The 53,641-nt window shown below is 57.2% G+C and carries 65 protein-coding genes and 1 tRNA gene; 35 read left to right on the top strand and 31 right to left on the bottom strand.

Going from position 1 to position 53,641, the window contains the following annotated elements:
• The first annotated feature begins 99 nt into the window (after positions 1 to 99).
• Both GOW93_RS17655 and GOW93_RS17650 read left to right on the top strand, forming a co-directional pair.
• On the top strand, positions 100 to 870 hold the full coding sequence (locus GOW93_RS17655; RefSeq protein WP_170387183.1) for a FadR/GntR family transcriptional regulator: 771 nt from the start codon (positions 100 to 102) through the stop codon (positions 868 to 870).
• Positions 870 to 1,370, top strand: coding sequence for a metal-dependent hydrolase (locus GOW93_RS17650; RefSeq protein ID WP_170387181.1), 501 nt, complete (start codon positions 870 to 872; stop codon positions 1,368 to 1,370). Before GOW93_RS17655 ends, GOW93_RS17650 begins: the two co-directional genes overlap by 1 nt.
• 21 nt (positions 1,371 to 1,391) lie before the next feature.
• Here the strand turns inward: GOW93_RS17650 and GOW93_RS17645 are convergent, their stop codons facing one another.
• The 5 genes from GOW93_RS17645 to GOW93_RS17625 form a co-directional block, all read right to left on the bottom strand.
• Positions 1,392 to 1,952, bottom strand: coding sequence for a F0F1 ATP synthase subunit B (locus GOW93_RS17645; protein WP_170387179.1), 561 nt, complete (start codon positions 1,950 to 1,952; stop codon positions 1,392 to 1,394).
• A 5-nt stretch (positions 1,953 to 1,957) separates the two neighbouring features.
• Positions 1,958 to 2,509 (bottom strand): F0F1 ATP synthase subunit B', encoded by a 552-nt coding sequence (locus GOW93_RS17640; protein WP_170387177.1) that lies wholly within the window; start codon positions 2,507 to 2,509, stop codon positions 1,958 to 1,960.
• Between the two features lie 86 nt (positions 2,510 to 2,595).
• Positions 2,596 to 2,820 carry a F0F1 ATP synthase subunit C gene (locus GOW93_RS17635; RefSeq protein ID WP_005981269.1) on the bottom strand — a complete coding sequence of 75 codons (225 nt, stop codon included), beginning with the start codon at positions 2,818 to 2,820 and terminating at the stop codon, positions 2,596 to 2,598.
• A gap of 48 nt (positions 2,821 to 2,868) precedes the next feature.
• The gene (locus tag GOW93_RS17630; RefSeq protein ID WP_170387175.1) at positions 2,869 to 3,627 is read right to left on the bottom strand and encodes a F0F1 ATP synthase subunit A; all 759 of its coding nucleotides are present in this window, start codon (positions 3,625 to 3,627) and stop codon (positions 2,869 to 2,871) included.
• A gap of 2 nt (positions 3,628 to 3,629) precedes the next feature.
• The gene (locus tag GOW93_RS17625) at positions 3,630 to 3,962 is read right to left on the bottom strand and encodes an AtpZ/AtpI family protein (RefSeq protein ID WP_170387173.1); all 333 of its coding nucleotides are present in this window, start codon (positions 3,960 to 3,962) and stop codon (positions 3,630 to 3,632) included.
• Positions 3,963 to 4,193: 231 nt separating this feature from the next.
• Here GOW93_RS17625 and GOW93_RS17620 point away from each other — a divergent pair, with 231 nt between their 5' ends.
• Positions 4,194 to 4,529, top strand: a complete 336-nt coding sequence (locus tag GOW93_RS17620; RefSeq protein ID WP_170387171.1) for an ArsR/SmtB family transcription factor — start codon at positions 4,194 to 4,196, stop codon at positions 4,527 to 4,529.
• A gap of 6 nt (positions 4,530 to 4,535) precedes the next feature.
• Here the strand turns inward: GOW93_RS17620 and GOW93_RS17615 are convergent, their stop codons facing one another.
• From GOW93_RS17615 to GOW93_RS17605, 3 genes are all read right to left on the bottom strand, one after another.
• Positions 4,536 to 4,970, bottom strand: coding sequence for a universal stress protein (locus GOW93_RS17615; protein WP_254443672.1), 435 nt, complete (start codon positions 4,968 to 4,970; stop codon positions 4,536 to 4,538).
• A 192-nt stretch (positions 4,971 to 5,162) separates the two neighbouring features.
• Positions 5,163 to 6,077 carry a DMT family transporter gene (locus tag GOW93_RS17610; RefSeq protein WP_170387169.1) on the bottom strand — a complete coding sequence of 305 codons (915 nt, stop codon included), beginning with the start codon at positions 6,075 to 6,077 and terminating at the stop codon, positions 5,163 to 5,165.
• A complete protein-coding gene (locus GOW93_RS17605; protein ID WP_170387167.1) occupies positions 6,074 to 6,952 on the bottom strand; it encodes a LysR family transcriptional regulator in 879 nt (292 codons plus the stop codon). Before GOW93_RS17605 ends, GOW93_RS17610 begins: the two co-directional genes overlap by 4 nt.
• A 117-nt stretch (positions 6,953 to 7,069) precedes the next feature.
• Between GOW93_RS17605 and GOW93_RS17600 the strand changes: the two genes are divergently transcribed.
• Together GOW93_RS17600 and GOW93_RS17595 are read left to right on the top strand one after the other, a co-directional pair.
• A complete protein-coding gene (locus tag GOW93_RS17600; RefSeq protein WP_170387165.1) occupies positions 7,070 to 7,651 on the top strand; it encodes an FMN-dependent NADH-azoreductase in 582 nt (193 codons plus the stop codon).
• Between the two features lie 66 nt (positions 7,652 to 7,717).
• Positions 7,718 to 8,458 (top strand): aspartate/glutamate racemase family protein, encoded by a 741-nt coding sequence (locus GOW93_RS17595; RefSeq protein ID WP_170387163.1) that lies wholly within the window; start codon positions 7,718 to 7,720, stop codon positions 8,456 to 8,458.
• Here GOW93_RS17595 and GOW93_RS17590 read toward each other — a convergent pair whose 3' ends face one another.
• The gene (locus GOW93_RS17590) at positions 8,459 to 8,989 is read right to left on the bottom strand and encodes a prolyl-tRNA synthetase associated domain-containing protein (protein WP_170387161.1); all 531 of its coding nucleotides are present in this window, start codon (positions 8,987 to 8,989) and stop codon (positions 8,459 to 8,461) included.
• An 88-nt stretch (positions 8,990 to 9,077) separates the two neighbouring features.
• Between GOW93_RS17590 and GOW93_RS17585 the strand changes: the two genes are divergently transcribed.
• From GOW93_RS17585 to trmD, 10 genes are all read left to right on the top strand, one after another.
• A complete protein-coding gene (locus GOW93_RS17585; RefSeq protein ID WP_170387159.1) occupies positions 9,078 to 9,596 on the top strand; it encodes a hypothetical protein in 519 nt (172 codons plus the stop codon).
• 160 nt (positions 9,597 to 9,756) lie between these two features.
• Positions 9,757 to 11,262: a signal recognition particle protein gene (gene ffh, locus GOW93_RS17580; RefSeq protein WP_170387157.1), complete on the top strand. Its 1,506-nt coding sequence runs from the start codon at positions 9,757 to 9,759 to the stop codon at positions 11,260 to 11,262.
• On the top strand, positions 11,263 to 11,817 hold the full coding sequence (locus tag GOW93_RS17575) for a GNAT family N-acetyltransferase (protein ID WP_170387155.1): 555 nt from the start codon (positions 11,263 to 11,265) through the stop codon (positions 11,815 to 11,817).
• Positions 11,814 to 12,110 (top strand): chorismate mutase, encoded by a 297-nt coding sequence (locus GOW93_RS17570; protein WP_170387153.1) that lies wholly within the window; start codon positions 11,814 to 11,816, stop codon positions 12,108 to 12,110. Before GOW93_RS17575 ends, GOW93_RS17570 begins: the two co-directional genes overlap by 4 nt.
• Before the next feature lie 43 nt (positions 12,111 to 12,153).
• On the top strand, positions 12,154 to 12,543 hold the full coding sequence (rpsP, locus tag GOW93_RS17565; RefSeq protein ID WP_170387151.1) for a 30S ribosomal protein S16: 390 nt from the start codon (positions 12,154 to 12,156) through the stop codon (positions 12,541 to 12,543).
• A 12-nt stretch (positions 12,544 to 12,555) separates the two neighbouring features.
• On the top strand, positions 12,556 to 13,191 hold the full coding sequence (bluB, locus tag GOW93_RS17560) for a 5,6-dimethylbenzimidazole synthase (RefSeq protein WP_170387149.1): 636 nt from the start codon (positions 12,556 to 12,558) through the stop codon (positions 13,189 to 13,191).
• Between the two features lie 2 nt (positions 13,192 to 13,193).
• Positions 13,194 to 13,343, top strand: a complete 150-nt coding sequence (locus GOW93_RS17555) for a hypothetical protein (RefSeq protein WP_170387146.1) — start codon at positions 13,194 to 13,196, stop codon at positions 13,341 to 13,343.
• Positions 13,336 to 13,839, top strand: a complete 504-nt coding sequence (gene rimM, locus GOW93_RS17550; RefSeq protein ID WP_170387144.1) for a ribosome maturation factor RimM — start codon at positions 13,336 to 13,338, stop codon at positions 13,837 to 13,839. Before GOW93_RS17555 ends, rimM begins: the two co-directional genes overlap by 8 nt.
• Positions 13,839 to 14,654 carry a hypothetical protein gene (locus tag GOW93_RS17545; RefSeq protein ID WP_170387142.1) on the top strand — a complete coding sequence of 272 codons (816 nt, stop codon included), beginning with the start codon at positions 13,839 to 13,841 and terminating at the stop codon, positions 14,652 to 14,654. Before rimM ends, GOW93_RS17545 begins: the two co-directional genes overlap by 1 nt.
• On the top strand, positions 14,651 to 15,448 hold the full coding sequence (trmD, locus tag GOW93_RS17540; protein WP_170387140.1) for a tRNA (guanosine(37)-N1)-methyltransferase TrmD: 798 nt from the start codon (positions 14,651 to 14,653) through the stop codon (positions 15,446 to 15,448). Before GOW93_RS17545 ends, trmD begins: the two co-directional genes overlap by 4 nt.
• On the opposite strand, the gene GOW93_RS17535 is transcribed toward trmD, so the two are convergent.
• On the bottom strand, positions 15,445 to 16,245 hold the full coding sequence (locus GOW93_RS17535) for a glycoside hydrolase family 25 protein (RefSeq protein ID WP_170387137.1): 801 nt from the start codon (positions 16,243 to 16,245) through the stop codon (positions 15,445 to 15,447). The genes trmD and GOW93_RS17535 overlap by 4 nt on opposite strands.
• A 381-nt stretch (positions 16,246 to 16,626) precedes the next feature.
• Here GOW93_RS17535 and rplS point away from each other — a divergent pair, with 381 nt between their 5' ends.
• From rplS to GOW93_RS17520, 3 genes are all read left to right on the top strand, one after another.
• A complete protein-coding gene (gene rplS / locus GOW93_RS17530) occupies positions 16,627 to 17,010 on the top strand; it encodes a 50S ribosomal protein L19 (RefSeq protein ID WP_170328369.1) in 384 nt (127 codons plus the stop codon).
• Positions 17,011 to 17,021: 11 nt separating this feature from the next.
• Entirely contained in the window at positions 17,022 to 17,243 is a 222-nt protein-coding gene (rpmE, locus tag GOW93_RS17525; RefSeq protein ID WP_170387136.1) for a 50S ribosomal protein L31, read from the top strand.
• A 303-nt stretch (positions 17,244 to 17,546) separates the two neighbouring features.
• Positions 17,547 to 17,774, top strand: a complete 228-nt coding sequence (locus GOW93_RS17520) for a hypothetical protein (RefSeq protein WP_170387134.1) — start codon at positions 17,547 to 17,549, stop codon at positions 17,772 to 17,774.
• Between the two features lie 34 nt (positions 17,775 to 17,808).
• Here the strand turns inward: GOW93_RS17520 and GOW93_RS17515 are convergent, their stop codons facing one another.
• Together GOW93_RS17515 and GOW93_RS17510 are read right to left on the bottom strand one after the other, a co-directional pair.
• Positions 17,809 to 19,404: an MFS transporter gene (locus GOW93_RS17515; RefSeq protein WP_170387132.1), complete on the bottom strand. Its 1,596-nt coding sequence runs from the start codon at positions 19,402 to 19,404 to the stop codon at positions 17,809 to 17,811.
• A gap of 80 nt (positions 19,405 to 19,484) precedes the next feature.
• The gene (locus GOW93_RS17510) at positions 19,485 to 20,372 is read right to left on the bottom strand and encodes an AEC family transporter (RefSeq protein WP_170387130.1); all 888 of its coding nucleotides are present in this window, start codon (positions 20,370 to 20,372) and stop codon (positions 19,485 to 19,487) included.
• A gap of 217 nt (positions 20,373 to 20,589) precedes the next feature.
• On the opposite strand from GOW93_RS17510, the gene GOW93_RS17505 reads away from it, so the two are divergent.
• Complete coding sequence (locus tag GOW93_RS17505) at positions 20,590 to 21,399, top strand: division plane positioning ATPase MipZ (protein ID WP_170387127.1); 810 nt, start codon at positions 20,590 to 20,592, stop codon at positions 21,397 to 21,399.
• Positions 21,400 to 21,418: 19 nt separating this feature from the next.
• Here the strand turns inward: GOW93_RS17505 and GOW93_RS17500 are convergent, their stop codons facing one another.
• The 3 genes from GOW93_RS17500 to GOW93_RS17490 form a co-directional block, all read right to left on the bottom strand.
• Positions 21,419 to 22,366, bottom strand: a complete 948-nt coding sequence (locus tag GOW93_RS17500) for an AEC family transporter (protein WP_170387125.1) — start codon at positions 22,364 to 22,366, stop codon at positions 21,419 to 21,421.
• A 179-nt stretch (positions 22,367 to 22,545) separates the two neighbouring features.
• Entirely contained in the window at positions 22,546 to 23,781 is a 1,236-nt protein-coding gene (locus GOW93_RS17495; protein WP_170387123.1) for an adenylate/guanylate cyclase domain-containing protein, read from the bottom strand.
• A 49-nt stretch (positions 23,782 to 23,830) separates the two neighbouring features.
• A complete protein-coding gene (locus tag GOW93_RS17490) occupies positions 23,831 to 24,283 on the bottom strand; it encodes a MarR family winged helix-turn-helix transcriptional regulator (protein ID WP_170387121.1) in 453 nt (150 codons plus the stop codon).
• A 56-nt stretch (positions 24,284 to 24,339) separates the two neighbouring features.
• Between GOW93_RS17490 and hmgA the strand changes: the two genes are divergently transcribed.
• The 7 genes from hmgA to GOW93_RS17455 all read left to right on the top strand — a co-directional run bounded on the left by hmgA (position 24,340) and on the right by GOW93_RS17455 (position 30,546).
• A complete protein-coding gene (gene hmgA / locus GOW93_RS17485; RefSeq protein WP_170387119.1) occupies positions 24,340 to 25,695 on the top strand; it encodes a homogentisate 1,2-dioxygenase in 1,356 nt (451 codons plus the stop codon).
• On the top strand, positions 25,695 to 25,862 hold the full coding sequence (locus GOW93_RS17480; protein ID WP_170387117.1) for a hypothetical protein: 168 nt from the start codon (positions 25,695 to 25,697) through the stop codon (positions 25,860 to 25,862). The genes hmgA and GOW93_RS17480 overlap by 1 nt, the downstream gene beginning before the upstream one ends.
• 79 nt (positions 25,863 to 25,941) lie before the next feature.
• A complete protein-coding gene (fahA, locus tag GOW93_RS17475) occupies positions 25,942 to 27,198 on the top strand; it encodes a fumarylacetoacetase (RefSeq protein ID WP_170387115.1) in 1,257 nt (418 codons plus the stop codon).
• Between the two features lie 10 nt (positions 27,199 to 27,208).
• Entirely contained in the window at positions 27,209 to 28,159 is a 951-nt protein-coding gene (locus GOW93_RS17470) for an MBL fold metallo-hydrolase (protein ID WP_170387114.1), read from the top strand.
• Positions 28,160 to 28,292: 133 nt separating this feature from the next.
• Positions 28,293 to 29,903, top strand: coding sequence for an FAD-dependent oxidoreductase (locus tag GOW93_RS17465; protein WP_170387113.1), 1,611 nt, complete (start codon positions 28,293 to 28,295; stop codon positions 29,901 to 29,903).
• Positions 29,904 to 29,908: 5 nt separating this feature from the next.
• Positions 29,909 to 30,106: a DUF2783 domain-containing protein gene (locus GOW93_RS17460; RefSeq protein WP_170387112.1), complete on the top strand. Its 198-nt coding sequence runs from the start codon at positions 29,909 to 29,911 to the stop codon at positions 30,104 to 30,106.
• Between the two features lie 98 nt (positions 30,107 to 30,204).
• Positions 30,205 to 30,546, top strand: coding sequence for a DOPA 4,5-dioxygenase family protein (locus tag GOW93_RS17455; protein WP_170387111.1), 342 nt, complete (start codon positions 30,205 to 30,207; stop codon positions 30,544 to 30,546).
• Here GOW93_RS17455 and GOW93_RS17450 read toward each other — a convergent pair.
• Entirely contained in the window at positions 30,543 to 32,171 is a 1,629-nt protein-coding gene (locus GOW93_RS17450; protein ID WP_170387109.1) for an acyl-CoA synthetase, read from the bottom strand. The two genes, GOW93_RS17455 and GOW93_RS17450, sit on opposite strands and share 4 nt — an antisense overlap.
• A gap of 220 nt (positions 32,172 to 32,391) precedes the next feature.
• On the opposite strand from GOW93_RS17450, the gene GOW93_RS17445 reads away from it, so the two are divergent.
• On the top strand, positions 32,392 to 33,783 hold the full coding sequence (locus GOW93_RS17445; protein WP_170387107.1) for an aminotransferase family protein: 1,392 nt from the start codon (positions 32,392 to 32,394) through the stop codon (positions 33,781 to 33,783).
• A gap of 70 nt (positions 33,784 to 33,853) precedes the next feature.
• Here GOW93_RS17445 and GOW93_RS17440 read toward each other — a convergent pair whose 3' ends face one another.
• The 6 genes from GOW93_RS17440 to pyk form a co-directional block, all read right to left on the bottom strand.
• On the bottom strand, positions 33,854 to 34,933 hold the full coding sequence (locus GOW93_RS17440; RefSeq protein WP_170387105.1) for a DUF2652 domain-containing protein: 1,080 nt from the start codon (positions 34,931 to 34,933) through the stop codon (positions 33,854 to 33,856).
• 202 nt (positions 34,934 to 35,135) lie between these two features.
• Positions 35,136 to 35,501 carry a 50S ribosomal protein L20 gene (gene rplT, locus GOW93_RS17435; RefSeq protein ID WP_008756009.1) on the bottom strand — a complete coding sequence of 122 codons (366 nt, stop codon included), beginning with the start codon at positions 35,499 to 35,501 and terminating at the stop codon, positions 35,136 to 35,138.
• 14 nt (positions 35,502 to 35,515) lie between these two features.
• Positions 35,516 to 35,716 carry a 50S ribosomal protein L35 gene (gene rpmI / locus GOW93_RS17430; protein ID WP_010443552.1) on the bottom strand — a complete coding sequence of 67 codons (201 nt, stop codon included), beginning with the start codon at positions 35,714 to 35,716 and terminating at the stop codon, positions 35,516 to 35,518.
• 181 nt (positions 35,717 to 35,897) lie between these two features.
• A complete protein-coding gene (locus tag GOW93_RS17425; RefSeq protein ID WP_170387103.1) occupies positions 35,898 to 37,448 on the bottom strand; it encodes an alanine/glycine:cation symporter family protein in 1,551 nt (516 codons plus the stop codon).
• Positions 37,449 to 37,462: 14 nt separating this feature from the next.
• Entirely contained in the window at positions 37,463 to 37,900 is a 438-nt protein-coding gene (locus GOW93_RS17420; RefSeq protein WP_170387101.1) for a universal stress protein, read from the bottom strand.
• A 244-nt stretch (positions 37,901 to 38,144) separates the two neighbouring features.
• A complete protein-coding gene (gene pyk, locus GOW93_RS17415) occupies positions 38,145 to 39,590 on the bottom strand; it encodes a pyruvate kinase (RefSeq protein WP_170387099.1) in 1,446 nt (481 codons plus the stop codon).
• A 133-nt stretch (positions 39,591 to 39,723) separates the two neighbouring features.
• On the opposite strand from pyk, the gene GOW93_RS17410 reads away from it, so the two are divergent.
• From GOW93_RS17410 to GOW93_RS17400, 3 genes are all read left to right on the top strand, one after another.
• On the top strand, positions 39,724 to 40,461 hold the full coding sequence (locus GOW93_RS17410) for an N-formylglutamate amidohydrolase (protein ID WP_170387097.1): 738 nt from the start codon (positions 39,724 to 39,726) through the stop codon (positions 40,459 to 40,461).
• Positions 40,462 to 40,548: 87 nt separating this feature from the next.
• Positions 40,549 to 40,788, top strand: coding sequence for a DUF6868 family protein (locus GOW93_RS17405; protein ID WP_170387095.1), 240 nt, complete (start codon positions 40,549 to 40,551; stop codon positions 40,786 to 40,788).
• Positions 40,789 to 40,900: 112 nt separating this feature from the next.
• Positions 40,901 to 41,215 (top strand): DUF1244 domain-containing protein, encoded by a 315-nt coding sequence (locus tag GOW93_RS17400; protein ID WP_170387093.1) that lies wholly within the window; start codon positions 40,901 to 40,903, stop codon positions 41,213 to 41,215.
• Positions 41,216 to 41,259: 44 nt separating this feature from the next.
• Here GOW93_RS17400 and GOW93_RS17395 read toward each other — a convergent pair whose 3' ends face one another.
• From GOW93_RS17395 to dgcN, 3 genes are all read right to left on the bottom strand, one after another.
• Entirely contained in the window at positions 41,260 to 42,120 is an 861-nt protein-coding gene (locus GOW93_RS17395) for a D-amino-acid transaminase (protein WP_170387091.1), read from the bottom strand.
• Positions 42,121 to 42,131: 11 nt separating this feature from the next.
• Complete coding sequence (dgcA, locus tag GOW93_RS17390) at positions 42,132 to 43,097, bottom strand: N-acetyl-D-Glu racemase DgcA (RefSeq protein WP_170387089.1); 966 nt, start codon at positions 43,095 to 43,097, stop codon at positions 42,132 to 42,134.
• 65 nt (positions 43,098 to 43,162) lie between these two features.
• Complete coding sequence (gene dgcN / locus GOW93_RS17385) at positions 43,163 to 44,164, bottom strand: N-acetyltransferase DgcN (protein ID WP_170387087.1); 1,002 nt, start codon at positions 44,162 to 44,164, stop codon at positions 43,163 to 43,165.
• Positions 44,165 to 44,459: 295 nt separating this feature from the next.
• Between dgcN and GOW93_RS17380 the strand changes: the two genes are divergently transcribed.
• Complete coding sequence (locus GOW93_RS17380; RefSeq protein ID WP_170387085.1) at positions 44,460 to 45,422, top strand: L-malyl-CoA/beta-methylmalyl-CoA lyase; 963 nt, start codon at positions 44,460 to 44,462, stop codon at positions 45,420 to 45,422.
• A 33-nt stretch (positions 45,423 to 45,455) separates the two neighbouring features.
• Here the strand turns inward: GOW93_RS17380 and GOW93_RS17375 are convergent, their stop codons facing one another.
• Entirely contained in the window at positions 45,456 to 46,034 is a 579-nt protein-coding gene (locus GOW93_RS17375; RefSeq protein ID WP_170387083.1) for a PA14 domain-containing protein, read from the bottom strand.
• Between the two features lie 117 nt (positions 46,035 to 46,151).
• Positions 46,152 to 46,604 carry an Lrp/AsnC family transcriptional regulator gene (locus GOW93_RS17370; RefSeq protein WP_170387080.1) on the bottom strand — a complete coding sequence of 151 codons (453 nt, stop codon included), beginning with the start codon at positions 46,602 to 46,604 and terminating at the stop codon, positions 46,152 to 46,154.
• A 73-nt stretch (positions 46,605 to 46,677) separates the two neighbouring features.
• Here GOW93_RS17370 and GOW93_RS17365 point away from each other — a divergent pair, with 73 nt between their 5' ends.
• Both GOW93_RS17365 and GOW93_RS17360 read left to right on the top strand, forming a co-directional pair.
• Entirely contained in the window at positions 46,678 to 47,274 is a 597-nt protein-coding gene (locus tag GOW93_RS17365; RefSeq protein WP_170387276.1) for a LysE family translocator, read from the top strand.
• 146 nt (positions 47,275 to 47,420) lie between these two features.
• Positions 47,421 to 48,383 (top strand): acetyl-CoA carboxylase carboxyltransferase subunit alpha, encoded by a 963-nt coding sequence (locus GOW93_RS17360; RefSeq protein WP_170387078.1) that lies wholly within the window; start codon positions 47,421 to 47,423, stop codon positions 48,381 to 48,383.
• A gap of 3 nt (positions 48,384 to 48,386) precedes the next feature.
• On the opposite strand, the gene GOW93_RS17355 is transcribed toward GOW93_RS17360, so the two are convergent.
• The 3 genes from GOW93_RS17355 to GOW93_RS17345 form a co-directional block, all read right to left on the bottom strand.
• Complete coding sequence (locus tag GOW93_RS17355; protein ID WP_170387076.1) at positions 48,387 to 49,514, bottom strand: lytic murein transglycosylase; 1,128 nt, start codon at positions 49,512 to 49,514, stop codon at positions 48,387 to 48,389.
• 111 nt (positions 49,515 to 49,625) lie between these two features.
• Positions 49,626 to 50,273: a GntR family transcriptional regulator gene (locus GOW93_RS17350; RefSeq protein WP_170387074.1), complete on the bottom strand. Its 648-nt coding sequence runs from the start codon at positions 50,271 to 50,273 to the stop codon at positions 49,626 to 49,628.
• Between the two features lie 30 nt (positions 50,274 to 50,303).
• Positions 50,304 to 50,999, bottom strand: coding sequence for a M48 family metallopeptidase (locus tag GOW93_RS17345; protein ID WP_254443670.1), 696 nt, complete (start codon positions 50,997 to 50,999; stop codon positions 50,304 to 50,306).
• 100 nt (positions 51,000 to 51,099) lie between these two features.
• On the opposite strand from GOW93_RS17345, the gene GOW93_RS17340 reads away from it, so the two are divergent.
• Both GOW93_RS17340 and GOW93_RS17335 read left to right on the top strand, forming a co-directional pair.
• Positions 51,100 to 51,426, top strand: coding sequence for a TIGR02300 family protein (locus GOW93_RS17340; RefSeq protein WP_170387070.1), 327 nt, complete (start codon positions 51,100 to 51,102; stop codon positions 51,424 to 51,426).
• Between the two features lie 140 nt (positions 51,427 to 51,566).
• Positions 51,567 to 51,642: transfer RNA gene (locus GOW93_RS17335), tRNA-Ala, on the top strand.
• A gap of 98 nt (positions 51,643 to 51,740) precedes the next feature.
• Here GOW93_RS17335 and GOW93_RS17330 read toward each other — a convergent pair.
• A complete protein-coding gene (locus GOW93_RS17330) occupies positions 51,741 to 53,072 on the bottom strand; it encodes an NAD(P)/FAD-dependent oxidoreductase (protein ID WP_170387068.1) in 1,332 nt (443 codons plus the stop codon).
• Positions 53,073 to 53,641 lie beyond the last annotated feature (569 nt).

The following is a 53,641-nucleotide window of genomic DNA, read 5'->3' as shown; positions in this document are numbered from 1 at the left end:
AATAGTTCTGACCTAGTGTAACAAAAAACTAGGGATGCGCGTTCTTGAACCCTCAAGAAAACCGTGGTCATATGATTTGACCAATTTTGGAAAGCACGTATGCCCTTTCACAAAATTCAGACTGAAAAGCTATCCCTCGCGGTTGTGAGACAGATCGAACTGCTGATCCTGCGCGGTATCTTACGCCCAGGAGAGCGGCTTCCGGCGGAACGCGAATTGGCAGAGCGATTGGGCGTTTCACGCCCTTCATTGCGCGAAGCGATATCGAAGTTGCAGGATCAAGGCTTGCTGACCGCCAAGGCAGGGTCTGGCATTTACGTCGCCGAGGTTCTGGGCTCGGCCTTTTCTCCGGCTCTGGTTCGGCTCTTCAGCAGCCATAATGAAGCCGTGTTCGATTTTCTGTCCTTTCGCCAGGATCTGGAAGGGCTGGCCGCCGAACGTGCGGCCCGTATGGGATCAAGCAGCGATCTGAAAGTGGTGCAGGCGATATTCGACAAAATGGAAGCTGCGCACGCTCGCAATGCAACCGAGGAAGAATCCGAGCTGGACGCGCAGTTTCACATGGCCATCATTGAAGCCAGCCATAACGTCCTGATGTTGCACATGATGCGCTCAATGTATGACCTGTTGCAGCAAGGCGTGTTCTACAATCGACAGATGATGTTCCAGCAAAGCACCACGCGTGGCGCAATTCTTGACCAGCATCGCGCCATCAATGCGGCCATACAAGAGCGCGACCCAAAGGGCGCGCGCAACGCGGTTCACCAGCACCTGAGCTTTGTGCAGCGCTGCATGGAAGACCATCAGAAGGCCCAGCACAATGAAGAGATCGCGCAGCAGAGGCTTGCGCATGAGACCGGGCAAACCTGATGTTCATCGGACACCTGCCCGGAGCGTACCTGTTCTTTCGTACCGCCACGCCAAAACTCAGCCCCGTTGTCTTTGCTGCAGCCATGATCGGAGCGATGGCACCAGATATCGACATGCTGTGGTTCTACTTTGTCGACAATCGCAGTCACCACCATCACGAATACCTCACCCATCGACCAATCCTGTGGTTAGGTTTTCTGATCTTCGGCTTGATCCTTCGTAAATGGTCCGATCGGGTCGGCAGCATCATTGCCGGGTTCGGCGCCGGAGGCTTGGTTCACATGGTGCTGGATTCGATCGTGGGCAGCGTTTCCTGGGCGTGGCCGTTCAGCGATGCCGCTTATCCCCTGGTGACGGTCCAAGCCACGCATTCACACTGGATCCTTTCCTTCCTGAACCACTGGACCTTCATGGTTGAGATCGGGATCACACTGCTCGCTGCATTTGTCTTTTGGCACAGGCAAAGAAAAACCCGAGAACCAGAGGCTCTCGGGTCTTAAATTCAGGTCATGTGACCAGAGTTAGTGAAGCTTCTCACCAACATCTGCAATGGCAGCGTCGATCAGCTTGTTCGCCTGTGTGGCGGTCATCTGCTTGGCCAGTACCGCGTTGGCTGCCGAAACAGCGACGGTGATGGCCTGATCACGGACTTCCTTCACAGCCGAAGCTTCGGCCGATGCGATCTGATCCTGCGCAGCAGCCAAACGGCGTGCGATGGATTTCTCCAGATCGGCCTTGGCCTGCTCAGCCGCCAGAGCCGCGTCGTCTTTCGCAGCCGCAACGATCGCGTCTGCCTGTGTCTGCACTTCGCGCTGCTTACGCTCATACGAGGCCAGCAGGCTGCGGGCTTCTTCGTGCAAGGCACGGGCTTCGTCCAACTCGGACTTGATGCCTTCGGCACGGTTGTCCAGCGCACCGCCAATCATGCCCGGTACTTTGAAGTAGAACAGGACCGCGATGAAGACGAGGAAGCCCAACGTCACGACAAAGTCGGTGTTGCCAAGCGAGAAGAACGGGCCGCTTGCGGCCAGCGCGGGGCTGGCTGCGCCAAGGGTCAGGACAAGAGCAAGAGTATTCCGCATGTCACTTATCCTTTCACTTGCGCGTCAACGGCACTGTCGATGGCTTTGGCATCTGCCTCGCCGCCCAGTGCTGTGACCAGTTCAGCCGCCGTATCCTTGGCAACCACTTGAATGCTTTCCAGCGCACCGGCACGGATATCGGCAATTGCCTTTTCCGATTCAGCCGCCTTTGCAGCGATTTCCGCGTCCGCCTGGGCAATCGCGTCGTCCAGGCCAGCCTGGATTTCTGCTCGGGCTTCGGCAGCGATACGCTGCGCTTCGGCACGGGCATCGGCCAGCGCCTTGTTATAGGCCTCTTCGGCCTCGACCGCCTTGGCCTTCAGATCTTCGGCCGCAGCCAGGTCATTTGTAATGGTCCCCTGACGTTCAGCCAGGATTGCCGCGATGCGGGGCAGAGCCACGCGAGACAGGACCAGAAAGATGACGACCAGCGTAATGACCAGCCAGAAAATCTGGTTGGGGAACCAATCGAAGCAGAGCTGCGGCATCCCGATGGCAGAGCCATGCGAGTCGATGCACGAGCCAACTACTTCTTCGCTAATGGGTTCAGTCGCCATGATGTCCTCCGTCGGAACGTTGTCTTTACAACAGGTGGGCCGCTATGGCTTGGACCCACCTGCGCGTAAGGATCAGGTTCCGCAGATTAGACGGCGAACATCAGCAGCAGCGATACCAGGAATGCGAAGATGCCCAGCGCTTCTGCGAATGCGATACCGATGAACAGGGTTGCGGTCTGCGAAGCAGCCGCCGAAGGGTTGCGCAGGGCGCCGGCCAGGAAGTTGCCTGCAACGTTGCCCACCCCGATTGCGGCTGCGCCGGAACCGATTGCTGCCAGGCCTGCGCCGATGTGTGCGAGATCGCCTTCCATGATGTTTCTCCTTACGAATTGGAAGTTTCGATGTTTGGGTATCGGACCTTAGTGCGAAGGATGCAGCGCATCTTTCAGATAAACACAGGTCAGAATGGTGAAAACGTAGGCCTGGATGAAGGACACGAGGACCTCGAGGCCATACATTGCGGTGATCGCCAGCACGGACACAGGCGAGATCGCGGCAATCGCGGCGAAGCCTGCGAATACCTTGATCACGGCGTGGCCTGCCATGACGTTACCGGCAAGACGAATGGAGTGGCTGACCGGACGCACGAAGTACGAGATCAGCTCGATGATCGCCAGAACCGGGCGCAGCGCCAGCGGTGCGCTGGAGACCCAGAACAAGCCCAGGAAGGCGGCACCGTTCTTGACAAAGCCCAGCACGGTCACGGTCAGGAAGACCGACAGCGCCAGCGGGATGGTCACGGCGAAATGCGATGTCGTGGTGAAGGACATGGGGATCATGCCCAGGAAGTTGGCGCAGACGATGAACATGAACAGGGTCATGACATAGGGGAAGTACTTGACGCTTTCCTTGCCGCAGATGTCTTCCAGCATCTTGTAGATAAAGCCATAGGCCAATTCAGCAATCGACTGCATCCGGGTCGGAACAATCGCGCGCTTCGAGGTGCTAAGAACCAGCAGGCCAAAGATCGCCGCAATCGCCAGGAACAGCCACAAGGTCACGTTGGTGGGCGTGTACCATGCAATGCCACCGTCACCGAACAACGGTTTAACGATGAACTGATCCATCGGGTGGAAAACCAGGCTGCTGCCTTCTGCTGCGGTGGTCTCAGTTGCCACGTTCAGTCCCTCTCGTCCTTTTCGGCCGCCTCAGCCGCCGCTTGTTTCTCTTGAACCTCTTTGGCGCTGCGGAGCATAACCTTCACTCCGGCGACAAGGCCCAGCAATGTGAACAGCACCAGAAAGATCGGGATTGTCCCGAGCAGGCTGTCCAGCCCGTATCCGATGCCAAATCCGATCCCCAGACCGGATACCATTTCTATGACCATCCTCCAGGCAAGTTCGCCTCCGGACACGTCAGCATCTGCACGGGGCTTCGGCTCTTTAGCCTTTTTCGCCGCTTCGATCTTGGCCTCAAGCTGCGCCATACGCTGCTTTTGGTCATCATCGGTCACGGGCGTTTCCCTCGTACAGTCTTGGGGACGGTGCTAAGCGGCAAAAGGCACAGAGTCAACGGCGTTGAGCGCCCCAATTGACGCATGTTAAACCATTGTTTTTCATTATAATTCCCCAGATCTTCATCGGCGCAAAACTTGTGGCATAGCCTTCCTGCAGACCAAAAGGGCAGATTCCGCATATTCAACCAAATGGTTGACCAATCCCCATGTCTATGGTTCAGCGAAGTCATGTCCAACGATCTCGATACCGTATTCGCAGCCCTTGCTGACCCTACGCGCCGCTCCATCCTGGCGATGCTGCTAGAAGATGATATGGCCGTGACCGACGTTGCCGAACCGTTCGACATGTCATTAGCCGCGATCTCAAAGCACTTGGTCATACTGACAAAGGCCGGGTTGATCAGCCAAGAAAAACGCGGTCGGGTAAAATGGTGCAAGCTGGAACCGGATGCTCTGCGCGATGCCTCAGTCTGGATGCAGGGGTTCGGACAGTTCGAACCTGTCAATTTAGATGCGTTCGAACGGTTTCTGGAAATCGAACTGCCCGCGTCGGAAGACCCCTAGTCCGATCTAACGGACCACAAAGACGGAAACATTGGCGTGATTGGCCAAATATCCTGCATGGCTGGAAAAGATATAGTCGGTTATCCGCGGTGCATGGGTGCCGACAATAATTAAATCAGCGCCGATTTCTTCGGCAGCGCCTTTTAAGTCGCCGTCAACCTCAGCCGCAACATCGACCGAGTGAATATTGAGAAACGCAACTTCTGTCTCGCTGTTTTTGGCCAGTTGATCAGCGAAAGCGCGCAATTCTTCGTTGGTCGTGGCGTCCGTCTGAACAGGATCACCGGGTTGAGTTCCGGTCACACTGACAACTGTAATCTTGGCTTTTTGCCACTTGGCGACTTCAGCCGCGACATCGGCAGCCTTGCGGACTTCTGGCGGCAGGTGCAGGTCAACAGGAAACATGATGTGGGTGTACATAATGACGTCCTCCTCCGCCAAAAGAATAGAGATATTCGCATATATAAACTTTGATCTACCTCAACGGTCGGCTTAGCCACAAAAACACCGGCTAACATTCCTGATTGCGGACTGACAAACCTGCCGCTGAGATCAGATAAATGCTGGCTTCATAGTCAATTGCCTGTGCGTATTTCCGGTCAACGCTGGCACAATCCAATCTGAAACCGACCCTCACTCAGGCGCCGGCTTGGCCGAACTTCCGGGCTGTTCTTCAGATTTCAGCAACAGCACAAGCGCTACGACTGTCAGGATCGCTCCGACCAGCACCAATAACGCAGGTGGCTGCTGGCCCAACGCTATTTCCCACAAGATCACCCAACTGGGGATCAGGTAGGTGTAGGCCATGACCTTGGCCGAAGGCAGCCGCAGGGTAGAAAACTGCACGAGAACAAAGCTGGCTGCTGTCGCAAAAATCGACACATATAACAGCCCAACCCAAACGATCAGCGGCAGGTTGGCCCAGTCTGTCGAGCTAATCTCGGACCAGCCGTAAAGGGTAAGCAAGAGGCAGCCAGCGACCAGAGTGCCAAAAGAAAACACCACCGCCGGCTCACCCCGGTTCAACTTGCGCACCATGGGTGTATAGATCGCGTGCGCCACACAGCCAAAGAAATAAATGACTTCGCCGCGATCGATCTCAAAGGCTTTGAAAGCCTGCCAATCCGCGCGGAATATGACCCACAATGCACCTACGGCGCCTACTGAAAGCGCCAGAGCCATTCTTGGTGTTGTGATCTGTCGCAGCAATACCCACCCGGCCACGGCTGACATCACCGGGGTGAGCGTGAATACTGCTGCCGCGCTAACGGGCGGTGCAGTTTTCAAGCCATGGAACATCAGCACGAAATAGGCGGCGAAAAGCCCGCCGAGCACCAGATAGCGCCACGGTGCCTGCGCCGCGCTGCGCGGTAAACCAGTGGTCAAAAGCGCAACGACCCCAATCAGCACAGAGGCAATCAGAAAGCGCGCCGCCGTAATCGCTTCGGGGGCAATTTCATTGGCAATCAGCGATCCCAGTGAAAAACTGCCAGCCACCAATGCCGAAAAGGTCAGCATTGCCAAATGGCCTTGCGCTTGCGACGTCACGCCTTCCACTCTTTCATACGGTCTTTCAGAAAGGTCAGGAACGCCTGCACCTTGGTTGTGCGATGCAGATCCACATGGGTTACCAGCCAAAGCTTGCCGGACCATTCGGGCAGGTTGGTCATCACCTCCTGCAATTCAGGGTTTCTTGCGGCTTCCCATCGCGACATAAAACCGATCCCGGCCCCTGACAGCACCGCCTGACGCATGGTGAAATTATTCGAACACCGAAAGGTGATGGCCTCGGCCGGTGCATTCTCCCGAAGCCATTGCGAGAATGGTGCGCGACTATTTTCGTCATCATTGCCGACAAAGGAGTGATTGGCAAAGTCCTCGACCCCCGATGGAGCACCGTGCCGCGCGACATAATCCTTGCTGGCGTACAACCCCATCTCCTGAGTCCAGAAGGGTTGCACCACATTGTCGGGTTGATCCGGCACGGAACCAGCACGGATCGCCACATGGGCTTCGCCATACTCCAGGCGGAACAACCGATCGCCGGTCAGGTAGCGTACGATAACGCCGGGATGGAGCTGCTGGAACTCGCTGAGAATAGGCACCACAAGCGGTGCAAGCGATGCCAGTGAGGTGACAACGAGCTCTCCCGCGACATCATCCCCCCGGCCTTTCATGCGACCGACCAATTGATTGAACTGATCCTCGGTTGCTTGCGCGACGCGCAAAAGATCCTCTCCGGCCTCTGTGGGCGTGTAACCTCGTGCGTGGCGTTGGAACAGCTTCACGCCCAATCGCGCCTCGATCGCGTCAATGTGGCGGATCACCGTCGCATGATGAACACCCAAAACATCGGCTGCCCCGCTGACCGTTCCCATTCGGGCGACCTGATAGGCGGTTCTCACTTCATCCCAATTGTCCATGGCAATCATCTTATGTGCAATTTCCAACAATCAATGTTGATATATCCGAGTTTTGTTCACACGTGCAACATCCATATTCGGGGCAGACACAATTTCCTACTGGAAGGACCAAGTGAAATGACCAAAACCATCCTGCATATCGACGCCTCTGCCCGCCGCGAGGGTTCTGCCACTCGAGACCTGTCTGACCGCATCGTCAAACATCTGGGCGCGGCCCGTATCATTCGTCGAGATCTTGCGACCCCCTTGCCCCTGCTGACGGAAGGCTGGATCAATGCCAACTTTACGCCCGCCGATCAACGCACCCAGGCACAGCTCGATCAGCTGGCGCTGTCGGATACACTGGTGGCCGAACTGCAGGACGCCGGCACCATCGTCATCGGTTTGCCGATTTACAACTTCTCGGTTCCAGCAGCCTTCAAAGCCTGGATCGATCTTGTCGCCCGCGCGGGTCTGACATTCTCGTACACTGAGAACGGTCCCAAAGGCCTGTTGGACGGCAAGCGCGTGGTTCTGGCCATCGCCTCGGGCGGTACGGCGGTCGGGTCCGAGATCGACTTTGCCACTAACTATGTACGCCACGTGCTGGGCTTTATCGGCATCACAGATGTCGAGGTTGTAGCCGCCGACAAGATGGCGCTGGACGCCGAAGCGGCACTGAGCAACGCCCACAAAGCCGTAACCGAACTGGCGGCCTGATCGTCTCTGGTCTTTGCCTTGTGAAACGTCCAGTCTGTTCCCGAACAACAGGCTGGGCGTTTGCTTATGAAGAAAATCGGCATTCTGGGTGGTGTAGGCTGGGCCTCGACCGTGGACTACTATCGGGCGATTGCCCAAGGCGCTGGCCGGTATTTTGCCGAACGCGGTTACGGCTCTCCGCTGCCGATCCCGCCAATGACCATCGAGTCGGTCACGCAGGCCAAAACACGCGCTTTGCGTGGCATGGCCGGGGACGAAGCCAGCTGGGCCGGTTTTGACGCTGTTTTTCGCGAGGCGTTGCTGACGCTGGAAAATGCTGGTTGCGATTTTGGGATCATCGCCTCGAACACGCCGCACGCGCGGCTGCATGCGATCCGGCAGGGTGTTTCCATGCCCATCCTGAGTATTTTTGACGCCACCGCCGAAGTCACAGCAGCCACAGGCGCCTCAAAGGCCCTGATTTTGGGTACGTCGGTCACCATGCAAGCAACCGACTATGCCGACCGGCTGGCCCAAGAGGGCATTACCGCCAACAACCACTTGCCCAATCCTGAAATCACCGAAATGCAGGCCATGATCGACAGCGATTTCTACGGTGGCGCGTCCGATACCGCCCGCGCACGGTTGCTGGCCTTTTGCAACAAGCACGCCACACCCGGCACGGCCATCCTGCTGGCTTGCACGGAATTGCCACTGGCCTTCCCCGATCATCTGGACGATCCGGTGTTCGAGGCAGATGGGCATCTGTTCATAAATCCATCGGCTGCGCATGTTGCTTCCGCGCTGAACGAGGCGCTGGAAGGCTGATCAGGGCAGCCAGGTCACGTCACAGCCGATCTTGTCGAAAAACGCCAACAGGTCTGCCCGCGCCAGAACCACGGTCCGGTCATTGACCAGCGGGTGCATATAGATGACATCCGCTTCTTGCCCAGCGCCATCCATGAAAAAGCGAACGTTATTCTGCACCCCATTTATCATCGCCAGCGGGCTGACCGCACCTGGACGAATTCCAAGGTTCTGCATAAGGCGATCTGCCGAGCCAAACGACAGGTTCCCCACTCCCAGCTCTGCCCCCAGCGCTTTGAGGTCAATCTCGCGGCTTTGCTCTAGCGTCACCAGATAGTTCCGCTTTTTCTTGTCGCGCAGATAGAGATTCTTGAGCCGCAAAGAGTTCTCACCCGGCACCATGAACTGATCCTCGACCGCTTTGGCGTCTTCAACCGTGCGCAACGGAACGTGCGTGTGCAAGCGATAGGTCAGGCCCCAGTCATCCAACTGCGCCAACAGCGCATCCGAGCTGAGCGGTAGTGTGTCCTGAAATGCAGATGATGCGTCCATGGGAACCTCCTGTCTGTCGCGCTCATCGCGCAACCTGAGGGTAAATTCAAGCCACGACAGAGATGGAATTCGATGCTAGCGTGCCGCCATGAAAGTGACGCGCAATGACCCGAACCAACTGATCCTGTCCGACACCCCATGGTTCACCGGCATCACGCTGGTCTTCTTCATTCTTGCCTTCGTCGGTCCCGGCCTGTTCCTGATGAGCGAAGGTGGCGAAGGCATCTTATTCGGCTTCATCTTCGCACTTGGCGGGGGCGGATTGGGCTTCGGCGCCTTTTGTGCCTTTGTTCGCCGCGTGCAGGTCATATTGGACCGCACCAAAGATAGTATCGTGATCCGCAGGCAGTCTGTTTTCGGCTATGAGGCGGTTGAGCATGTACTTTCGAACCTATCCCACGCCGAAATTGAATCCACGACGTCGCGCAGTAACAAGGGCTCATCGACTCTTTATCGCCCCGTTCTCGTTTTGAACAAAGGCATGAGCGCAGGACGCCATCCGATTGTCGAGGCTTATTCCAATGGATCAGGGTCACACCGGCTGGTCGATGCAGTCAATAAATGGCTTCCGGCGCGCAAGGTTGACTCTGACAGCCAATCGGCCTAAATCGCCGCAAACATCCGGAAGCATCTGATCTTCCGGTCCCTTGAGTCGTTCAGGGATCGCCCCCCACCAGCGAGTTTCGCCCGTGGGGGCGTTTGTGCATTTAACCGGCGCATCCTATCTAGGACACGCCACCAAATAACCGGCTAAGGAGGCCGAAGGCATGTTTGAAAATCTATCCGAACGCCTTTCCGGCGTCTTTGACCGGCTGACCAAACAGGGCGCGCTGTCCGAAGAAGACGTAAAAACCGCCCTGCGCGAAGTCCGCGTTGCCCTGCTTGAGGCCGACGTCTCGCTGCCGGTGGCGCGCGCGTTCGTCAAGAAGGTGCAGGAACAAGCGACCGGTCAGGCGGTCACCAAGTCGATCACTCCCGGCCAGCAGGTCGTCAAGATCGTGCATGATGCGCTGGTTGATACCCTGCGTGGCGAGGAAGACCCCGGCAAGCTGAAGATCGACAACCCGCCTGCCCCGATCCTGATGGTCGGTCTGCAGGGTTCGGGTAAGACCACCACCACCGGCAAGCTGGCCAAACGCCTGAAAGAGAAAGAGGGCAAGAAGGTTCTGATGGCCTCGCTCGACGTCTATCGTCCGGCGGCAATGGATCAGTTGGCCGTTCTGGGCACGCAGGTTGGCGTGGACACTCTACCGATCGTTCCCGGCCAGAAACCCGTCGACATCGCCAAACGCGCCAAGCAACAGGCGACGTTGGGCGGCTATGACGTCTATATGCTCGACACCGCGGGCCGTCTGCATATCGACGAAGTCCTGATGGACGAGGTCGAGCAGGTCCGCAATGCGGTTGACCCGCGTGAAACCCTGCTGGTTGTTGACGGCCTGACCGGTCAGGTCGCCGTTGAGGTAGCCGAGGAATTCGACGCCAAGGTTGGCATCTCGGGCGTGGTTTTGACCCGGATGGACGGTGACGGGCGCGGTGGTGCAGCGCTGTCGATGCGTGCGGTCACTGGCAAGCCGATCCGCTTTGTCGGTCTAGGCGAAAAGATGGACGCGCTCGAAACTTTCGAGCCGGACCGGATCGCCGGTCGTATTCTGGGCATGGGCGACATCGTGGCCCTGGTCGAAAAGGCCCAGGAAACGATGGAGATGGAACAGACCGAGCGCATGATGAAGCGCATGGTCAAAGGTCAGTTCAACATGAACGACCTGAAAATGCAGCTGGAACAGATGATCCAGATGGGCGGCATGCAGGGCATGATGGGCATGATGCCCGGCATGGGCAAGATGGCAAAACAGGTCGAAGAGGCAGGCATGGATGACAAGGTGCTCAAGCGCCAGATCGCCATGATCCAGTCCATGACCAAGCGCGAACGCGCCAACCCGCAACTGCTGCAAGCGAGCCGCAAGAAGCGGATTGCAGCGGGTTCCGGTATGGAGGTCAGTGACCTCAACAAGCTGCTCAAGATGCACCGGCAGATGTCGGACATGATGAAGAAAATGGGCAAGATGGGCAAAGGCAAGATGCTGAAACAGGCCATGAAAGGCATGTTCGGCAAAGGTGGCCCCTCGCCCGAGGAAATGGCGGCAGGCATGGACCCCAAGGCGCTGGAACAGGCGGCCAAGGCGATGGGAAAGATGCCCGGTGGAATGCCCGGAATGGGTGGCGGCATGGCCTTGCCTCCGGGCCTCAGCGGGTTTGGCAAGAAAAAGTAAATGAACGCTATCGCCCAACATATCCCCCGGCTTGAGACCGAGCGCCTGATCCTGCGCGCGCCGTCCGAGGCCGATCTGGACGCAGACAGCGGGTTCTTCGCCAGCGATGCTGCGAAGTATGTCGGCGGACCTCTGCGTCGGGATGAAGTCTGGCGGGTAATTGCACTGCATTTTGGTCATTGGGCTCTGCGTGGCTATGGATATTGGAGTGTCAATGAAAAAGACACCGGCGCCTATGTCGGTCGGATTGGCCTGTGGTTCCCCGAAGGGTGGCCAGAGCCCGAAGTGGGTTGGACTCTGATGACACATGCCACCGGCAAAGGATACGCGACCGAGGCCGCTTTGACCGCGCGCGCCTATGCCTATGACGTGCTGGGCTGGGACACGGCCATTTCGCTGATCGACCCGGAAAACCACGCCAGCAAGGCCGTGGCCAAACGGATGGGCGCTTCATTTGATTACCACTACGAACACCCGAAATTCGGCACCACCGAGATCTGGCGGCATCCTGCTCCAGCAGATCTGGTGAATGGCGGCATGGAGGCCTACGCATGACCAACCCCGTGACACAGGCTGCTGCGCTATTGAAGGACCACCGCGAAAGCATCGACCGGCTGGACGCGATCCTTGTCTATACGCTGGGCGAGCGGTTTAAGCACACGCAGGCCGTTGGCAAGCTCAAGGCTGAACACGAACTTCCCCCGTCCGATCCCACGCGTGAGGCTACGCAGATCGCACGATTAGAAGACCTGGCGAAAGAGGCCGATCTGGACCCCGACTTCGCCAAGGCTTTTCTGAATTTCATCATTCAGGAAGTCATCCGACACCACAAGAAACACCAGAATTAACCGGAAACGATCCCGGTAAACGCCATCCAAAGGAGATACCACCATGGCAATGAAAATTCGTCTCGCCCGCGGCGGCTCGAAAAAACGTCCCTTCTACCGCATCGTGGCTGCTGACAGCCGCATGCCGCGCGACGGTCGTTTCATCGAAAAGCTGGGCACCTACAACCCGCTGCTGCCGAAAGACAGCGAAGAGCGCGTGAAAATGGACATGGAGCGCGTTCAGTACTGGCTGGATCAGGGTGCACAGCCCACCGACCGTATCGCACGTATGCTGGAAGCTGCTGGCACTCGTGAAAAAGCCGAGCGCAACAACCCCAACAAAGGTACCCCTGGCAAGAAAGCTCAAGAGCGCGCGGAAGAGAAAGCTGCAAAGGCTGCTGAAGCTGCCGAAGCGGCTGCCGCACCGGCTGAAGAAGCTGCAGCAGAAGAATAAGCAGGCGGGCGCGTGCAGAATCAGACTTTCAGTGACGATTTTCGCACGCAGTTCGATCTGTTGATGCGGCTCCGGCGTGATGTGCGCCGGTTCCGCACCGACGCTATAGACGAGGCAGTGCTGACGCGCTGCCTCGACGCGTTTCGACTGGCTCCTTCGGTAGGGCTCAGCGAACCTTGGCGCGTTATTCGCGTTAACAGCCCGGCCGCACGTGCCGCGGCACTTGAGAATTTCCAAACGGCCAATGCACAGGCGCTGGATGGCTATTCCGGCGAAAAGGCGCAGCTTTACAGCCGATTGAAGCTGTCCGGCATGCAAGAGGCCCCGGTGCAACTGGCGGTGTTCTGCGACGATGCCACTGACAAAGGCCAGGGCCTGGGTGCAGGAACGATGCCCGAGATGCGGCGATATTCGGTTGTGTCTGCCATTACCCTGTTCTGGTTGGCCTTGCGGGCCGAGGGGCTAGGCTTGGGCTGGGTTTCCATATTGGACCCCGACCAACTGGCGCGTGATCTGAACGTGCCGAGGAACTGGCGTCTGATCGGCTATTTCTGTGTTGGCCGCCCCGAAGAATTTTCCGATACGCCCGAACTGGAACTGGTGGGTTGGGAAAGCCGGAACAACACGTTGCCGATTGAGGTACGCTAGGAATGTTCGGGCTTATACGACTTCCCATCCTGCTGATGATCGCTTTTATTGTGGGTGTGTTCTTTGAACGCTCGAACCAGCGCGAAGCTTGTGAGGCGCGCGGCGACTGGCAAGACGGGCTATGTGTGACTGTGGAAGGGCCAAATGAGTGATCTGATCTGCGTGGGCAGTGTGGCGGGTGCGTACGGCGTTCGCGGTGAGGTGCGCCTGAAAAGCTTTTGCGCCGTGCCTGAAGACATCGAAACCTACTCTCCACTAACCGACGAAGAGGGCAAGGAGCGGTACCCGCTGGTGCTTACGCGCGCTATCAAGAACGGGTTTGCCGCACGTCTGGGCGGCGTTGAAACCAAGGAACAGGCAGACGCGATCAACGGCTTGCGCCTTTTTGCACGCCGCGATCAGTTGCCGTCGTTGCCCGATGACGAATTCTACCACACCGACCTGATCGGGCTTGAGGTTTATGACACGGGCGGCACCCTGCTGGGCCGGGTGAAATCGGTGCAGAACCACGGCGCAGCCGACCTTCTGGAACTGCACGGGCCGGGCCTGAAATCCACAGTCCTGCTGCCTTTTACAATGGAATCCGTGCCAACGGTTGATCTGGACAAGGGCCGCATCATCGCTGACCCACCCGAAGGGTTGCTTTGATGCGACGCGTTCTGCTGCATTTGGGCCTGCACAAGACCGGCACGACTGCGGCGCAATCCTTTCTCTATGACAACCGTGAACTGATCTGGCCGCATTTCGCATTGGTGCTGCCCTACCGGACCCGCAATTCCGGACTTTCGCGGGCGGCCACCAATCATTCTGTTTATGGCACTGTTGGAACCCTTGCAGAATTCGGAGCACAGGTGCGAGGGCTTCTGGACACGCTGGACTTCGGCGACAAGCGGGGCTTGATCGTCAGCGAGGAAAACTTCGCGGGCCTGCGCCCCAGCCGCAACATCGAACAAGGCTATTCCGCCGCACCTGAACTGGCTGCCTGTTTGGTGGATGCGGTCCATCACCGATTTTCGGGCCAAGAGGTTGAAATCACTATCTACCTGTCCCTTCGCCAACGCGGCGGCTGGTTGCGCAGCCTTTGGGCGCATGATCTGCAACGGATGCGCCAAGTGCAGGATTTCGAAACCTTCCGCTCCAACATGGAGCATATACCTTCGCTGGAAGATACCGTGGAACGGATCCGCGAGCGGTTGCCTTCGGTCCTCGTCCACTCGGAATGGCTGGAGGAATTGCAACTGCGCCGCTATGGCCCCGGCACACCATTTGCCGAGTATCTGGATCTACCGCAAGACAGGGCAAAGCTGCTGGAACCGCCTTCTAAGACCAACACCCGCCTGCCCGAAGATGCCTTGGCGGAATTATTGAATCTGAATCGCTCGCGTCTGGACGACGCCGCCCTTATCGAGCAAAAGGCGGCGATTATCGAACGCGCGAAAAGCACCCTGGTCGGCACAAAATGACAGACAAGCCCAATAAATCCCACGGTCGCAAAGCGATCCGCCCGACCTTGAAGCCACGTGAACTGATGACCCCCACGCCGGACCTGCATGGTGTTTGGAAGGCCAAGATCATCACGCTGTTTCCTTCGGCCTTTCCCGGAGTTTTGGGAGAAAGCCTGACCGGCAAGGCGCTGCAGGACGGGTTGTGGCAATTGGAAACTGTCGATCTACGTCAGTTTGGCATCGGCAAGCACCGCAATGTGGATGACACACCCGCAGGCGGTGGTGCCGGCATGGTACTGCGCGCCGATGTGCTGGGCGAAGCGATCGAACATACGATGGCGGGCATTCGGGGCAATTGGCCTCTGATCTACCTCAGCCCACGCGGTCGCCGGATGGATCAGAACATGATGCAGAACCTTGCGCGCTGCGATGGCATGACTTTACTGTGTGGCCGGTTCGAAGGTGTCGACGAACGGGTGCTGGAGCATTACGGCGTGCAGGAAGTCTCGTTAGGTGATTTCGTCATGACTGGCGGCGAGATCGCAGCGCAGGCCCTGATCGACGCGACGGTGCGGCTGATCCCTGGCGTTCTGGGCAATCAGGCCTCAGCCGAGGAGGAGAGCTTTTCGTCGGGCTTGCTGGAACACCCGCAGTACACCCGACCCGCAGAATGGAAAGGCCGCCCGATCCCCGATATCCTGATGTCTGGTCACCACGGGCGCATTGCAGAGTGGCGGCACGAGATATCCGAACAGATCACCCGCGAACGACGGCCCGATCTCTGGGAGACCTACAAAAAGGAGCGGGACTAACCCCCCGCCTTCCAACGCGCCCAAGTTTCGGGGTGGCCGTTGAATGTATTGATATCCACCCTACCTTCGACGCCCGGCACCAGCCCGGTGCCAGTATACTGCCAAAACCGCCAGGAGGACTTGGGGTATACCTTGTGCGGATGCCCGGCAACGGACCGCAGCCAGAATTCGGTTCCGCGCAATCGGTCGATACCTGTGTCAGCGTGGAAGTCCACGGTGGTATAGACAATCGGGCGACGACCATAATGGCGTTCAAGAATATCAAGGTACCGTTTGGCCTCTGCCCGGACAGTGGCACCGTCGGGACGTAATCTGCAGGTTCTGGAATGCGGGGTCCACTCCATATCCAGCACATGCGGTAGGTCAGCGCCCTTTGGCACATTCTTGATGAACCACCGCGCCTGTTCATGCGCCGGGCGGCAAAAATAATAATAGTGATACCCCCCCCACGGCACGCCCGCCGCCTGCGCGCCGCGCCGGTGATCGTCGAACATGGGGTCGGCCACATCGCCGCCCTCTGTCGCCTTGATGAACACGAAACTGACGCCCGACGCCTTGGCCCGTCGCCAGTCAATCGCGCCCTGCCAGCGCGACACGTCCAGCCCGTGTACCGGGTAATGACCTGGGTGCCGCCCATCCCAGTCATGTGGGTCTGCATCACCAAAGGCCGGGTAAATTACCGACGGTGAAGTTGTACTCAGAAAAGCTTTGGCCTCGACCTGTTGAGGCGGAGGGGTGCTGCGACCGCAGGATAGGGTCGCAAAGGCCAGGACGGCCAGCATCAATGCAATGCGCATGATCGGTTCCTGTTTTAAATGACTGCTCTTATAATTACCTCCAGCATGCCTGATCCGCGCCACAAGGCAACGGTGCAGTTTTCGAACGGCGGAAACCCACCGTCCAAGCCCGAAAAACATGGCGATTTTGGCTTGATCCCTGACCGCAAACCCCGTAAAGCAGCGCAATCCGGTGCCGCAACTTCGCGACTCCGGTGTTTTGGTTTGCATTATGGCGCAACGCTCGGCTTTCTTCAGCTACGGCGTGTCAGGGCAGACCGGACCAAAGGAACATTCGATCTGACCTCTGGCGGGCTGTACGCAGGACCCGATGAAGACCAAGAGCTCTCAGGCCGTGCCCAAACTTCGTGGACCAACCACGAGCAGATAGGAGAAACTGCGATGGACCTGATCGCACAGCTTGAGGCGGAACAGATTGCCGCCCTGGGGAAAGACATCCCCGATTTCAAAGCCGGTGACACCATCCGTGTCGGCTTTAAAGTGACCGAAGGGTCGCGTACCCGTGTGCAGAACTACGAAGGTGTCTGCATCGCGCGCAAAGGTGGCAGCGGCATCGCCGGTTCGTTCACCGTTCGCAAAATCTCGTTTGGCGAAGGCGTGGAGCGTGTGTTCCCGCTGCACTCGACCAACATCGACAGCATCACCGTTGTCCGCCGTGGCCGCGTTCGTCGCGCCAAACTGTACTACCTGCGCTCGCGCCGTGGTAAATCCGCGCGTATCGCAGAAGTCACCAACTACAAGCCCAAGGCTGGCGCCGAGGCGTAAGGAGCGGAAAGATGAAAAAAGACATCCATCCCGACTACCACTTCATCGACGTCAAAATGACCGACGGCTCGATCGTGAAAATGAAATCTACCTGGGGCAGCGAAGGCGACCAGTTGGCCTTGGAAATCGACCCCTCCGTGCACCCCGCATGGACCGGTGGTTCGTCGCGCCTGATGGACGCCGGCGGCCGTGTGTCGAAGTTCAAGAAAAAATACGAAGGTCTGGGCTTCTAAGCCTGACCCGTTTGAGATGCGAAAGGCCGTCCTTTGGGGCGGCCTTTTTTGTTTTAGAGGCGCCTAAGTTCAACATTGCCTCCAGATCACGTCAGGCACGGGGCTTCATTTCATCAAACGCAACTCAATTTACGCACCGTCTGGCAAGGTCTGGTTCTCCAAGCACCCGAGACACCAATCTATCCTCCGTCGGGTCGTATGCTTTGTGCAGCAAACTGCCTCGGCGAAGGCCAATTTCGTCGAAGGCCGGTAAATGATACAATGGGCTGCGACAGAGGCTGAGTGACCACGGAGACCCGGAAAATGCCCCAATACAACGATATGATCGAGCTATCGGTCGAGGATATGGATCTGATCGAAACGGCATTGCGCGGCTCCGCCGCCTCCTTGTCACAGGCAGCACTGGAAGATGGGAAAGACGGCAGTGCGGACCGCGAAAACACCCTGCGGCGGATTCATGATCTTCTTGGAAAACTACACGATCAGAAGGTCTTTTATCGTCCCAAGGGTGGGGTATACCTTGGCGGCTAAGTTCATTTAAGCCAGCACAGAGGATTTAATCCTACTATCGCGGATTTCGCGTCAATTCCGCTGCGCTGTGTACCGGCGGTACCGGCCCGCGCAGCAAGATCAGCGCCAACGCCATGCCGATAAGCGCGGCAACAGCGGCAACCACCATCGCGCTGTCAAAAGAATTGTCCTGCAGGTCCCGCAGTGCTTTGGCCAGAGCAGCGCTGGCCGTCGGGTCCATCCCTGCAATCAGCTGCTGTATCTGGCTCGGCGTACCGTGGGTCAACGCATGGGCCAGATCCTCGCGCTGAGTTGAGCCTGCGGGCAGTGCGTCGATCACTTCGGACAGACCCCTGCGGGTCGTGATAGCCTCGGCCAATCCACCGACCACGGCCCCCAGAGTTGCACCAAAATAGAGGCAGGCGTTGATCACGCCGGACCCTTGCCCCACGTGCTCGTCGGGCAGTAAGCGCAAGCCCAAACGGGGCAGCAGTGAGAAACAGATACCCAGCCCGACACCGATAATAAGCAGTTTCCACCAGATCTCGGCATATTGCGTGGTGTTCGTGGTCGTCATCATCAGCAGGAACCCACAGGCCATCGCCCCAAGGCCAATCGCAACAGGCCATTGAAAACTGTAAGGGGCAAGAAACCGGGGCGCAGTAACCGAGATAACAAACATGCTGAGGCTGAGTGGCATGATCGCCAGCCCTGCCCCGATGGAGGAATACCCAAAGGCATCGGGCGACTGCACGAAGGTGTTAAAATAGACAAAGAAGCAGAACAGCGTGAATCCGGTACAGAACATCCCTGCCCCGGCCATAAAATAGCGCGGATGGCGGAAGTATCGCAGCTCGATCAGTGGGTCGTCGCTATGACGGGAAACTCTCACCAATACAATGGCGGCGACGGCAGCTACAGCCAGCGGCAGCAGCGTCAAGGGGGTGGCCCACCCTCCGCTTTCACCGTTGCTGAGCGCAAAGGACAGCGGCCCCAAAAAGAAAAGGATCGCGACCGCCCCCGGATAATCGAATTTCGCCCCGGCGAGGCGGGTATCCGGCACATAATTCCGTTTACTGACATGCAATCCGATAGCAAAGGCCGTGGCCAGTAAAACAATGTCGATCGCAAACACCGCTCGCCAACTGACATAGTGCCCAAAAGCGCCGCCCACAATTGGCCCTAGGCCAATCGCCAGCCCCACAATCGCCCCCCAGGCACCCGTAGCGCTGGCGCGTTGCTCCTCGGGCGTAGCCGCCGTCAGCAAGGACAGAGAGGTCCCGAACAACGCCGCCGCGCCCGCGCCCTGCGCGCCACGGCCAAACAACAGCATCGTTCCATCTTGAGCAAACAGAGCAAAGGCTGACCCGATTGAAAAGACAATCATGCCAAAGAAAAACACACCCATTTTCCCGGTAATATCGCCGAGGCGGCTGACGATGGTGACAAGCGTCGCGCTGGCCACGGTGTAGGTTGCCATAACCCATTGCAGGCCAGATGGTGTCAGATCAAACTCGGCCTTCAGGTTGGGTAGGATCGTTGCGACAGCTGTAGTATTGAACCCTACGACCATCATGCAGATCGCAGTCATGGCAAGCACCACTCGGGCGCGGGCCTGCGGGGTTACTTCTGCCGAGGTCTTATTCGTCATCAACGTGCCCTCAAACTATGAATCTTTAATGCAATTAATCAGCAGTTTAGCGATTTTTTCCTCTTCGCCTAGGGCAGCCTTCAGATCCAGTAGGCCAGCGCAACCGGCAGCACGACAATTATTGTGAACGTCGAGACCAGAATAAACCCTGCCACGTCCGGTCCATATTCCGGCACGTGCTGGTCGATGAATAAATAGGTCGCGACTGAAGCGGGCATCAGACAGCACAGGATAACTGCCCCGCGCTCGGCCCCTGTGAAATCAAAGGCCCAGACTAACGCCGCCGCAATCACGATAGCCATCACCAGGTGAAGCAGGGTCAACAACACTGCGCGCCCAAGGCTTTTGATTCGCAGCGTCGCGAGGGTATGTCCCAGCGTCAGCAACATAAGCGGGATCGAAAGCCCACCAAGAATGTCAAAGGATTTGGCCACGGGTTGCGGCAGGCTGTATCCAGTTGCCATCAGGACCAGCGACAGGATCACTGCATAAATGATCGGCGATGAGGCAAGCTTTTTGGGAGAGAATTCTCCGGCGGGTATCCACATGCCCACAGTGAAAATACTGATCAATACGACGACAACGAAAGCCATGGTATAGGCCATACCCGCGTCGCCCAAGGCAAGCAGGGTAATCGGCAAACCGATATTACCCACATTGCCATGCATCAGCGGCGTTAGAAACGCACGTACCGGCAAACGCATGCTCTTCAGCGCAACGAAACCCAAGACGCCAAACCCCGCAATTGCCAATGCGGCGGCGGCCATCACGTCAAGAAATGTGCCAACGGCAATCTTGGTGGTGGACAAGTGCGAGATAATCAGCGTGGGATAACCGACCCGCGAGACAACTCCCCCAATCACTTTGTTGTCAAAAGGCGCCTTGATCAGCGCCAGGCAATACCCGATTCCCGCGCAGATCAGCACAGGCAAGACCACGTTCAGAACGTTCAGAAACAGGCTCTCCAACGACCGCCCCTATGCGCAAATCTATATACCGGACAGTGAAACAGAGCGGTAAATTTGGCAAGTACGCAGCCCAACCCATCGCCAAGCCGCTGTTTTCCAATTTAGAGCCTAATATCGCACCGCAACAAGCTTGGGGTTCTTCCCTTCTAGCCTTGCACAACATATAGTGGGTCGCAACAACGTGTGGGTAAGCACGGCGGGACATGGGAATACAGGCATGGCACATATCATCGTAGTGGGGAACGAGAAGGGCGGCGCGGGCAAATCGACCGTGTCTATGCATGTGGCCACCGCGCTGGCACGGCTGGGCCACAAGGTCAGCACGCTTGATCTGGATCTGCGACAGCGCAGCCTAGGGCGCTATTTCGAAAACCGCGACAACTTCATGAAAAACGCAGAGCTGAACTTGCCCAGCCCGCGCCACCATGACCTGCCCGAGATCGACGCCACCACGCTGAAACCCGGCGAGAACATCTACGATCACCGCCTTTCCGCCGCCGTGTCCGAATTGGAAAGCGATAGCGACTTTATCCTGATCGACTGCCCCGGCTCTCATACCCGCCTAAGCCAAGTGGCGCATTCGCTGGCCGATACGCTGGTCACTCCGCTGAACGACAGTTTCATCGATTTTGACCTGTTGGCGCGCATCGACTCGAAGGGTGAGAAAATCCTTGGGCCGTCGGTCTATTCCGAGATGGTCTGGAACGCACGTCAGTTGCGGGCACAGGCCGGGCTTAAACCCATCGACTGGGTTGTCGTACGCAACCGCGTTGGTACCCAGCGCATGGTCAACAAGGAAAAGATGCAGCGCGCCATCGAGATGCTGTCACAGCGCATCGGCTTCCGCGTTGCAGCAGGGTTTTCCGAGCGAGTGATCTTCCGCGAACTGTTTCCGCGCGGGCTGACCTTGTTGGATCTCAAGGATATCGGGGTCAAGCAATTGAACATCTCGAACATCGCCGCAAGGCAAGAGCTGCGCGACATGATGAAGGAACTAAACCTTCCGGGCGTCGAGATCGACTTCTAACGAAACAGTGTCACACAAGTTACAGCGCAAGATAACCGATCAGTGGCAATGCAAACAGACTGAGCACGAAAGTAGCGACAAGCAAGGCTGACGCAATCGCTGAATCGCAGCCGTACCGTGCAGCAATCACAGCCGCCAGCGCCCCGGACGGCATCGCTGCTTCGACCACCAGAATGTCGTGCTGAAAATCTGCCAACCCCAGCGCAAAAGCAAAGCTCCCTGCAACCACCGGCTCGAGGATCAACTTGAGCGCGCAGACAAGCAAAACCAGCCCCGCCAACTGACCAATCGCGATTGGTCGCAACATCAGACCGATGGTAAAAGCCACAAGGAATGTCAGTGAGGCGCTGGCGATCCCGAGAAAATCGTCCAACAACGCCACTACCCTGTTGTCTTTTGGCAAACCGATGGCCGACGCAAGCACCCCCAGCACAAAGGCCAGAAAAATAGGGGATCGCAGAAAGGTCAGGAACGCATCGCCAACCGTGGGCCCCTGCCCATCGTTTTCGCCAAAATAACTGGCGATAGCGACACCGACGGTGAACAGAGGCAGTATCACTCCGATCTCGCCCATAACGACAAGCTGGCTCATGATTTCGGCATTGTCGCCATAGATGTTCTGCAGCAGGGAATAACCCAGCGTCGAGGTGCTACCAACCCCGGACACAAGGATCACCGAGCCCAGCACTGGCCGTTCCAGCCGCATCCAACGCCCGGCCAACCAGGCTGTGACCATAACTGTGGCGATGGAAAGAAATAGAACCAGTGCCAATTCGAAATTCTGTATTCGGAAGGGCTCACTGCTGAGATTCGCGAATATCAGGGCTGGCAACGCGAAATCCGTCACCAGACGGGCGAACACACCTTGTTCTCGGTCTTGAATGACATTTCTGCGCCGAAACCAGACCGCAGACCCAACCAGCGCCAACATCACAACAAAAGCGTCGAAGAGAGTATCGAATTGCACGGTCTACTCGACTCCATTCTTGCGTAACCAGTTATACTTGACGGCCTTCGAACATGAGAGTGGATCATACAACAGAAGTCTGATCCGTCAAAATCGTTCAGAAACAGACAGTTGTCATTGGTTGAATTTTACTTAAAGGACAGTAGTTGGCACCGGTTTTTCTCGGCGGCCAAGCGCGACTAGAGCGGCGCTTTGTAGATCGTAAACAGCTCCTTCGGCTCGGCTACACCACGCAGCATATAGCGCCCGACCGAGATCAGATCCTGTCCGCAAGGCTGTGCCGCCTTTGCCACGTCGTCCGAAATCAGAATCCGCTGCCCGAGGGATCGGTGCATTCCGGCAATCCGGGCAGTCTGATTCACAGCCGGGCCAATAACGGTAAAATCCAGGCGGGTTTCAGACCCGATGTTGCCATAGAGGATTTCTCCGGCATGAAGGGCAAGAGTAAAGTTGGCAACCGGCAGCCCCTCTGCTTCTCGGCGGGCGTTCAGCGCGCCCATCCGCTCTTGCAACTCCGGCACGGCTTTCAATGCGGCGCGCGCGTCTTCATCAATCTCGCCGACGTCGAACATCGCCATCAGTCCATCGCCCATAAATTTCAGGATATTGCCGCGATTGTCATGCACAACGCCAACGGCCACAGCCAGATAGTCATTCAGCATGTCAATGATTTCATTGCCCGGCAGCTCTTCTGACAGACTGGTGAAACCTTCAAGGTCAAAGTTCCAGATTACCGCGTCGATCTGCTGAAGCGAACCGCGCCGGATTTCACCGGACAAAACACGTCGCCCCGCGTCGCGGCCCAGATAAACCCGCATCAGGTCCTTGGAAATCCGCGCACTTGCAGCCGATTTCAGCGCCAACCCCAGATGTGGCAGCGCGATATTGATCAACTCCAAGTCCCTATCTTCAAATCCTTGCGGCGCATTCGAGGCCCAGGACAACAATACGCCGTCCACCGCCTTTTTGGCATCCTTCGGTGCGTTATGGGTCGGCACGTCAAAGCTGACTCCGGTGGCGTAGTAATCCGTGGCTCCAATCTGACGCAGATCGTTCAACAAAGGATACCGGCTCGCCTCATTCTGATCGACCAAACGTTCGCGGATTTCTTTCAAATTGTCATTGAGGATCGCAAACAGCGGGCTTTGCTGCCACTGCTCGCTGGGTTGTTCGGAATACTCAAATGTTTCAGACGCACCGCCCTGTCCTTGATACCAGCTGAACCCGGTTCCGCCGTAAACCGGGTGCAAGGCCGACTGTGCTGCGTGGAAACGCATGAGCGGCACGCCCAGCTCCAACAATTTGTTGCAATAGCCATCAAGCAGGTCTTCTTTCGTGGCGCCTTCCAGACCACGTGTCACAAGCCAGTTGATAAGATCGGTTGATGTCGCCGCTACAGCGTTCGGGTTGACCATTAGTTTTCAGTGTCCGCTCTGAAGTGCCAGGGGGTAAAACTACCACTGTTCACCCCATATGCGCCAGCCGTCGCAGCAGTTTCCGCAACACCGCCACCTCTTCTGCCCTGAACTGGGCGGCCAGCTTTGTGTCGTATTGCTCAGCAATAGCACTTAGTTCTCTGTAAACGGATTGCCCCATTGGGGTCAGGGTCAGATTTTCAACCCTGCGATCCGCCTCACTGCGACTGCGCGAAAGATACCGGCGGTTTTCTAACCTGTGCACTGCGCGGCTGATCTTGGTTTTGTGTATCTTCGCAAGCTCACCGATCTGTTTCGCGGTCATTTCACCGTAGTTTCCCAGATGGAACAAAACCCGCCATTCCGTTCGCAGCATACCGTAGCGATCCTTGTAGATCTGCTGAAACTCCAAAGAGCTTTCCTCGGCCGCGCGGTTCAACAGATAGGGCAAGAAATCCCGCAGATCAAAACCTTCACTTTCACTGAAATCACCGTCCGTCATCCTTGTTAGTTACAAAATCAACTATTATTTCTCAAGTAACAACGGAGGAACACAGGATGAACCATCCGACTGATCCGCACACACTCACGCAAGCCAGCAGCCCTGTTGGCACGCACAAAGGCTATATGCCCGGCTTTGGCAATGATTTCGAAACCGAGGCTCTGCCCGGCGCATTGCCACAAGGCATGAACAGCCCGCAGCGCTGTAATTATGGACTGTATGGCGAACAGCTTAGCGGCACAGCCTTTACCGCGAACCCGCCTGAACGGACCTGGTGCTATCGTATCCGCCCCTCGGTAAAGCATTCGCATCGTTATGAAAAAATCGACCTGCCATATTGGAAATCCGCGCCATGCGTTGACCCGGACGTTATCAGCTTGGGGCAGTACCGCTGGGATGCAGTGCCGCATTCTGACGAAGGGCTGACCTGGCTGACCGGCATGCGGACGATGACCACAGCAGGTGATGTGAACACGCAGGTGGGCATGGCAAGCCATATCTATCTTGTCACCGAGTCGATGGTGGATACCTATTTCTTCTCGGCGGATTCCGAGATGCTTGTGGTTCCGCAAGAAGGCCGCCTGCGTTTTGCGACTGAACTGGGCATCATCGACCTCGAGCCCAAGGAAATAGCCATCATTCCGCGTGGGCTGGTGTACAGGGTTGAGGTGCTGAAGGGGCCCGCGCGCGGCTTTGTCTGTGAAAACTACGGGCAGAAATTCGAATTGCCGGGCCGCGGCCCGATCGGCGCCAACTGCATGGCCAACCCGCGCGACTTCAAGGCGCCCGTGGCTGCGTTTGAAGACCGCGAGGTGCCCTCGACCGTCACTGTCAAATGGTGCGGGCAGTTTCACACTACCAAGGTTGGCCAAAGCCCGCTGGATGTGGTGGCATGGCACGGCAATTATGCGCCCTACAAATACGACCTGCGCACCTATTGCCCGGTCGGTGCGATCCTGTTCGACCATCCGGACCCGTCGATCTTTACTGTACTTACGGCGCCTTCGGGGCAACCGGGTACGGCCAATATCGACTTTGTCCTGTTCCGCGAACGCTGGATGGTGGCCGAGGATACGTTCCGCCCACCCTGGTATCACAAGAACATCATGTCCGAGCTGATGGGCAACATCTACGGCCAGTATGATGCCAAGCCGCAGGGCTTTGTCCCCGGCGGCATGAGCCTGCACAACATGATGCTGCCGCACGGGCCGGACCGCGAGGCATTCGACAAAGCCTCGAACGCCAATCTCGGCCCAGACAAGCTGGACAACACCATGTCCTTCATGTTCGAAACCCGCTTTCCGCAGCATCTGACGCCTTTTGCGGCCAATGAAGCTCCCTTGCAGGACGATTACATTGACTGCTGGACCTCGCTTGAGAAAAAGTTCGACGGAACACCGGGGAGAAAGTGATGGATGCTGGCTACATAGTCATTGCAGTGTTCTTGGGCATAGTCGGCATGTCGATATGGGCGCGGCGCGGACACTGGAATGGCAAGCGCGACCACTACAAGCACAATCCACTGCCCGGCCATCGCCAGGAAGGTTCTTCCAGCGGGGCCGATCCCGGCGGCGACTAAAAGATGGAAACAGGACCATACGGCACGTCCTTTCCTGGTGCCACATTCGCTACGACGACAAAGGCGACAAGGAACACCAATGACACTTTCGAAATCCTGGGTGGCCTCGGCCAATTCCGCCGAACACCCGTTTCCGCTGAACAACCTGCCTTATGGTGTCTTTTCGGTCGACGGGTCCGAACCGCACTGTGGTGTAGCGATTGGTGACATGATCCTGGACGTGACCTTGGCCGAGACCGAGGGGCTGATCGATCTGAGCGATGAGCCACTGTTCGACCTGCCCTTCTGGAACCCGCTGATGGAACAAGGCCCCGCTGTCTGGGCCGCCCTGCGCAATCGGTTGACCACCCTGCTGGCCGAAGGATCGCAGGGGCGGGACGCAGTCGAACGCCTTTTGGTCGCGCAGGCCGACGCCGAAATGCACATGCCCATTGCGGTCAGTGAATACACCGATTTCTACTCGGGCCGTCACCATGCCCAGAATGTCGGCACCATGTTTCGAGGTTCGGAAAACGCCCTTCCGCCCAACTGGCCGCACATGCCTATTGGCTATAATGGCCGGGCGTCGTCGGTTGTTGTGTCTGGCACTGAAATTCGCCGCCCGTGGGGGCAGCTGAAATCGCCCGATCACGACCGGCCTGCCTTCCTGCCCAGCCGCCGGTTCGACATCGAACTTGAAGTGGGTGCCATCGTCGGAACGCCCTCGGAGGGGCCGGTATCGGTGCAACAGGCGTACGATATGATCTTTGGCTATGTCCTGCTGAACGACTGGTCTGCCCGCGACATTCAGGCGTGGGAATATCAACCGCTGGGCCCCTTCCAATCCAAGGCAACAGCCACCTCGATCAGCCCGTGGATCGTGACCAAAGCCGCGTTGGAGCCGTTTCGCTGCAACACCCCTGCGCGTGAGGTCGAATTGTTGGACCACCTGAGGGATTGCGGCCCCATGCTGTACGATATTGATCTGGAAATCACGATGGCACCGCGTAGCAAGCAGGCCACCACCATAGCCCGGACAAACTACAAGCAGATGTATTTCTCGGCTGCGCAGCAACTGGCCCATCATGCGACATCCGGCTGCCCAATGAATACCGGAGACCTGCTGGGCTCTGGCACCATCTCTGGCCCGAACAAATCCGAACGCGGATCGTTGCTGGAACTCAGCTGGGGCGGAAAGGAACCGCTGACATTGGACAGCGGCGAGATACGCAGTTTCATCGAGGATGGGGACACTTTGACCCTGAAAGGCACGTCCAAAGGCAAAGGCTACACAATCGGGTTCGGCGACTGCACTGGCACCGTTCTGCCTGCTCTCGAAGATCCTTTCGCCCGGTAAGGAGTACGTAATGACAAAAGCTTTTGCTTCGCAAGGCGACACGTCACAGAAGAACATTGCTTTTACGAAAATAGGTGACGGCCTATACGCCTTCACGGCCGAGGGCGACCCGAATTCCGGCGTGATCATCGGCGATGACAGCGTGATGATTGTCGAGGCGCAAGCCACCCCCCGTCTGGCCCGAAAGGTAATCGACTGCGTGCGCTCGGTCACCGACAAACCGATAACCCATCTGGCGCTTACCCATTATCACGCCGTTCGGGTGTTGGGCGCCAGCGCCTATGACGCGCAACAGATCATCATGTCCGACAACGCCCGCGCAATGGTAGCAGAACGCGGGCAAGAAGATTGGGACAGCGAGTTTCAGCGCTTTCCCCGCCTATTCGAAGGCTACGAAAGCATCCACGGCCTGACGTGGCCAACTACCACTTTCCGAGACAGAATGACGGTCTATCTGGGCAATCGCCGGGTCGACTTGATGCATCTGGGCCGCGCTCACACCGCCGGGGATATTGTCGTCCACGTGCCCGATCAAAACGTGATGTTTACTGGTGACATCGTCGAGTACCGCTCGGCCTGTTATTGCGGGGATGGTCATTTCGCGGATTGGGGCAGCACCCTGGATGCAATCGAAGGGTTTGACCTGGAAGCCATCGCCCCGGGGCGCGGAGATGCTTTGATCGGGCAGGAAATGGTGAACGCCGCGATAAATAGCACTCGCGATTTCGTCGATAGCACCTATCGTCCGGCGGCCCAGGTCGCAGCGCGCGGCGGTTCGCTGAAAGACGCATGGCTCGCCGTGCGCGCCGAATGCGACCCGAAATTCGCCGACTATGCGATCTATGAGCACTGCCTGCCGTTCAACGTCTCACGTGCCTATGACGAGGCACGTGGCATTGACACTCCGCGCATATGGACAGCTCAGCGCGATCTGGACATGTGGGCAGCTCTGCAAGGTTAGGGACATACCGTCGCATTTGATCCAGATCGTTTTACCGCGGTTTTTTCGGTGAAACCATTGTCTCAAGCCTCGGGTTACACGCCCGGAGCACGAAATCCTGCGCACATCAGCGCCGGTACATCGGGGAGAGATCATGAACAAGATTTTCGAGGTCCCACTCTACGCTTATCAGCGCAGCCCGGATCAGGATGCAACCATCGCAGTCCGCCATAAGGTGATCGTGATCGGCGCTGGACCAATCGGCCTGGCCACAGCCATTGATCTGGCGCAGCAAGGGGTCGAAGTCGTGGTGTTGGACGACAATGACAAGGTTAGTTTCGGCAGCCGGGCCATTTGTTTTTCTCAGCGCACCCTTGATATCGCCGACCGTCTGGGGGCAAGCCGTCCTATGGTGGAAAAAGGCGTGCAATGGGACACGGGCAAGGTCTTTTTCAACGACCGCCAAGTCTATGAGTTCAATCTGCAGCCCGATGCGGGTTATGCGAACCCAGCCTTCATAAATCTGCAGCAATACTATTTTGAGAACGCCCTGGTCGATCGCGTGCGGGAATTGCAGGCTGACGGCGCGCCCATCGAAATCCGCGGGCGCAACAAAGTCGAAGCCATTGGCACCCATGACACTCATGTCACTCTTGAGGTCGAAACTCCAGAAGGCCCCTATAATGTCGAAGCCGAATGGTTAATCGCCTGCGACGGGGCAAGTTCTCCGACCCGCCGGATGCTGGGGCTCGATTTTGAAGGCCGCGTGTTCGAGGACAACTTCCTGATCGCCGATGTGGTGATGGAGGCCGACTTCCCATCAGAACGTTGGTTTTGGTTTGATCCTCCCTTCAATCGCGGTCAATCGGCGTTGTTGCACAAGCAACCCGACAATGTCTGGCGCATTGACCTGCAGTTGGGACGAGACATCGACACGGACCGAGAGAAACAGCCCGAGAACGTCATTCCGCGCCTCAAAGCGATGCTGGGCGAGGACGTTGAGTTCGATCTGGAATGGGTCTCGATCTATACGTTCCAGTGCCGCCGGATGGAGCGCTTCCGCTACGATCGTGTGCTGTTTGCCGGCGACAGCGCCCATCAGGTCAGCCCGTTCGGAGCACTGGGTGCGAATGCCGGAATGCAGGACGCCGACAACCTGTGCTGGAAACTGAAACTTGTGATCGACGGCAAGGCACCCGAACTTCTGCTGGACAGTTACAGTCGAGAGCGGGTGCAGGCAGCGGACGAGAACATCACCAAATCCAGCCGCTCGACCGATTTCATCACGCCGAAATCCGAAATGTCACGTCTGTTGCGGGACGCTGTTCTGGACCTGAGCGAAAAGCATGAATTTGCGCGTCCGCTGGTCAATTCCGGACGGCTGAGCACACCCTGCACCTATGAGAGGTCCTCGCTAAGCTCGGCCGACGCGCTGAACGGACCGAGCATAACCCGGCCCGGTTCAGCCTGCCCTGATGCGCCACTGGGAGACGAATTCCTGCTGCCGAAGCTGGCGGGCAAGTTTACCCTGTTGACCATAGACGCTGACGCGCCTGAACGGATCGAAGAGGGCGGTGTCGAAGCCACGCGGCTCGCGCTTTCGGTCAAGGATGACCTGACGCTGGAGCTCAAGCGCCGCTATCTGGGGGATGCGACCAGTGCAGTCTACCTGATCCGCCCCGACCAACATGTTGCTGCCCGGCGAGACAGCTACGAAGAAAACACATTCCGGCAGGCAATCCGCCGAGCCACAGGTAAGGAGTAAGCAAGATGGCTGATCTGATCCTCACCGCCAACCTAGACGATGCTGATGATTTTTATGCCAGTTTGCTGGCTGCGTATGATGGGTTGGACAAACCTGCCAGCGATGCGTTGAACGCGCGGCTTATTCTTATACTAGCCAACCATATCGGAGATGCCGACGTACTGTCGGAAGCTGTGAAAACGGCGGCAGGGTATTCGACCTAAGGAAGGTCTAAGCCCGCGCACATAATTTGTGTGTGGCCGCAGGTAGGAATGGGTGTCGGGTCGCCTTAGGTTGGTCTCATCTGAGAAATGAGGACGCCATGCCAGAAATCGTAGGCTATCACGCCCATGTCTATTTCGACGCAGACACCCAAGCCACAGCAAAACAAATCTGTGAAGAAGCTGCCCGCCTTTTTCCCGTTGCGATGGGTCACATGCACACGCGCCCCGTTGGCCCGCACCCCCGTTGGAGCTGCCAGCTGGGCTTTGCTGCCGATGCCTTCGCTCAAGTCATTCCCTGGCTGATGCTAAACCGACAAGGGCTGACCATCTTCACCCACCCCGAGACCGGCCAGCATCTCGAGGACCATCGCGACCGGGCCATCTGGATGGGCGAGATGCTGGATCTGAACCTTTCAATGTTCGACAAGGCCGGTTCTTAAGACAGTGCCCGCGCCTGATCCCGCAGTACGAACTTCTGTACCTTACCTGTCGATGTCTTCGGCAGAGTTCCGAACACCACAGTCTTTGGCGCCTTGAAGTGGGCCATATTGTCCCGGCAAAACGCGATCAATTCCGCCTCGGTCGCCGTAGCGTCGGGTTTCAACTCGACGAAGGCACAAGGCGTTTCCCCCCATTTCTCATCGGGGCGAGCCACCACCGCGGCCTCCATCACCGCTGGGTGTTGATACAGGATTCCCTCAACCTCGACGGATGAGATATTCTCGCCGCCCGAGATGATGATGTCCTTGGACCGATCCTTGAGCGCGATATAGCCGTCGGGATACATCACCCCCAGATCGCCCGAGGCGAACCAGCCGCCATTAAAAGCTTTGTCCGTCGCATCAGGGTTCTTCAGATAGCCTTTCATCACGACATTGCCCTGCATAAAGATTTCACCCATGGTTTCACCATCTGCAGGCACACGCTCCAGCGTCTCGGGATCGGCCACCATCAGCCCGGACAGGGCCGAATAGCGCACCCCTTGCCGCACCTTCAGCGCGGCGCGTTCCTGCGCATCCTTGGCATTCCATTCATCCTTCCAGGCACAGACGACGGAGGGGCCGTATGTCTCAGTAAGCCCATACACGTGGGTCACCTCGACCCCCATCGCCTCCATCGCCTCGATCACGGCGGCAGGTGGCGGGGCACCGGCGGTCATCACCTTGATCTGATGGTCGAAATCCTTCAGCTCGTCAGGCGCATGGGCCAGCATGTTCAGCACAATGGGTGCGCCACAAAAATGCGTGACCTTTTCATCGCGGAAAGCGGCATAGATCGGCTCGGCCCGCACCGCGCGCAGGCAGACTGAAACGCCTGCATTGGCGGCCATCGCCCAGGGGAAACACCAGCCGTTGCAGTGGAACATCGGCAAGGTCCACAGATAAGTGGAATGTTTGGGCATATCCCAGTCCAACAGGTCGGACTGTGCGTTCAGTGCCGCCCCTCGGTGGTGATAGACCACCCCTTTGGGGTTGCCTGTGGTGCCCGAGGTATAGTTCAGCGTGATTGCGTCCCACTCATCACCGGGCAAGGACCATGCGTATTCCGGATCGCCCTCAGCCAGCAGCGCATCATAGGTCAGGCTGCCCAGCTTTTCGCCGCCGTCAAAGCTGGGGTCTTCGATGTCGATCACCAGAAGGTCATGATCGACCTCCTTCAGCGCCTCTTTCACAACGCCCGCAAACTCGGGATCGACCAAAAGCACTTTGGTTTCAGCGTGGTTCAGGATGAAGGCTATGATCGGTGCATCCAACCGGGTGTTGATCGCATTCAGAACAGCCCCGGCCATGGGAATGCCAAAATGCGCCTCATACATCTCTGGAATATTGGCGGCGATGATTGAGACAGTATCGCCCGAGCCGATACCACGTCCAGCGAGTGCGCCCGCTAAACGGCGGCAACGCGCGTAGGTCTCAGCCCAGTTGTAACGGCGTTCGCCATATACGACCGACGGGTAATCCGGATAAACCTGCGCCGTGCGTTCAATGAAGCTCAGCGGGGACAAGGGCGCATAATTCGCCCGGCATTTGTCCAGATGATATTCGTAAATTTGTGTGGCTCCCATCCGCTGATCCTCCCAAATCGCGATTGCGAGACTTGAGCATAAAGATGCGCGCCTGAAAATCCGCAAAAATACTATGTTAGGATGAACTGGCGATATGGGATAATGCTATCTGGCCCTATCTCTGGCAGGCCATTTTGGGTGATCTGCACTATCACAAACATCTGTCGGATCGGGACCATTCCCGTATTCCGCCTTCCGCATCTGACTGAAAGGACATGTCATGGACGGCACGTTCAACGAAAACGATCTTTCCCGCGTAGTCGAGGCCGACCGCGCCCATCTCTGGCATCACCTGATCCAGCATAAACAGTTTGAAACCAATGACCCACGCATCATTGTCGAAGGCAAAGGCATGCGCGTTTGGGACCAGAAGGGCAAAGAGCATCTGGACGCGGTTTCGGGTGGCGTCTGGACTGTCAACGTCGGCTATGGCCGCGAATCGATCTGTAAGGCGGTTTACGACCAGCTGATGAAAATCTGCTATTTCGCCAATTCCGCCGGCTCGATCCCCGGTTCGAACTTTGCTGAAATGCTGATCGACAAAATGCCGGGCATGAGCCGCGTCTACTACACCAACTCGGGCTCGGAAGCGAACGAGAAGGCCTTCAAAATTGTCCGTCAGATCGCGCACAAGAAATACGGCGGCAAGAAAACCAAGATCCTGTATCGTGATCGCGACTATCACGGCTCGACGCTGGCAACCATGTCGGCAGGTGGTCAGGACGAGCGCACCGCGCAATACGGCCCCTTTGCACCCGATTTCGTGCGCGTGCCGCACTGCATGGAATACCGCAAGCACGAGCTGGACGGTGCACCCGTTGAAAACTTTGGTGAATGGGCTGCCAATCAGATCGAAGAGGTCATCCTGCGCGAAGGCCCCGAGACCGTCGGCGCACTGTGCCTTGAGCCGGTAACCGCAGGTGGCGGCGTGATCGAAGCCCCCGAGGGCTATTGGCAGCGTGTGCAGGAAATCTGCAAGAAGTACGACGTGCTGCTGCATATCGACGAAGTGGTTTGCGGCGTTGGCCGTACCGGCACCTGGTTCGGCTATCAGCAATACGGCATCAAGCCGGACTTCGTAACCATGGCCAAAGGCGTTGCCTCGGGTTATGCGGCGATTGCCTGCATGGTCACCACCGAAGAAGTCTTTGATATGTTCAAGGACGACGCAGCTGATCCGATGGGCTACTTCCGCGACATTTCGACCTTTGGTGGCTGCACCGCCGGTCCGGCAGCGGCTATCGAGAACATGCGCATCATCGAAGACGAGAACCTGCTTCAGAACTGCACCGACATGGGCGACCGTATGCTGGCTAACCTGCAGGCGCTGATGGAAAAGCACAAGGTGATCGGCGACGTCCGCGGCAAGGGCCTGTTCCTGGGCGCAGAACTGGTCGCAGACCGTTCGACCAAAGAGCCGATGGACGAGAAGAAGGTTCAGGCGGTTGTAGCCGACTGTATGGCGCAGGGCGTCATCATTGGTGCCACCAACCGCTCGATCCCAAGCCGCAACAACACGCTGTGCTTCTCGCCCGCGCTGATTGCGACGGCGGATGACATCGACCAGATCACCGACGCGGTCGACGGTGCGCTGGGCCGTGTGTTTGGGTAACGCTCCGATCTTTGAAACCAATGAAAACCGGCACTTAACGTGCCGGTTTTTCTTTAAAGCATGTGGCGTACTAGCCGGACTGCTTGAGTTGCTCATTCATGTCAGCGAAAGACACGGCCCAGAATTCTGCTAGAAATACGGAACATTCCTGCTCGGAAATTTTCGAACGCACACCATCTCCATCGGTAGCGATACCCATTGTATAGCGTAATTCAGTTCCATTATCTGTTTCGGTCAGATGGTATGTTTCGGGAAAGCTGATTTCTGGGCGCGCAGGGTCCAAAATGCGGGTTGAGAAATACTTAAAGGGTTCCCAATCTGTCACGCGATAGAAAAACTGAGCCATCGCGTGCGCGCAGTGATAGCCCGATCCGGGACCAAGACGTCCCAGAGGGTTCTCCATTTTGATGTCACTGACGCTGTTCATCCATTTCAGTTTTTGTTCTGGGGCAACCAGAGCCTCCCATACAAGGCCGATGGGCGCGTCGAAATGATAGCGCAGGGTCCAGACGCCGTCCTGCTCTTCGAGGAAATCACGTTGACGGCCAGCGCGCATCGTCTCCCATGATTTGGCCAAGTCGTAGACCTTCATCCCGACCTCGCCAAAATACTCAATTTCTTGGGAAAACGGCTCCATAATGTCGCTGATATCCATCGCTTCACCTGCGGCTTCACTAAACAGGGCGTAGCTGCGGATGCCCGTACGCTTGGCAACATCCGTCTTGGTCATTCTGTGGACAAGAATGACGTCGGCACCAGAAATATCTTTGGTCGGACCCAGCTGCAATTCATCGAATTGACCGTGATGAGCGATGATCTTCAGATCCAGGTTTTCGACATTCGCACAAGCTTGGCATGGGCAGGTCGTGTTGGCGATGATGTCCTGCCGCCTGAGCGTAAACGCATTGTAGAGGTTTTCGCAAATGGTGAGGAACGTCTCTCCTGAGGGAAAATCTTGACGCGTCGAATAAGCCAAAACAGCGTCGCCGTCTGTCTTCCAGAAGTGCAACGGGTCACCCACCTGTTCTAGCAATACTCCCAAAAGAGACTGCAGAATGGGATTGGCATGATCCATTTCCGATGACGTCAGAAACTGAGTGTAGCCGGTAATATCGGCTATCAGCAGATAGCCTGTATGCGTCGATGTCATTGGTCGCCCCCCCAACGGAAAAATGATTACCCCTCGCCTTTATAAGACGAAAACACACTCGAACAAATGTGGCTGATCAAGGCAGGTTAACTTGGAAATTCATCCGCTGCGTTATTTCGTTTGGAGCGCAATTGTCGGTTGGTCATGAAAAAAGACCGCCCCAACGGGACGGCCCTTCGTTCACTGTCTCTCTAAAAGACGATCAGGCTGCCAGAGCGGCCTGAGCTTTGGCGACGATCGCGCCGAACGCTTCCGGTTCGTGCACGGCCAGGTCGGCCAGAACTTTGCGGTCCACTTCGATACCGGCCAGGTTCAGGCCGTTGATGAAGCGGGAATATGTCAGTGCTTCGTCATGCGAACGGACAGCAGCGTTGATACGCTGAATCCACAGGGCGCGGAAGTTGCGCTTGCGGTTCTTACGGTCGCGGGTTGCGTACTGGTTGGCCTTGTCGACGGCCTGACGGGCAACCTTGAAGGTGCTCTTGCGGCGGCCATAGTAACCTTTGGCGGCCTTGATGACCTTCTTGTGACGGGCGTGAGTTACGGTTCCACCTTTAACGCGGGACATCTCTTAATCTCCTCTTAGCGGTCGTAGGGCATGTAGCCCTTGACGATCTTGGCGTCGGGGGCGGACAGGGTGGTGTTGCCACGGGCGTCGCGGATGAACTTTTTGGTCCGCTTGATCATGCCGTGCCGTTTGCCGGCCTGGCCAGCAAGGACCTTACCGGTCGCAGTCACCTTAAAGCGCTTCTTGGCGCTCGACTTGGTCTTCATCTTAGGCATTTCCGTCTCCTTTCAGGGTTCGGTACTAAACGCGACTCGGCATGCCATCTCGGCCGGTCACGCGATCAGAAGCGCCGTTTACGCAAGTTTTGTCATACTGGCAAGGGGGTTTGGAGCAGAATCTCGCGATTCTCAGGATGGTCATGTACCGGGGCGGCGCAGGCCGCCCCGATAGTACGGGTTAGTGCTCGAACTTGCGAATCTCGCCGCTCTTCAACCGGGCCGCGTAGCTGGCCAGCTCTTCACGCACCACCTTCATCAGGAAGTACAATGCAAAGACGTTCACAACCGCCATCGCAAAGATCGCCGCATCCGAGAAATCGATGACCGGGCCAAGGTTGGCTGCTGCACCGATCACAACGAAAATGCAGAAGATGACCTTGAACACCAATTCCTTAGTGTGACCTTCGCCGAACAGGTAGGTCCAAGCCTTGAGGCCATAGTAAGACCAGCTGATCATGGTCGAGAAAGCAAACAGAACCACTGCAATCGCCAGTACATAGGGGAACCAGCCAAACGCACTGCCAAAGGCGGCCGAGGTCAGGCTGACACCCGAGTTGCCGTCAACGGTTGCAATCGCGTTACCTGCTTCGTTCAACATGTACTTGCCGGTTTCCGGGTCGATGATTAGCTGCTGGGTGATGATGATCACCAGTGCGGTCATGGTACAGATCACGACCGTATCGATGAACGGTTCCAGCAGCGACACAAAACCCTCGGTGATTGGTTCTTTGGTCCGAACAGCCGAGTGCGCAATGGCCGCAGAACCAACGCCCGCCTCGTTCGAGAACGCCGCACGGCGGAAACCCTGGATCAGCGCACCGACCATGCCACCCGCTACACCAAGACCAGTAAAGGCGCCTGCGAATATCTGGCCGAAGGCCCAGCCTATTTGGTCTGCATGCATGATGATGATCACAAGTGCTGCTGCCACATACATCACACCCATGAACGGCACGACCTTCTCGGTCACGCGCGCGATGGATTTCAGACCACCGACAATCACCGCAAACACGATGCCTGCGAAGACCAGACCGGTAATCCATCCAGGATAATCTCCGGTTATTCCTGCGATTTGCTGATGCGCCTGATTGGCCTGGAACATATTGCCCCCACCCAGCGCGCCTAGAATACAGAAGATCGAGAACAGAACGGCCAGAATCTTACCGCCCGGCAGGCCCAATTCAGCGAACCCTTTGGACATGTAATACATCGGACCGCCCGAGACAGTGCCGTCTTCGTATTCATTGCGGTATTTAACGCCCAGCGTACATTCGGTGAATTTCGACGCCATGCCCAGAAGGCCCGCGACGATCATCCAAAAGGTAGCACCCGGCCCGCCGATCCCGACAGCCACGGCCACACCGGCAATGTTACCAAGGCCGACTGTGCCGGAAAGCGCCGTCGCCAGCGCTTGGAAATGGCTGACCTCACCGGCATCGTTTGGATCGGAATAATCACCTTTGACCAAGCTGATCGAATGTCCAAAGAAGCGAAGCTGCACAAAGGCAAAATACAGTGTGAAAACTGTTGCCGCGATCACAAGCCATCCTACGATCCATGGGAATCCCGTGCCCGGAAACGGAGCAAAAATAAAGCTGACAAAAGGCCCCGTGAAATCAGCAAACGCCTGATTGATCTTATCGTCCAGACCAGGCGCTTCTTGCGCGATTGCCGGATTGGCGAACAAAGCCGCGACAGTACCGAGGCATAGTTTTTGAAGCATATTCATTTTCGTCACTCCCCTCAGTTCACGACCGTGACCGGCACGTCGGCATGCATCACGAGATTCTGGGTCGAACTGCCAAACAGCCGTTTCTTGAAGCCATCTGCTGAGGCGCGACCGACGATGATCTGCGTTCCATCATTTTCGACCGTGATGGCATTCAGTGTCTCCGCCACGTCGCCATGTCGAACAATGCCTCTCGCCGTAAAACCAGCGGTATTCAGCGCGTCCACTGCCGGGGTGACAATGCGTGAGGTAGCCAGTTCAATCTCTTCCTCGCGCCGTTTGTGCCGCAAAGCGTTTTCTTCAGGTGTCTGAAAAGTAAATGGAGACCATTCAATCACATAAACTACAAGCAACTCACATGATCCAATCCGCCCCGCCAAGTCCTTGGCAAAGGCGATTGCGCGTTCCCCGGTTTCTGTCCCGTCCAGTCCTATGACAATTTTCGTTGTCATGACGTCCCTCCGTTATCGTTGATTTTACCGAGGCCCGTGCCCCCGGCAGAGCGGCCGGAACTTGGAACTTTCTGAGTAGACCGCCCCTACGGGCAAGTATCCGGGAAAAACACCGAAAAACAGAGAGGAAATTGCCAGACTCAACCCAGAGTCCGGTTTTTTATTGATTTTACTACCATATTTTCGCCTATAAAATAGGCAATTCCACATTGCAGCATCACGCGGATCTACCTCAACGCCCCGTTTAACCCGGATCGGTGTTATAGATCAGACGTTCATCACAGGGTGCAATCCGCAGGATATTAGTGGTTCCAGGCACGTTAAACGGCACGCCAGCAGTCACTACGATCTGGTCGGTCTCTGTGGCGAACCCACCAGAGCGAGCAGCGCGGGCGGCGTTAACAACGGCGCCTTTAAAACGCTCAAGTTCGGGCGTCATCACGCAATGGCACCCCCAGGTCAGGCACAAGCGTCGCGCGGTTCCTGTCGCAGGCGTCATCGCGATAATCGGAACACCGGGGCGTTCTCGCGCAGTCAACAGCGCCGTGGTGCCGCTTTGAGTGAAACAGCAGATCGCCTTAATGTCGGTCTTTTCCGCAATCTCACGCGCAGCGGCCACGATACCATCGGCGATTGTTGTGCCTTTGGCGGTGCGGGACGCCGCGATGATCTGCGTGTAGGTCGGATCAGCCTCAACCTCGATTGCAACCTTGTTCATGGTTTGCACGGCCTCGATCGGGTACGAGCCAGCCGCCGATTCCGCGCTGAGCATGATGGCGTCAGTGCCTTCATAAATCGCAGTGGCCACATCCGAGACTTCGGCCCGTGTCGGCATCGGGCTTTCGATCATGCTCTCCAGCATCTGAGTTGCCACGATCACCGGCTTGGCCGCACTGCGACATTTCCGTACCAGCCGTTTCTGGATCGGTGGCACGGCAGAAACGGGCAGCTCAACACCCAAATCGCCCCGTGCGACCATGATTCCGTCCGAGGCATCGAGGATATCTTCAAACGCCTCAACCGCCGCAGGTTTTTCGATCTTGGACAGGATTGAGGCACGCCCGTCAGCCAACGCGCGCGCTTCGAACACGTCCTTGGCGCGCTGCACAAAGCTAAGTGCCAGCCAGTCGACACCCAATTGGCAAACAAATTCCAGATCGTCACGGTCCTTGGCCGACAGCGCCGCCAGCGGCAGAACCACGTCAGGCACGTTCACCCCCTTACGGTTCGAAATCGTACCGCCGACCTCAACAGTGCAATTGGCAAAGTTCTGACCACAGTCCTGAACGATCAGGCGAATTTTACCATCGTTGACCAACAGGCGCGCGCCCGGTTCCAATGCGGCGAATATTTCAGGATGTGGTAGGCATACGCGGCTGCCATCGCCCAGCGCGGCGTCAAGATCCAAACGAAACGCAGCGCCCTCTTCCAGTTCTTCCGCGCCATTGGCGAATTCTCCCACCCGCAGCTTTGGGCCCTGCAGATCGGCCAAGATGGCAATCGGACTGTCCAGATCCTTTTCCACCTGCCGGATGATCCTGTGCCGTTCGCGGATTTCGTCGTGGCTGCCGTGGCTCATGTTGAGGCGGAACACATCCGCACCTGCCTCGTGCAGTGCACGGATGGTGTCATAATCATTGGACGCCGGTCCCAGCGTCGCCACAATTTTTACATTTCTCAGGCGTCGCATTGGTGGCGCTCTCCTCAGGTCCCTGTTCAGTTCCGCAAAAATGTTACCGCAAACATTGCTTCAAGCCGCTTATTGCGCAATTCCCTTTCCGAAGCAACTGCCCTACACCTGCGACAAACTAGATGACAGGCTTATGACGTACTCTCCGTTTTTTATCCACGGCGCTGATCGCCCCTCGCGCTGGTTGATCACATGCGACCACGCGACCAATACAGTACCGCCCGAAATCAATGGCGGTGACCTCGGCCTTCCTCGCGAAGACATGGAACGTCACATCGCCTATGACGTGGGTGCCTATGAGGTGTCAAAACATCTGGGAGAGATCCTGAACGCCCCCGTGATTGCGGCCAACTTCTCGCGCCTGGTGATCGACCCAAACCGGGGTGAGGATGACCCGACCCTACTGATGAAGCTCTATGACGGTTCGATCATCCCCGGCAATCGCAATGCTGATGCGGCCGAGCGGGAGCGGCGTCTGAACATGTGCTACCGCCCCTATCATGAGGCGCTGGAGCGTATGGCCGGCCTGCCCCATGCGGTGATCGTTTCAATGCATTCGTTTACGCGCCAACTGCGTGGCCGGCACCCGCGCCCGTGGCATATAGGTGTGCTGCATACCCCGGACGAACGGTTCTCGCGCCCACTCATCGACCGGCTTGAGGCGGAAGACGATCTATGTGTCGGCGTCAACGAACCGTATACCGGAGTGCTGCCAGGCGACGCGATTGACCGGCATTGCACAGTTCATGGCCGTCCGAATGCTCTGATCGAACTGCGCAACGATTTGATTGCCGATCACGCGGGACAGCGCGACTGGGCCGAGCGGCTTGCCGTAATCTTGCAGGACGCATTGGTCGATAGCGGCTTGTGACGTTGGGTCATCCGAGGCTGCTTTCAGGCCTCACGTTATTGTGAGCGTATTCCTTGCACCCCATATATTGGAGGAAAGGAGACGACCATGACTCAGGAATTCCTGACGACCGTCTTCGGCTGGATGACGGTCCTGAACATCGCCCTTTTGGGCTTTACCACGCTGATGATCCTTGCCTTGCATGACTGGATAGCGGGCATTCACGGCAGAATGTTCCAGATGGAGCGGGCTGATGTGAAAAGGGCCTATTTTAGGTATCTTGCCAACTACAAGATCCTGACGATCGTGTTCTGCCTGATGCCTTGGCTGGCGCTCAAACTGGCATAACACTGACATCCAAAGCTGCGAAGGGCCCAATGGCCCTTCGTGATTGTTGTAAGACCACGATTGGATTGTTAGGTCAGACACAACACACCAGAAAACCGTTCGGAGCCAGACCATGGACAAGCAAACCGAAATCGAACTTCAGGCCGCCGCTTTCCGCCGGTTGCAGAAGCACCTGATGGAAGACCGCACGGACGTGCAGAACATCGACATGATGAATTTGGCCGGGTTCTGCCGCAACTGCCTGTCCCGCTGGTATCAGGAAGCCGCCAATGAAAAGGGCATTGAAATGGGCAAGGACGAAGCCCGTCAGATTTTCTACGGCATGACCATGGATGAGTGGAAGGCCAACTATCAGACCGATGCCAGCCCCGAGAAACAGGCCGCCTTCAAGGTTGCCTTCGAAGAGAATGTCGGCAAACAGGACTGACGCCCCGAAATGCAAAAGGCCCGCCGAGTTGGCGGGCCTTTCCTTTAGATCGCTGCCTTGCGGCTTTCATCCAGATAAATCTCACGCAGGCGCTTGGCAATCGGGCCGGGTGTTCCGTCGCCCAGTGTTACGCCATCAATCTCGACAACCGGCATAACAAAGGCACTGGCTGAAGTCGTGAAGGCCTCATCCGCCTCTTTGGCCTCATCAATGGTGAACAGGCGCTCTTCGACTTCCATCTGCGCCTCGGCCGCCATACGCAGGACGGCTTTGCGAGTGATCCCGTGCAGGATGTCCCTGGACAGCGGACGGGTAACAATCTTACCGTCCTTGACGAAATACGCGTTGTTGCTGGTGCCTTCGGTCACATAGCCGTCTTCAATCAGCCACGCATCGTCACAACCTGCTTTCTTGGCCATCATCTTGCCCATCGACGGGTACAGCAGCTGCACTGTCTTGATGTCGCGGCGGCCCCAGCGGATATCCTCGATCGAGATGACACTGGCACCTTTCTTGGCCGCAGGGCTGTCGGCGAGGCCCGGCTTGTTCTGTGTGAACAGAACGAGGCTGGGCTTAGTATCGGCCGAAGGGAACACAAAGTCCCGGTCGCCATCCGAACCGCGGCTCACCTGAAGGTACACAAGGCCCTCCACGATGCCGTTCATCTCCACCAGCTTGCGGTGAATTTCCAACAGCTCGTCCTTGGTGCAGGGCTCAGCCATCTCCAGCTCGTCCAGCGAGCGTTTCAGGCGCACAGCATGGCCTTCGAAGTCAATCAGCTTGCCATCCAGAACGCTGGTGACTTCGTAGACAGCGTCTGCAAACAGAAAACCACGGTCAAAGATAGAAACCTTGGCTTCGGTCTCGGGCAGATATTCGCCATTTACATATACGGTGCGGGTCATGTCTTGTCTCCTCAGCCCCAGAGTTCCGCTTTCGGCGGGTGCACTCCGGCATCGTCAAAAATCAGTGGGTTGTCGCGGTCTTCGGCCAGAAGAAGCGGGCCGTCAAGGTCTGTAACCATCGCGCCTTGCGCCAGAAGTGTCGAAGGTGCCATGGCAAGCGAGCTGCCGACCATGCAGCCGACCATCACGCGATAGCCCTCGGCCAGCGCCTGTTCGCGCAGGGCCAGCGCCTCGGTCAAACCCCCGGTCTTGTCGAGCTTGATGTTGACCACATCATATTTGCCTTTCAGCTTGGGCAGGCTGCTCCGGTCATGGCAAGATTCGTCGGCACACACTGGCACCGGGCGCTCCATTCCGATCAGCGCATCATCTTCCCCGGCAGGCAAAGGCTGTTCGACCAGCGCAACCCCCAACCGCACCAGATGCGGTGCAAGATCTGCATAAACCCCGGCGGACCAACCTTCATTGGCGTCAACAATGATCTTGGAATTGGGCGCTCCAGCACGGACAGCTTCCAGACGGGGCATGTCATCCGGCGTGCCCAGCTTGATCTTCAACAGCGGACGATGCGCATTTGCCGCGGCCTGCGCCTGCATCGCCTCGGGCGTATCCAGCGACAGGGTATAGGCAGTGATCTCGGGGCCCGGTAGCGGTAGCCCGGCCAGTTCCCAAGCGGGTTTACCTGCGCGCTTGGCCTCCAGATCCCACAACGCGCAATCCACCGCATTGCGGGCAGCGCCTGCGGGCAACAGCTCCATCAAAGCAGCACGATCAAACGTCTCGGGCAAACCGGCAATCTCGGCCTCGACTGACTCAAGCGTCTCGTCATAGCGTGCGTAGGGAACGCATTCGCCCCTGCCCTCATACGCCCCATCCGTCACACGCACGGTCAGCACCTTGGCTTCGGTCCGCGACCCACGCGAAATGGTAAAGACCTGCGCCAGTCGGAATACATCACGAGAGACTTCAATCTGCACGCGCCCGCTCCTTCATCTTTTTGAAAATACTCCCGCCGGAGGCATCCTCCGGCGGAGTCCTTTGATCACACTGCAGCCAGCGCGTCGACCAGTTTACCAGCGCCAAAGCGATAGGGATCGGTTGCGGGCAGACCCATTTCGGCTTCGACCTTGGCGATATAGTCCTTCGCCTCGTCCTCGCTCAGGTGCTGCGTGTTGATCGAAACACCGGCGACCTGACAATCCGGGTTGGCAACCCGCGCCAGCGGCAGCGCCGTGTCACGCAATTGCTCGAGGGTCGGCAGCGAAAACTCTGGCAGGCCACGCATATGCGTGCGCGTCGGCTCGTGGCACAGGATCAGCGCGTCCGGCTGGCCGCCATGGATCAGAGCCATGGTTACACCAGAATAGGAAACGTGGAACAGCGAACCCTGCCCTTCGATGTGATCCCAGTGATCCGCATCGTTGTCAGGCGTCAGGTACTCAATCGATCCCGCCATGAAATCCGCAATCACCGCGTCCAGCGGCACGCCGTGCCCGGTAATAAGAATGCCGGTCTGGCCTGTCGCGCGGAAGGTCGACTTCATGCCACGCTTGCGCATTTCGGCGTCCATGGACATCGCCGTATACATTTTGCCGGCCGAGCAATCGGTTCCAACGGCCAGACAGCGTTTGCCGCTGCGCTTTTTACCATTGGCAATTGGGTAACCAACGGTCGGAACACGCACGTCGTGCAGAGTGCCACCATGCGTCTGTGCAGCAGCGACCAGATCACCTTCGTCCCGCAGCAGGTTGTGCAAGCCCGATGCCACGTCATACCCCATATCCAGCGCGGCAATCAGAACCTCTTTCCAGGCTTGGCTGATAACGCCGCCACGGTTGGCCACGCCAATGACCAGTGTTCTGGCGCCGGCCTCTTTGGCCTCGGCCAGGGTCATGTCGGTCAGGCCCAGGTCAGCCTTGCAGCCTTCCATCCGAAACTGGCCCACGGCATTTTCAGGACGCCAGTCCCGGATGCCGATGGCCACTTTGGCCGCCAATTGGTCGGGCGCATCGCCCAAAAACAGCAGGTACGGTGTCTCGATCATTGCGGTTTACTCCTTTGATTCCAACCTAGCCTATGGGACGTGTTCGACGAGTGCTTCGCGTTTTCATCCGACATCATTCGGACGAATGGGAGATTTTCCCGCATTATCGCAAAATGCTGCAAGTATCTTTCAAGTTTTCACAGTGATTATAATTTAATCACCGGTCTTGGCGCATCCTGCAGCAGATGCTGCGAACGCAATGCCGCATCTGCACAAAGATACTTGCGTATAGTTGCGCAATTTAATACCTCAATACGCAAGAAAATTGTAATTTCCTTACTCGCACGAGGTCCAGATGAGCTTTCGCCTTCAACCCGCCGCCCCTGCGCGCCCTAACCGCTGTCAGCTGTTCGGGCCTGGGTCAAATACCAAGCTGTTCCCGAAAATGGCTGCATCGGCAGCAGATGTAATCAACCTGGACCTTGAAGACTCGGTTGCACCCTCGGACAAGGACGTCGCCCGCGCCAATGTGATCGAGGCGTTGAATACGGTCGATTGGGGCAGCAAATATATGTCGGTGCGGATCAACGGCCTGGATACGCCCTATTGGTATCGTGATGTGGTAGATCTGCTTGAACAAGCCGGAGACCGTCTGGATCAGATCATGATCCCCAAGGTCGGCTGCGCAGAAGATGTCTATGCCGTGGACGCGCTGGTGACTGCCATCGAGCGCGCAAAGGGCCGCACCAAACCGGTGTCCTTCGAGGTCATCATCGAATCTGCCGCTGGCATTGCGCATGTCGAGGAAATCGCAGCTTCGTCGCCACGGATGCAAGCAATGAGCCTAGGTGCAGCAGACTTTGCAGCCTCGATGGGAATGCAGACCACCGGCATCGGCGGCACGCAAGAAAACTACTATATGCTGCGCGAAGGTGAAAAGCACTGGTCCGACCCTTGGCACTGGGCGCAGGCCGCCATCGTCGCGGCGTGCCGCACTCATGGCGTGCTGCCGGTTGACGGGCCGTTCGGCGATTTCTCGGATGATGAAGGGTACATTGCGCAGGCCAAACGCTCGGCCACGTTGGGTATGGTTGGCAAATGGGCAATTCACCCCAAGCAGATCGCACTGGCCAATCAAGTCTTTACCCCCTCAGACGAAGCTGTATCAGAGGCACGCGAAATTCTGGCCGCGATGGAACAGGCCAAGGCCAATGGCGAGGGTGCCACCGTTTACAAAGGCCGCCTGGTCGATATCGCCTCGATCAAACAGGCTGAGGTCATAGTGGCGCAGGCCGAATTGATCGCCGCCAACGGCTAACATTAAAAAGGCGCCCTGCGGGGCGCCTTTGCTTTACCGGCCGAAAACGTCGTTGGGTGTCCAGGTGAACCGCTCACCCTGTTTGCCCGACTTCATCATCAGGCAGGACGTTCCGAGTTTCTGGTAATAAAAGATTTTCAACGGATACCACCCGGCTTGCGGCACTTCCACCTCGGTTCGTTGATTGGCTTCACAACCCTGAACACCGTTCACGCGGCCTATCTCTTGGCCCCCAACCCAAGCTTCTATCCCGTCGTTCGACCATGTTTCGAGCTCGTAAATTCCGGGTGAATCAAAACGCATATACCCCGTGACTTCAGCGGCAACATTATAAGCGCCGTCGAACGTCATAACATCCTCACCCTTGCTGGTGTCCCTGTAATCCAACCCCCGCAACGGTGCTCCGGGCTTTGCTTGAGACAGCAGGCTCTTTGCCTGGCTCAGGTCCCGGATCTTCTTGTGCTGATTTCCGGTACCGAAGTATTTCACATTCAACCCGGCCTGCGGGCTGGGCTGCGGGTTGGCGGGTTGCAGTTTCAACGGTGCAGAAATGCCCACCCCAGCGATCAACGCCAAGGCTGCAGCAAGCGCTCCGGTTCGGATGAATGTCATGGTCATCTCCCTGAGTTTGGTTCTGATGGGGTTGATCCCCATTTGATTGACCTTTGTGATGACAGTAAGACCTGAGAATTTACCGGGCAAGACGGCAATCGATCACATTCTCGCCCATTAGGCGCGCATGTCCTTGGGCGATCCCATGACCACGTAAGACGTGATCGAAGTTACATGCGGCAGAGTTCCCAATACCTCGGTATGAAAAGTTTTGTATGCGGGAAGATCGGTGCATTCGACACGCAACAGATATTCAATAGTGCCGGTAATATTGTGGCATTCCACAACCTCTGATGCATTTTGCAAGGCGCGTTCGAAACCTTCTTGGGCTGCTTTGGTGTGCTCTCCCAAACCAACACCGATATAAGCGACAAAACCCACCCCCAGCGCTGATGGGTTCAGCACCGCACGATAGCCCGAGATCACACCTGCACGCTCCAGCTCTTGCACCCGACGTAGGCAAGCCGAGGGGGATAAACCGACCCGATCTGCCAGCTCCAGATTGCTGATACGGCCATCACGGGACAATTCTCGCAATATATGGTGATTTATTTGATCAATCTTCGTCATTAATTGTGAAAATACTATAGCTACGCATCAGAACGCAATTTCATTTGCCCCTTGCGCGGTAATTATGCGCCGCATGACCTATGACATTCTTCTGGCCCTGATTGCCTTTGCCTTTGTGTCGTCCATCACGCCGGGACCGAACAACTTGATGCTGATGGCATCGGGCGCCAATTTCGGATTTCGCCGCACGATCCCGCATATGCTGGGAATCGGTCTGGGGTTCACGGTCATGGTTCTGCTGGTTGGCACCGGTCTGGCGCAGATGTTTGACCGGTATCAGATAAGCCATACGGTGCTGAAGGCAGCCTCGGTGCTTTACCTGCTGTACCTCGCGTGGAAGATTGCACATGCGGCCCCCGCGTCGGGCGCGAAGGCCAAAGGCGACCCCATGACCTTTTTGCAGGCCGCCGCCTTTCAATGGGTCAACCCCAAGGCCTGGACAATGGCCCTGACGGCTACCACGGTCTATACGCCAGACCATACGTTGCAGGCCATTGTGATCGTGGCTGTGGTATTCGGTGCAGTGAACTTGCCATCGGTCAGCACATGGACCGTGCTAGGGCAGCAAATGGCACGAATTCTGACCAACCCGCGCCGATTGGTTATGTTCAATTGGACCATGGCGGCGCTACTGGTCGCCTCGCTTTATCCGGTCCTGCTGTCAAATTGAGCTGCTTCGGCGGAAGGCTGATTTTGGCATCCTACCAATCTCCTTGCCTTTTCGGGTGGCCATATTCCACATCCGCAAATCATGCTGAGTTGCATCCCGGGCAGCCACAGGTCATATAGCAGAGAACTTCCGCGTTGAGAGGCGTCATGACCCAGTATCTGGATTTCGAAAAACCGCTGGCCGAAATCGAAGGCAAAGCCGAGGAATTGCGAGCGCTTGCCCGTGCCAACGAAGAGATGGACGTTGCCGAAGAAGCCGCCGCGCTGGATGCAAAAGCTGCCAAACTATTGGAAGAGCTTTATGATGATCTGACCCCCTGGCGGAAATGCCAGGTGGCGCGACACCCTGAGCGCCCCCATTGTCAGGATTATGTTGAGGCGCTGTTCACAGAGTTCACCCCGCTGGCCGGTGACCGGAACTTTGCCGATGATCTGGCAGTAATCGGTGGCCTGGCCCGTTTCAACGACCAGCCGGTGATGGTGATCGGCCACGAAAAGGGATCCGACACCAAATCCCGGATTGAGCGCAATTTCGGAATGGCCCGCCCCGAGGGGTATCGCAAGGCTGTGCGCCTGATGGAGATGGCCGGACGCTTTGGCCTGCCCGTGATCACCCTGATCGACACGGCGGGTGCCTACCCTGGCAAAGGCGCTGAGGAGCGCGGCCAGTCCGAGGCCATCGCGCGTTCAACCGAGATGTGCCTGAAGATCGGTGTGCCGCTGGTTTCGGTGATCATCGGCGAAGGTGGCTCGGGCGGGGCCGTTGCCTTTGCTACCGCGAACCGCGTAGCGATGCTGGAGCATTCGGTCTATTCGGTGATTTCGCCCGAGGGCTGTGCCTCGATCCTGTGGAAGGACGCTGAAAAAATGCGCGAAGCGGCCGAAGCGCTGCGCCTGACCGCGCAAGACCTGCACAAGTTGGGCGTTTGTGATCAGATCATCGCCGAGCCCAAAGGCGGTGCACACCGCGATCGTCCTGCTACGGTTGAATCGGTCCGCGAGGCAATTGCCGCCATGCTGAAAGAGCTGGATGGTAAAGATGCGGCGGCCCTGATTAAGGACCGCCGCCAGAAATTCCTGGATATCGGATCAAAAGGGCTGGCGGCGTAACCGTCAGCCTCCCAATTGTCGTAAAAGCGCGACAGAGGGTTCACTGGTCACCGGCAGCCCATTGGCGCGCTGATAGGCGCTGATGGCGGATTTGGTGTTGTTGCCGATCACCCCATCCGCACCCTGTGTATCGTACCCCGCCGAGGTCAGACGACGCTGAAGCTCCTTACGATCTTCCAGCGTCAGACCCGTGGCATCCGGTCCGAATGATGCCTTGAACGGTGCACCACCCGCAATTCGATCAGACAAATGCCCGACGCCAATCGCGTAGCTGTCTGAGTTATTGTAGCGCTTGATCACCTGGAAATTCCGAAACACGGCGATACGCGGCCCGGGCTTTTGCGGTTGCAACATCGCGACAGGTGTACCCGACACGGTTCCCACCTCTCCACCCCAAGGTTGTCCCCGCACCCAGCCTGCGCGCGCCAGATAAGCTGCGGTTGACGCCAAGGAATCCGTGGGGTCATCCGACCAAATATCCCGCCGCCCGTCACCGGTGAAATCCACAGCATAGGCAAGGTATGATGTGGGAATGAACTGGGTGTGCCCCATCGCTCCGGCCCAGCTACCTGTCATTTTGTCGGACGTCGTGTCGCCCTCTTGAATGATCTTCAGGGCTGCGATCAATTGCTTCTCGAAAAACGCCCCGCGTCGCCCGTCGTAAGCCAGCGTAGACGTTGCCGAGATTACTGGCACATCGCCGCGCCGCGCGCCATATCGGCTTTCCAGCCCCCAAACCGCCACTACGACTTCTTTATCGACGCCATACTTCGCCTCGATCTGCGACAGGGTGCCTGCGTGGCGCACCAGCATCTGCTTTCCGGTCTCGATCCGTTCATCCGACGCCGCAATCGCCAGGTAATCTTCAAGCGAGCGTTTGAATTCGACCTGATTGCGGTCGCGCTCGATCACGTCAGGCAAATACCCGGCCCCCTGAAAGGCGCGATTCAGAGTGTTCTGCGAAATACCCTGCGACGCCGCGCGACCCTTGAACCCAGCCACCCAAGCATCCCATCCTGCATTGGGCACCGCCCGCATCCGCGTGGCTGGGGCGCTTGTGGGGGCACCAGTGGAACAGGCGGAGAAAAGGGTCGCCCCGAGCCCTAAGGAAAATGTCCGTCGATTGATCATGACTGAAATCTGCTCTTGTTGTGGTTTGGTCCAGAGTAACCCAGACCTAACCTCCAAGCCACTACGACAAAGCCGTTCAGACGCAATTTCAGGGCTTCGGCAACAAGCCGCTCAGCTTACCAGCAGCCGCAGGCCCTGCGTCACGTCCGAGCGAACGGCCAGCCGCAATCCGGGTTCGTCCCCGGCTTGCAAAGCTGCGATGATCAGCTTGTGGTTATGCGGCGGATCGGTGCGCCGCAATCGCCCGTAGAGCGCACGCATGGTGGGGCCAAGTTGCAACCAAACGGTTTCAGCAATCGCCAGCATGGCCGGGGCCTGCGCCCGCAGATACAGCGTGCGGTGAAATTCCAGATTGGTACGGATATAGCCGACAGCATCGCGCTTAGTCACCATCTCGGCCACGTTCATGTTGATGCTCTGCAGCCGGTCGATCAGTGCCATATGCGCCCTCGGCAACGCCCGGCTAGCCAGCTCGACCTCAAGCAATGCGCGCAGGGCCGCCAGTTCCTCGATCCGGTCATTGGTCAGCTCGGGTGTTGAGACACGGCCCGAAGTCGACAGGAACAACGCGCCTTCGGCCGCCAGCCGTCGCACAGCCTCACGCGCGGGTGTCATCGAGACACCGAATTCCTTGCCAATCCCCCGCAAGGTCAGCGCCTGCCCCGGTGCCATCTCTCCGTGCATGATACGTGAACGCAGGGCGCGATAGACCTTATCATGCGTGGCAGTCTGCGATTCTGAAGGACGTGCAGTCAACATACCCTCATGTGATCACAAATATGCGCTGGGTCAACTCACTGCAGCGTCAAATCGGTACTGATGCAATACCGCCCCATTGTCGCCCAGCCAACGCCGTTGCGTTCGGCAGTCACCGAATATCCGTTCCACCTGTTTCCAAAAGGCACGCGAATGGTTCATTTCAACCAGATGTGCCACCTCATGCGCGGCCACATAATGCAGAATCTCGGGTGGGGCGAGGATCAACCGCCATGAGAACATAAGCACCCCGGCAGAACTGCACGATCCCCAGCGGGATCTGGTATCGCGGATCGTCAGGCTGGAATAAGACTGACCCAACATCGCCGCGTAATCATCGCAGGCTCCGGTCAAACGATCCCGCGCCAACTCTTTGAGAAATCGGGCAAGACGTCTTGCCTCCGCCCCTTCGGGAACCGCGATCTCATCGGCATGCAGTTGGACCCGTCGGCCAGACGCTGGAACGATTCGCCGCTCGACCCCCTCGACGGGAATGGACCGACCGAATTGAACCACCGCCGGGTCGGGACGATCCTGCAGATGTTGGCGTATCCAGTCCTCTTTCGTTCGGGCGAAACTCAGTGCCTCGGCCTCGGGCACACCCTGTGGGTAAGTCAGTGTAACCCGTCCATCCAATTGCGAAATTCGCAGACTGATGCGCCGTGCCCGCGCCGATTTTCGCAGCGTCAGCGCCACCGGAGGCCTGCCGGGCAGTGCGTGATCTCCCATATGCCTGTTTCTCCTGCTCAAAGGCTTTGACAGTGCCCGCTGCATGTGGCACGTGACCTGAATCATTACTACGACTCACCTGATATCAAGGGGATTTGAGATGCCCAAGGAAGAATGGGGTGTAAAGCGCGTTTGCCCGACCACTGGCAAGCGGTTTTATGACCTGAACAAGGACCCGATCGTTAGCCCCTACACTGGCGAGATCGTGGAGCTTGAGACCGGCAAAAGCCGAATGATCGCCGCAGATGCAGAAGATGCAGCCTCGGCCAAAGCGCGTGAGAGCGCGTCGGAGGACGATCTGGTTCTGGATGATGACGACAATGTCGATGTCGATCTGGATGATGATCTGTTGGACGATGATGACGAAGACAATGATAAGGTCTCGTTGGACGATATCACTGACATGTCGTCGGAAGACGAAAACTAAAACCGGCAAGAGGCGGCCAGCTGCCGCCTCATGTCGCCCCCGACGTAGGTTGGAAAGTTTTTAGCTTTTTCCATTTTTGGACTTGCACTGTCCGCCATCGTCTCATAAACGTCCGTCCACTGCTTCGGCAGTACCTTGATGGGGCCTTAGCTCAGTTGGGAGAGCGCTTGCATGGCATGCAAGAGGTCAGGGGTTCGACTCCCCTAGGCTCCACCATCTCACCTTCCCCAAAAGCGCTGTAAGAGAACGTTCTTCTCGATTGGCTCCATATTGCCGAAGTTAGGGTAAATACGCCGGATACTTGCCGACGACCGTCATTTCATGCGGCTGGCTTGCCTGTATTGGATTTTGTCGATCCACCTGTACCAGGTCACGGCAGCGGGCAGAAACCATGGATTGCCGCGATACAGCGGTCGGGTGGGAAAGGGTAACCCGTCCAAGGCAGTTTTACCCGCGGCCTTGCCAAGAATCTTCTGTCCAACCCGCATACCCAAATAACTGGCCAAAGACACACCTGTACCACAATACCCCATCGAATAGTGCACGCCGTCATGAACCCCGATATGAGGCAGCTCATCAAAGGTATATCCCACAGTACCAGTCCAAGAATTTGAGAATCCGTAAGAGGCCAGCTGCGGGAAAATCCGGCACATATCAGCATGCAATTTCGGACCACTCACGGATGGGTCGGTTTCTTTGGCTGAGACACGCCCCCCAAACAGAATACGCGTCCTGTCAGGAGAAGTTCGGTAGTAATAGACAACCTTGCAGGTGTCGTTGACGATACGGTTCGTTGGCAACAACTCATCCAACAAGGACGCGGGCAGAGGATCAGTTGCAATGATATAGCTGCCAATCGGGATAATGCGGCGCTGCAACCATTTGCAAAGTGGCCCGCTGTAACCGCCAGTGGCGACCACTACATCTCGTGTTTGCACCACGCCTTTCGATGTTTGCAAAAGGAATCCATTGGGGTTTTTCTCTACCGTATCGACCCGGCAATTGCCTGTGACATGTACACCAGCCTCTATCGCTTTTTCCAACAAGCCACGGTGATACCTCGCAGGATCCAGGGAAGCATGATGCGGGTAGACGACTCCGCCAAAGTAGACGCGCGACCCTAGTTCACGATGCTGTTCGTCCCGCGGAACCGCATAAGCATCCGCACCTTCGGTCTTGTTCAGCTTTTCTGCAAGGCGCACCAGCCCTTCATAGTGCCTAGGGGTATGGGCCGCATGATACCGTCCGCATCGCACGAAACCGCAATTGATCCGCTCAGTTCGAAGGAAATCATCAATCCAGTTCAGAGCATTAATGCCTTCTTGGCGAATACCTCTGGCTCTCTCTGGCCCGTAACGCGCGCTGAGTTTCTCAAAATCAGGCTTGATACTGGTGCTGATCTGGCCACCGTTTCTTGTGCTGCAGCCCCAGCCAACGTCGTTTGCATCAAGGACCAACGTCGATCTTCCCGCCCGGGCCGTCACCAATGCCGCATTCAGTCCGGTATATCCAGATCCGACAATGGCGACATCGACCTTCTGCAAAGGGACTTCTGGGCGCGCACTGGGCGAAGGCAAATCCTGAAGCCAATACACCCCTTCGGCTTTATCTTGAGGATGAGCAGCCCCAGATTCATGTAGTGGCATAGTCGCTTTCATTCCGTTCGGCTCGCAGAATCTCTTTATAATCTGTTATACTTACCGGTGTCGGCGACAAAGGCATTCTTTGCCGTTCAATGTAAAACCTGGGAGGTTGGTGTAGAACTTGCCAACAGTCCGGGTACAACCAATGCGCGGAATGGTCAGCAAATCCCAGCCAGCATTCGGACCAAAAGCAGAACGCTCAGAACTAAGCATTGGAGTTTTAAAGCCAAAACATCAACGAAGGAGCGTTTTTGCGACTTCTAGCTGTGCAGCGAGTGAAGGCACCCTATCGGGCGTATTTTCCTCACAGGGTCGCGAGTGACAGGCGAGCACGAAAATTACCGTGCGGGCACGGCCTCACCTATATTCCAGAACCCGCAAGAGTTAGGTTGAATTGACAGGTTGCTGCTATTTTCCTGGGGCGTTTGCCAGCCCCGTGACTATCACAGAAGATATTCACAGGGCGATTTGGGCAACTTGGTACGTCGGTAAGGTTTACACGCGGAGCACATGCACCGAGCACCGAGCGTGGCGCACGACGAGAGCGGCTGTTGACCCCAGAAAGAAGTCTT

Source organism: Ruegeria atlantica, assembly GCF_013032455.1.
Taxonomy (GTDB): domain Bacteria; phylum Pseudomonadota; class Alphaproteobacteria; order Rhodobacterales; family Rhodobacteraceae; genus Ruegeria; species Ruegeria atlantica_B.
Note: the sequence above shows the minus strand (reverse complement) of the source record. Positions and strands in the feature narration are given on the sequence as shown.

Bases quoted from the DNA above. Each gene is read 5' to 3' on its own strand.
- GOW93_RS17655 (WP_170387183.1), top strand. From the start codon at position 100: ATGCCCTTTCACAAAATTCAGACTGAAAAGCTATCCCTCGCGGTTGTG.
- GOW93_RS17650 (WP_170387181.1), top strand. From the start codon at position 870: ATGTTCATCGGACACCTGCCCGGAGCGTACCTGTTCTTTCGTACCGCC.
- GOW93_RS17645 (WP_170387179.1), bottom strand. From the start codon at position 1,952: ATGCGGAATACTCTTGCTCTTGTCCTGACCCTTGGCGCAGCCAGCCCC.
- GOW93_RS17640 (WP_170387177.1), bottom strand. From the start codon at position 2,509: ATGGCGACTGAACCCATTAGCGAAGAAGTAGTTGGCTCGTGCATCGAC.
- GOW93_RS17635 (WP_005981269.1), bottom strand. From the start codon at position 2,820: ATGGAAGGCGATCTCGCACACATCGGCGCAGGCCTGGCAGCAATCGGT.
- GOW93_RS17620 (WP_170387171.1), top strand. From the start codon at position 4,194: ATGTCCAACGATCTCGATACCGTATTCGCAGCCCTTGCTGACCCTACG.
- GOW93_RS17605 (WP_170387167.1), bottom strand. From the start codon at position 6,952: ATGGACAATTGGGATGAAGTGAGAACCGCCTATCAGGTCGCCCGAATG.
- GOW93_RS17600 (WP_170387165.1), top strand. From the start codon at position 7,070: ATGACCAAAACCATCCTGCATATCGACGCCTCTGCCCGCCGCGAGGGT.
- GOW93_RS17595 (WP_170387163.1), top strand. From the start codon at position 7,718: ATGAAGAAAATCGGCATTCTGGGTGGTGTAGGCTGGGCCTCGACCGTG.
- GOW93_RS17590 (WP_170387161.1), bottom strand. From the start codon at position 8,989: ATGGACGCATCATCTGCATTTCAGGACACACTACCGCTCAGCTCGGAT.
- GOW93_RS17585 (WP_170387159.1), top strand. From the start codon at position 9,078: ATGAAAGTGACGCGCAATGACCCGAACCAACTGATCCTGTCCGACACC.
- ffh (WP_170387157.1), top strand. From the start codon at position 9,757: ATGTTTGAAAATCTATCCGAACGCCTTTCCGGCGTCTTTGACCGGCTG.
- GOW93_RS17575 (WP_170387155.1), top strand. From the start codon at position 11,263: ATGAACGCTATCGCCCAACATATCCCCCGGCTTGAGACCGAGCGCCTG.
- GOW93_RS17570 (WP_170387153.1), top strand. From the start codon at position 11,814: ATGACCAACCCCGTGACACAGGCTGCTGCGCTATTGAAGGACCACCGC.
- rpsP (WP_170387151.1), top strand. From the start codon at position 12,154: ATGGCAATGAAAATTCGTCTCGCCCGCGGCGGCTCGAAAAAACGTCCC.
- GOW93_RS17555 (WP_170387146.1), top strand. From the start codon at position 13,194: ATGTTCGGGCTTATACGACTTCCCATCCTGCTGATGATCGCTTTTATT.
- rimM (WP_170387144.1), top strand. From the start codon at position 13,336: ATGAGTGATCTGATCTGCGTGGGCAGTGTGGCGGGTGCGTACGGCGTT.
- GOW93_RS17545 (WP_170387142.1), top strand. From the start codon at position 13,839: ATGCGACGCGTTCTGCTGCATTTGGGCCTGCACAAGACCGGCACGACT.
- trmD (WP_170387140.1), top strand. From the start codon at position 14,651: ATGACAGACAAGCCCAATAAATCCCACGGTCGCAAAGCGATCCGCCCG.
- GOW93_RS17535 (WP_170387137.1), bottom strand. From the start codon at position 16,245: ATGCGCATTGCATTGATGCTGGCCGTCCTGGCCTTTGCGACCCTATCC.
- rplS (WP_170328369.1), top strand. From the start codon at position 16,627: ATGGACCTGATCGCACAGCTTGAGGCGGAACAGATTGCCGCCCTGGGG.
- rpmE (WP_170387136.1), top strand. From the start codon at position 17,022: ATGAAAAAAGACATCCATCCCGACTACCACTTCATCGACGTCAAAATG.
- GOW93_RS17520 (WP_170387134.1), top strand. From the start codon at position 17,547: ATGCCCCAATACAACGATATGATCGAGCTATCGGTCGAGGATATGGAT.
- GOW93_RS17515 (WP_170387132.1), bottom strand. From the start codon at position 19,404: ATGACGAATAAGACCTCGGCAGAAGTAACCCCGCAGGCCCGCGCCCGA.
- GOW93_RS17505 (WP_170387127.1), top strand. From the start codon at position 20,590: ATGGCACATATCATCGTAGTGGGGAACGAGAAGGGCGGCGCGGGCAAA.
- GOW93_RS17495 (WP_170387123.1), bottom strand. From the start codon at position 23,781: ATGGTCAACCCGAACGCTGTAGCGGCGACATCAACCGATCTTATCAAC.
- GOW93_RS17490 (WP_170387121.1), bottom strand. From the start codon at position 24,283: ATGACGGACGGTGATTTCAGTGAAAGTGAAGGTTTTGATCTGCGGGAT.
- hmgA (WP_170387119.1), top strand. From the start codon at position 24,340: ATGAACCATCCGACTGATCCGCACACACTCACGCAAGCCAGCAGCCCT.
- GOW93_RS17480 (WP_170387117.1), top strand. From the start codon at position 25,695: ATGGATGCTGGCTACATAGTCATTGCAGTGTTCTTGGGCATAGTCGGC.
- fahA (WP_170387115.1), top strand. From the start codon at position 25,942: ATGACACTTTCGAAATCCTGGGTGGCCTCGGCCAATTCCGCCGAACAC.
- GOW93_RS17470 (WP_170387114.1), top strand. From the start codon at position 27,209: ATGACAAAAGCTTTTGCTTCGCAAGGCGACACGTCACAGAAGAACATT.
- GOW93_RS17465 (WP_170387113.1), top strand. From the start codon at position 28,293: ATGAACAAGATTTTCGAGGTCCCACTCTACGCTTATCAGCGCAGCCCG.
- GOW93_RS17460 (WP_170387112.1), top strand. From the start codon at position 29,909: ATGGCTGATCTGATCCTCACCGCCAACCTAGACGATGCTGATGATTTT.
- GOW93_RS17455 (WP_170387111.1), top strand. From the start codon at position 30,205: ATGCCAGAAATCGTAGGCTATCACGCCCATGTCTATTTCGACGCAGAC.
- GOW93_RS17450 (WP_170387109.1), bottom strand. From the start codon at position 32,171: ATGGGAGCCACACAAATTTACGAATATCATCTGGACAAATGCCGGGCG.
- GOW93_RS17445 (WP_170387107.1), top strand. From the start codon at position 32,392: ATGGACGGCACGTTCAACGAAAACGATCTTTCCCGCGTAGTCGAGGCC.
- GOW93_RS17440 (WP_170387105.1), bottom strand. From the start codon at position 34,933: ATGACATCGACGCATACAGGCTATCTGCTGATAGCCGATATTACCGGC.
- rplT (WP_008756009.1), bottom strand. From the start codon at position 35,501: ATGTCCCGCGTTAAAGGTGGAACCGTAACTCACGCCCGTCACAAGAAG.
- rpmI (WP_010443552.1), bottom strand. From the start codon at position 35,716: ATGCCTAAGATGAAGACCAAGTCGAGCGCCAAGAAGCGCTTTAAGGTG.
- GOW93_RS17425 (WP_170387103.1), bottom strand. From the start codon at position 37,448: ATGAATATGCTTCAAAAACTATGCCTCGGTACTGTCGCGGCTTTGTTC.
- GOW93_RS17420 (WP_170387101.1), bottom strand. From the start codon at position 37,900: ATGACAACGAAAATTGTCATAGGACTGGACGGGACAGAAACCGGGGAA.
- pyk (WP_170387099.1), bottom strand. From the start codon at position 39,590: ATGCGACGCCTGAGAAATGTAAAAATTGTGGCGACGCTGGGACCGGCG.
- GOW93_RS17410 (WP_170387097.1), top strand. From the start codon at position 39,724: ATGACGTACTCTCCGTTTTTTATCCACGGCGCTGATCGCCCCTCGCGC.
- GOW93_RS17405 (WP_170387095.1), top strand. From the start codon at position 40,549: ATGACTCAGGAATTCCTGACGACCGTCTTCGGCTGGATGACGGTCCTG.
- GOW93_RS17400 (WP_170387093.1), top strand. From the start codon at position 40,901: ATGGACAAGCAAACCGAAATCGAACTTCAGGCCGCCGCTTTCCGCCGG.
- GOW93_RS17395 (WP_170387091.1), bottom strand. From the start codon at position 42,120: ATGACCCGCACCGTATATGTAAATGGCGAATATCTGCCCGAGACCGAA.
- dgcN (WP_170387087.1), bottom strand. From the start codon at position 44,164: ATGATCGAGACACCGTACCTGCTGTTTTTGGGCGATGCGCCCGACCAA.
- GOW93_RS17380 (WP_170387085.1), top strand. From the start codon at position 44,460: ATGAGCTTTCGCCTTCAACCCGCCGCCCCTGCGCGCCCTAACCGCTGT.
- GOW93_RS17375 (WP_170387083.1), bottom strand. From the start codon at position 46,034: ATGACATTCATCCGAACCGGAGCGCTTGCTGCAGCCTTGGCGTTGATC.
- GOW93_RS17370 (WP_170387080.1), bottom strand. From the start codon at position 46,604: ATGACGAAGATTGATCAAATAAATCACCATATATTGCGAGAATTGTCC.
- GOW93_RS17365 (WP_170387276.1), top strand. From the start codon at position 46,678: ATGACCTATGACATTCTTCTGGCCCTGATTGCCTTTGCCTTTGTGTCG.
- GOW93_RS17360 (WP_170387078.1), top strand. From the start codon at position 47,421: ATGACCCAGTATCTGGATTTCGAAAAACCGCTGGCCGAAATCGAAGGC.
- GOW93_RS17355 (WP_170387076.1), bottom strand. From the start codon at position 49,514: ATGATCAATCGACGGACATTTTCCTTAGGGCTCGGGGCGACCCTTTTC.
- GOW93_RS17350 (WP_170387074.1), bottom strand. From the start codon at position 50,273: ATGTTGACTGCACGTCCTTCAGAATCGCAGACTGCCACGCATGATAAG.
- GOW93_RS17345 (WP_254443670.1), bottom strand. From the start codon at position 50,999: ATGGGAGATCACGCACTGCCCGGCAGGCCTCCGGTGGCGCTGACGCTG.
- GOW93_RS17340 (WP_170387070.1), top strand. From the start codon at position 51,100: ATGCCCAAGGAAGAATGGGGTGTAAAGCGCGTTTGCCCGACCACTGGC.
- GOW93_RS17330 (WP_170387068.1), bottom strand. From the start codon at position 53,072: ATGCCACTACATGAATCTGGGGCTGCTCATCCTCAAGATAAAGCCGAA.